The following is a 43,310-nucleotide window of genomic DNA, read 5'->3' as shown; positions in this document are numbered from 1 at the left end:
GTCTTAACCCCTTGACCAACTGGCCATGTAAGCGGTTCGCTTAACATATGTATTCAATTTGTCGGAAAATAAAGCAGCCAGTACGAGAATCGAACTCGTGTTTTCGCCGTGAGAGGGCGACGTCTTAACCCCTTGACCAACTGGCCTTGTCAACCGACTCGCTTAGTATATCTTACTTTGCAGGAGAATGCAAGCACTTTTTTTATTTTTTTTGCGAAAAATTGAAAAACTCCGAAAAAAGCCAGGAAATAAGCGGGTTTGCGGTGTCAAAAAAATTTTAAACAAAATAGAAAACCCAAATTTTACTTGCAAAAATACCATAAACTGGGGTATGATATAGAACGAATGTTTGAACAGAAGATAAGAATGGAAAAGAAGCGGACATACTGTCCGCTTTTCACAACCATTGGAATAAATGCTGAAGCCCAGACAGTGCATCATGAAATGTAGAGCTGTAAATGAAATGAGCAGTTATTTCGTGCACTTACAAGTTGATTTCTCGAACAATCCTGTCGGTACACTGGATGCATAAAAGAAGAATATGGGACAGCAGAGTCTGAAGTTACTGTTCACTGGTAACAGTCTGAATGATAGTAAGAAAGGAATTAACACCATGGCAAAGAAAGACACTTACGACGCGGGTAGTATTTCTGTCCTGGAAGGATTGGAAGCTGTTCGGAAACGTCCGGGAATGTACATCGGAAGCGTATCCAGAAAAGGCCTGAACCACCTGATCTATGAGATCGTGGACAATGCGGTAGATGAGCATCTGGCCGGTTACTGTTCTGAAATTGAAGTAACACTGGAGAAAGACGGCTCCTGTACGGTCACTGATAATGGACGAGGAATTCCGGTAGATATGCATGCGAAAGGGGTATCTGCAGAGCGTCTTGTATTTACCACCCTCCATGCAGGCGGTAAATTTGACAACTCTGCTTATAAGACAAGCGGTGGACTTCATGGCGTTGGTTCTTCCGTTGTAAATGCCCTGTCCACATATCTGGATATTAAGATCAGCCGTGATGGATTTGTACATCACGATCATTATGAGAGAGGTATCCCCACGATTGAACTGGAAGAGGGACTTCTCCCCAGGCTTGGCAAGACCAGACAGACCGGAACCTGCGTGAATTTTCTTCCGGACCCGGAGATTTTTGAAAAAACAAGATTTTCATCCACAGAAGTAAAGAGCCGTCTCCATGAGACTGCATACCTGAATCCCAACCTTACCATTCATTTCATGGATCTTCGTGGTGATACTCCTGAAGATATCACTTATCATGAGCCAGATGGAATCGTGGGATATATCAAAGACCTGAATCACAATTCCGAAGCCCTCCACGAACCGATTTATCTGAAAGGAGAAGCTGACGGAATCCAGGTAGAAGCAGCATTTCAGTACACCAACGAATTTCGTGAGAACGTACTTGGCTTCTGCAATAATATTTACAATGCAGAAGGCGGCACTCATCTTACCGGATTTAAAACAACCTTTACAACGGTGATGAATACTTACGCTCGTGAGATCGGTATTCTGAAGGAAAAAGATGCTAATTTCACAGGAGCGGATATCCGTAATGGAATGACAGCGGTTGTTTCCATCAAGCACCCGGAGCCACGCTTTGAGGGGCAGACCAAGACCAAACTGGACAATCAGGATGCAGCCCGCGCCACGGGAAAAGTAATGTCTGAGCAGCTGGTACTCTATTTTGACCGAAACCTGGAAACCTTGAAGACCATTTTGTCCTGTGCGGAAAAGGCTGCCAAGATCCGTAAGACAGAGGAGCGTGCCAAGACCAACCTTCTCACCAAGCAGAAATATTCTTTCGATTCCAATGGAAAGCTTGCCAATTGCGAGAAAAAAGATCCTTCACTTTGTGAAATCTTTATCGTAGAGGGAGATTCCGCTGGCGGTTCTGCAAAGACTGCCAGAGATCGTAATTACCAGGCAATTCTTCCGATCCGCGGTAAGATCCTGAATGTGGAGAAAGCCACCATTGACAAGGTGCTTGCAAACGCAGAGATCAAGACTATGATCAATGCATTTGGATGCGGATTTTCCGAAGGCTATGGAAACGACTTTGATATCACCAAACTTCGTTACGACAAGATCGTGATTATGGCCGATGCGGATGTGGATGGTGCTCATATTTCCACACTTTTACTTACTTTATTCTATCGTTTTATGCCGGAACTGATCTATGAGGGACATGTTTATATTGCCATGCCCCCTCTTTACAAAGTAATGCCGAAGAAGGGTGCCGAAGAGTACCTGTATGATGATAAGGCACTGGAAAAATACCGCCGCAGTCACAAGCCGGGAAGCTTTACCCTCCAGAGATACAAAGGTCTTGGAGAGATGGATGCCCAGCAGCTTTGGGAGACAACCTTAAATCCGGAAACCCGGAGAATGAAACGGGTGGAAATTGAGGATGCCCGTATGGCTTCCAGCGTGACGGAAATCCTGATGGGAAGCGATGTGCCGCCAAGAAAGGCATTTATTTACGAGCATGCAACTGATGCAGAACTGGATATTTAAGAAGGCTGAAATCCGAAAGAGCAGAATTTTTCGGACGAAAAAGCAGAATATGGTCTGAACGTAATATAGAAGAGTATTTTGCAAGAGGAGAACCTCAGATTTTAGCTTGGAGTGTGTTTGAAAAATGCTTTCTGCAAGATGTGCGTCACAATTTGTGGGAGATTGCAGGAATGATTTTTTAAACAGGCTCCAGAGTGTGTTTGAAAGGAAAACAGATTATGGAAACAAAGCAGGAGAATGTAATTGCCACGGACTATGCGGACGTGATGCAAAAATCCTATATAGATTATGCCATGAGCGTTATCATTTCCAGGGCACTTCCGGATGTCCGCGATGGTCTGAAGCCGGTACAGCGAAGAACCCTGTATGATATGTACGAGCTTGGGATCCGTTACGACCGTCCATATCGTAAGTGCGCCCGTATCGTTGGAGATACCATGGGTAAATATCACCCTCACGGGGACAGCTCTATTTATGAAGCACTGGTTGTAATGGCGCAGGATTTCAAGAAGGGCAAAATCCTGGTAGACGGTCATGGAAACTTCGGCTCCATTGAGGGAGACGGTGCCGCTGCCATGCGATATACAGAGGCAAGACTGGAGAAACTGACCCAGGAGGTTTTTCTGGCAGACCTTGACAAAAATGTAGTGGACTTTATGCCAAACTTCGACGAGACAGAGAAGGAGCCTCAGGTGCTTCCGGTGAAGATTCCCAACCTTCTGGTAAACGGTGCAGATGGTATCGCCGTAGGTATGGCCACCAGCATTCCGCCTCATAACCTTGGGGAGGTTGTGGATGCAGTGAAGGCTTATATAAAGAACAACGACATCAGTGTGAAAGGCCTGATGCGTTATCTGAAAGGACCGGATTTCCCTACAGGCGGTCTGGTTGTAAATAAAGATGATCTTCTGAATATTTATGAGACCGGAAGCGGCAAGCTCCGTCTCCGCGGTAAAGTGGAAGTGGAAAAAGTAAAAGGCGGTCGCCAGCAGCTGGTGATCACCGAGATTCCGTACACCATGATCGGTGCCAATATTGGAAAATTCCTTAACGACGTAGCCTCCCTTGTAGAAACCAAGAAAACCACAGATATTGTGGATATTTCCAACCAGTCCTCCAAGGAAGGAATCCGTATTGTACTGGAACTGAAAAAGGATGCAGATGTAGAGAATCTCACCAACATGCTCTACAAGAAAACCAGACTGGAAGACACCTTCGGAGTCAATATGCTGGCTGTTGCAGACGGACGTCCGGAAACCTTAAGCCTGAAGCAGGTGATTGAGCACCATGTGGATTTTGTGTTCGAAGTAACTACCCGCAAGTACAAGACTCTTCTGGGAAAAGAGCTTGAGAAAAAGGAAATTCAGGAAGGCCTTATCAAAGCCTGTGATGTAATCGATCTGATCATTGAGATCCTTCGAGGCAGCAAGAGCCGTGACCAGGTTAAAAAGTGTCTGGTAGAGGGTATCACAGAGGGAATCAGATTCAAGTCAAAAGCCAGTGAGAAAGCTGCAAAGAATCTGAAATTTACGGAGAATCAGGCTACAGCCATTCTGGAAATGCGTCTGTATCGTCTGATCGGACTGGAAATTGAGGCACTTCAGGCAGAGTATGACCAGACTATGAAAAATATTGCTTCTTATGAAGATATTCTGAACAACTATGATTCCATGTGTGAAGTAATTATTGAAGAACTTGACGGAATCAAAAAAGAATACAGCACCAAGAGAAGAACTGTGATCGAGAACGCAGAAGAGGCAGTTTACGAAGAAAAGAAGATGGAAGAGACAGAGGTCTGCTTCCTTATGGACCGCTTCGGCTATATGCGCCTTATTGATAAGAATGCTTATGAGAGAAACAAAGAGGCTGCCCATGCAGAGAATAAATTTATTTTTACCTGTATGAATACAGACAAGATCTGCATTTTCACAGATATGGGACGCATGCATTCCATCAAAGTGGCAGACATTCCGCTGGTGCGCTTCCGTGACAAGGGAACTCCGGCTGATAACCTGAGTAACTACGACAGCAGCCAAGAGCAGATCCTTTATGTGGCACCTGTAGGACAGGTGAAATTATCCACCCTGTTGTTCGTGACTAAGACCTCCATGTGCAAGCTTGTCGCAGGTGAGGAATTCGATGTGGCAAAGAGAACGATTGCATCTACCAAGCTGGGAGAAGAGGATCAGCTGATATTTGTAGGTCCTGCAGATGAAATGGAACAGGTGGTGTTCCAGAGTCAGAATGGCTATTTTCTCCGTATCCTGAAAACGGATGTTTCTACTATGAAGAAGACCTCTGTTGGTGTAAGAGGAATGAAGCTGGGGGACGGGGATGTTCTTGAGCATGCCTATCTGGTGGAACCGAGACAGGAGTACACCATTCAGTATCACGACAAGCCGTATGCATTGAACAAGGTAAAGCTGGCCAAACGTGATACCAAGGGTATGAAGCCCAGAATCTAAGCAGCAGATTATGAAGAAAAGGCTGTTATACAGGTTGTGTAGCGGAAGCTCAAAAGAGCTGAGAGTAAAAGCTGTTGCTGGTGAAACAAGCTTAACAATACTGTCAAAATGGGTTAAAACCTTGTAAAATGGGCATTTATAAGAAAAAGCCCTTGCAATTTGGATTTAAAGGTGTTAGAATAATACAAGAAATCAGAACTTGTTGACAAAGGAGTGGGCGTGAGCCCACTCTTTTTGATGATAAGGACCAGAGCGGCATTCGCAGGTGATAACCGCGAATACCGGATTAGAGCGTGTTTGAAAAAGGCTCTAGAGAGGCAGGTGGGAAAAATGAGCAGAAAAGAAGAGTATGAACAGAAAGCAGAAGCATTGTTATCTCCGATCGTAGAAAGCAATGGATTCGAACTGGTAGATGTGGAATATGTCAAGGAAGCAGGAAACTGGTATCTTCGCGGCTACATTGACAAACCAGGTGGAATCACAGTGAATGACTGCGAGACAGTAAGCAGGGCTTTCAGCGACAGGCTTGACGAAGATGATTTCATCGAGGACAGCTACATCATGGAGATCAGCTCTCCGGGACTTGACAGACCTCTGAAGAAAGAAAAAGATTTTGCCAGAAGCATTGGCAAACTGGTAGAAATCAGAACCTACCGGCCAATCGAGAAACAGAAAGAATTTTGTGGTGAACTGACAGCATATGATAATAACAGTGTGACCATTGATGAGGAGGGAACTCCACGCACTTTCGATAAGAAAGATATCGCACTGGTGCGTCTGGCAATTGATTTTTAAGTTACCATGAAAGTCCGGGCTGGCAGCTGTGGGAGTACCACAGGCGCGGAACAGCTGACTTTCATATAGGAAGATGCTGCCAGTAGGCGACATGTCCGATTTAAGAAATAAGCGATTATGCTGGAAAGCAAAAAGGAGGAAATAAGAAAAATGAACAAGGAGTTAATGGGTGCTCTGGACGAACTGGAACGCGAGAAAAATATCAGCAAGGAAACTTTGCTGGATGCCATTGAGCAGTCCCTGATCCAGGCATACAAGAATCATTTTGGAAAAGCTGACAATGTACATGTTACCATTAACAGAGAAACAGGCGATTTCAGTGTATATGCAGACCGCAAGGTTGTAGAATTCGTAGAAGATCCTGCTGAAGAGGTTTCTCTTGTAGAAGCACAGAAGCAGAATACCAATGCAGAGGTTGGCGATATCCTGAAGGTACCGGTTCACTCTGACAAATTTGGCCGTATTGCAACACAGAATGCAAAGAACGTAATCCTTCAGAAAATCCGTGAGGAAGAGCGTAAAGTTCTGTTTGACCAGTATCACGGCAATGAGAAAGAAGTTGTTACCGGCATTGTACAGCGTGTGGTAGGACATAATGTAAGCGTAAATCTTGGCAAGGCAGATGCAATCCTTGCTGAGAATGAGCAGGTGAAGGGTGAGACCTTCAAGCCTACTGAGAGAATCAAAGTGTATATTCTTGAGGTAAAGGATACACCGAAGGGACCTCGTATCCTTGTTTCCAGAACACATCCTGGCCTTGTAAAACGCCTCTTTGAGTCTGAGGTTGCTGAGGTGAAGGACGGAACTGTTGAGATCAAGAGTATTGCCCGTGAGGCAGGTTCCCGTACCAAGCTGGCAGTATGGAGCAACGATCCTGATGTAGATCCGGTTGGAGCATGTGTTGGTGTAAATGGTGCCCGTGTAAGTGCGATTGTAAATGAGCTCCGCGGTGAGAAGATTGATATCATCAACTGGGATGAGAATCCTGCAATCCTGATCGAGAATGCATTAAGCCCGGCGAAGGTAATCGCTGTTATGGCAGATCCGGATGAGAAGACTGCACTTGTTGTGGTTCCGGATTACCAGCTTTCCCTTGCAATCGGTAAAGAAGGACAGAATGCACGCCTTGCAGCACGTCTGACTGGATTTAAGATTGATATCAAGAGTGAAACCCAGGCAAGAGAGTCCGGCGACTTCTATGATTATGACGAGGATGACGACGAGTACTATGAGGATGACGAGTACGAAGAGTCTGAGGAGTCCGCTACAGAAGAAATTTCTCAGGATAGCGAAGAAACAGCTGCCGGTGAAGAGTCTGAAGAGACTGAGGATGCGGTAGAGAATGAAGACGAAGAATAAAATTCCCATGCGCCAGTGTACTGGCTGCAGAGAAATGAAGAATAAAAAAGAAATGATCAGGGTGTTGAAAACCGCAGAGGATGAGATCGTTCTGGATGCTACAGGCAGGAAAAACGGTCGCGGAGCCTACATCTGCAAGAGCCGTGAGTGTCTGGAGAAAGCCAGAAAAAATCACGGACTGGAGCGTTCTTTGAAAGCAGCTATCCCGGATGAGGTTTATGATAGCCTTGAGAAGGAGTTTGATAGTATTGAAGAATAATAAAGCACTGTCCCTGATCGGACTTGCAACAAAGGCCGGAAAGACAGTCAGCGGAGAGTTTTCCACTGAGAAATCCATTAAGACCGGCAAAGGATATCTGGCAATCGTAGCCGGAGATTCTTCTGATAACACCAAGAAGAAATTCCGGAATATGTGTGAATTTTACGAAGTGCCCTTGTATATCCTTTCAGATAAAGAAACGTTAGGGCATGCCATGGGCAAGGAATTCCGTGCCAGCCTGGCTGTACAGGACTGGAATTTTGCAGAAGCTATTATGAAGGTGCTGCAGGATGAGGGGAAGGAGCTTTAGAGCATACCACTGTTGTCTGAGAAAACGACCTGAACCAAAGAGGAAAAAGCGTTCCAGGGAATGCTTTTAAATGTTCCCGGGAAATGATTTTTGATGATACGAGCTGCGAAAGACTTATGAAAGCGTATCCTGGCTCGTACTGGTGAAGGGAGAATGGCATATGGTGATAAAGTCACATGAGCCTGCCAAAGACAGAAATAAGCAAAACAGAGAGAATAAAAACAGAGTGAAAAAAGTTATAGATACGGGAAAGGAGAAAGGAATAACATTGGAGACTCCTAAGACAGAAGAGCAGAAAGTGTCAGTAAAGAAAGAAGGCGACGGTGCAGAGGCACCGAAGAAGAAAAAAAATATTATCCGCGTATATCATGCACAGAATGCAAGTGACGGCGGGAAGAACAGAAAGAAACCAGCTGGAGAGAGAAAAGCACGTCCACAGGGCACACGTCCTGCAGCACAGGCACAGCCGGCAGCGAAAGCGGAGGCACCTGTAAAGGCAGCACCGAAGACAGAAGCTCCTAAGACAGAAGCACCGAAGCCGGTAAGTGCACCGAAGGCTGAGGCTCCTAAGACAGAAGCACCAAAAGCTGAGGCACCAAAGGCAGAAGCACCAAAAGCTGAGACAGCACCAAAGAGCGCACCGGTAAGTGCACCGAAGACAGAGCCGGCAAAACCGGTTCAGACTGCACCAAAAGCAGAAGCTCCAAGGACAGAATCCCAGAGACCAGCTGCACAGCAGAACAGAAACGAAGGACAGCAGCGTCAGGGAAATGGCCAGGGCAACCGTAATTTCCGTCAGGGCGAGGGCCGCGACAATAATCGCGGAGACAACAATCGTGGTGACAGAAATGGAGGCAGATTTGGCCAGGGAAGACCACAGGGCGGCAATGGCGGCCAGGGTGGATTCCGCGGAAACAGAAATAATGATGGTCAGGGAAGACCTGTAAGACAGGGAGATTCCCAGAACAGAGGACCGCGCCAGGGTGATGGAAACGGACGTGGATTCCGTCAGGGCGGTGACAACAGAGACAATAGAAATGGAAACGGAAATGGCAGCAGATTTGGCCAGGGAAGACCACAGGGAGGTCAGGGACGTTTCGGAGGAAAAGACGGAGATAACCGTAGTGAAGGACGCTTTGGCGGACAGAACCACCAGGGTGGACAGCGCTCCGGCGGTGCAAGAAGAAGCGGCGGATCTGACGCAATCTTTACACCAGAGCTGACCAAGACATCCAAGGACAGCAAGCGTGAGCGTGACAGAGAGAACAAGAATAAAAAGAAAGATTTCGATAAGACATCAGGTGGCGGACACAGACCAAACCAGGGCGGCAGAAACCAGATGTCCAGAATCCCGAAAGCACTTCAGAAACCTGCTCCGCAGCAGAAACAGGAAGAGAAGAAACCGGAGATCAAGGAGATCACAATTCCGGAGAAGCTTACCATCCGCGAGCTTGCAGAAGCGATGAAGATGCAGCCATCTGCAATTGTTAAGAAGCTGTTCATGGAAGGTCAGATGGTAACGGTAAACCACGAGATCGATTTCGAGCAGGCAGAAGAGATTGCTCTTGGATTTGATATTATTGCAGAAAAAGAAGAAAAAGTAGATGTAATTGAGGAACTTTTGAAAGAGGAAGAGGAAGATGAATCCACAATGGTTTCAAGACCACCGGTAGTCTGTGTAATGGGACACGTTGACCATGGTAAAACTTCTCTTCTGGATGCAATCCGTAAGACAAACGTAACAAGAGGCGAGGCTGGTGGAATCACACAGCATATCGGTGCTTATGTAGTTGATATTAACGGGCAGAAGATCACTTTCCTTGATACACCGGGACATGAGGCATTCACTGCCATGCGTATGCGTGGAGCAAACTCCACAGATATCGCTGTTCTTGTAGTTGCAGCTGATGATGGTGTTATGCCACAGACAGTAGAAGCTATCAGCCATGCAAAGGCTGCTGGTGTTGAGATCATCGTTGCCATCAACAAGATCGATAAGCCAAGTGCAAACATTGAACGTGTAAAACAGGAGCTTTCTGAGTATGAGCTGATTCCTGAGGACTGGGGCGGTACAACTCCGTTCGTTCCGGTATCTGCCAAGACTGGAGAGGGCATTGATGACCTTCTTGAAATGATCCTTTTAACCGCAGAGGTTTCTGAGCTGAAGGCAAACCCGAACCGTGCAGCAAGAGGTCTTGTGATCGAGGCTCAGCTGGATAAAGGCAAAGGACCGGTTGCTACGATCCTTGTACAGAAGGGTACTCTTCATGTTGGAGATTTTATCGCAGCCGGAGCATGCAATGGTAAAGTACGTGCCATGATGGATGATAAGGGACGCCGTGTAAAACAGGCTGGTCCGTCTACTCCTGTAGAGATCCTTGGTCTTGGCGATGTTCCGAATGCCGGAGAGGTTCTTATGTCCTTTGAGAATGATAAAGAGGCTAAGAATTTTGCAGCAGCATTTGTTTCCGAGAATAAGAACCGTCTTCTTGAGGAAACTAAGGGTAAACTTTCCCTGGATAATCTGTTTGACCAGATTCAGGCAAGCGACCTTAAGGAGCTCCCGATTATTGTCAAAGCCGATGTGCAGGGTTCTGTAGAGGCTGTAAAACAGAGTCTTGTAAAACTTTCCAATGATGAGGTTGTTGTAAGAGTGATCCATGGCGGCGTTGGTGCTGTCAATGAGTCTGATGTCAGCCTTGCTGCTACATCAAATGCGATCATCATCGGATTTAACGTTCGTCCTGATACCACAGCGAAACAGCTGGCAGAGCAGGAAGGCGTTGACCTTCGTCTGTACCGTGTTATCTACCAGGCAATTGAGGACGTGGAAGCTGCCATGAAGGGTATGCTGGATCCGGTATTTGAGGAGAAGGTAATCGGTCATGCAGAGGTTCGTCAGCTGTTCAAGGCTTCCGGTATCGGTACTATCGCAGGAAGCTATGTGCTTGACGGTACCTTCCAGAGAGGATGCAAGGTACGCATCACCAGAGACGAGGAGCAGATCTACGAAGGTGAGCTGGCTTCCCTTAAGAGATTTAAAGATGATGTCAAAGAAGTTCGTGCAGGTTATGAGTGTGGTCTTGTATTCCAGGATTTCAATGACGTTAAAGAAGAAGATAAAGTTGAAGCATATATTATGGTTGAGGTGCCGCGCTAGAGCGTAGTAATCGCAGGTGTCAGTTGGGGGCAAGCTCATTGCCCCCAATTTTCCGTTGCTAGAGCCTGTTTGAAAAATCATTCCCGCAATCTGCACGCCCCACTTTGCGGGAGATTTTGCCCGAATTCGGTTGCCGTAGCCCGCTACGGCGCCCTCATCCGGACAAAATCTCCCACAAATTGTGACGCACATCTTGCAGAAAGCCTTTTTCAAACATGCTCTAGAGCCTGCGCTCATATAGGAGACCAAAAAATGAGAAAAAACAGCATTAAAAATACAAGGATCAATGCAGAAGTTCAGAAAGAACTGAGCAACATTATCCGCGGTGAGATCAAGGATCCCCGCATCCATCCCATGACATCTGTCATGGCTGTGGAGGTTGCACCGGATCTTAAGACCTGCAAGGCATTTATCAGTGTCCTTGGCAGCGAGGAATCCAAGCAGTCCACAATTAAAGGGCTGAAAAGTGCAGAAGGCTATATCCGCCGTCAGCTTGCGAAGAACCTGAATCTTCGCAACACTCCGGAAATCCGTTTCATTCTGGATGAGTCCATTGAATATGGCGTAAATATGTCCAGACTCATTGATGACGTGATCGAACACGACCATTCGAAGGACACCGAGAGTGAGGACGGGGAAAAACAGGATACAGCAGAAACTGAAGACGAAGAGTAAAAATCGAGGTGAAGGGAATGGAGAGAATCGAAGAAATTCTGGATGGCGTAAAGACCATGGGAATTGGGGGACATGTTCGCCCGGATGGTGACTGTGTAGGTTCCTGCATGGCACTTTATCTGTATATAAAGAAATGGTATCCTGAAATCAAGGCAGATATCTATCTGGAGAAGCCGAAGCCGGTATTCGGACATATTGCATGCATGGACGAGGTACACTATGAAGCAGGTGATCCTATGGAATACGATCTTTTTGTGACCTGTGATGTAAGCGCTCCTGACCGTCTGGCAGTAGCGTCTGATTATTTCGCTTCTGCGAAAAAGACCGTCTGCATTGACCATCATGTGAGCAATCCGGGATTTGCAGATGTGAACCACGTACATGGTGAGATCAGCTCTGCCAGCGAGGTTCTGTATAAGCTTCTTAACAAAGAAAAAATCGATCTGGATATTGCAACTGCTATTTATACCGGAATGATCCACGATACAGGTGTATTCCAGTATTCCTCCACATCTCCGGACACCATGCGTATTGCCGGTGACCTGATGGAAAAGGGTGTTGATTTTTCTAATATTATTGACGAATCCTTCTATCAGAAGAGCTACATTCAGAATCAGGTCATGGGACGTGTTCTGGCAGAGAGCATTATGCTTCTGGATGGCAAATGTATCGTTGGCTACATGAAGCTGAGAGACATGGATTTCTATGGTGTAAAGCCGTCTGACCTGGATGGAATCGTAAGCCAGCTCCGTCTTACGAAAGGTGTGGAAGTGGCAATGTTTATTTACGAGCATGAAAGCCAGGTGTTTAAGGTATCACTCCGTTCCAACGGTGCTGTAGATGTAAGCAAGATCGCTTCCTATTTCGGAGGAGGCGGACATGTGAAAGCAGCAGGCTGCGATCTGGCCGGTTCCATGTACGATGTTATCAATAATATTTCAGAACAGATCGAAAAACAGCTTTTAGGACAGGATAAGTAATGGCAGATTTTCAGGGAATCATTGTAATTCACAAGGAAAAAGGCTTTACCTCCCATGATGTGGTAGCCAAGCTTCGGGGAATTCTCCATATGAAAAAAATAGGACATACAGGGACTCTTGACCCGGATGCTACCGGTGTTTTGCCGGTAGCTCTTGGAAAGGGCACCAAGCTGGTGGATCTTCTTACAGATAAGGAAAAAACGTATGAGGCAGTGCTTCATCTGGGAATCGACACGGATACCCAGGATATGTCTGGAACAGTTCTGGAAGAGAAGCCGGTGAATGTGACCGAGGAGGAAGTGCGAAAGGTACTGAAAAGCTTTGTAGGGGAGCAGCTTCAGGTTCCGCCTATGTATTCTGCTCTGAAGGTAAATGGAAAGAAACTTTACGAGCTGGCAAGAGAGGGCAAAACAGTTGAGCGAAAAGCCCGGCCGGTGTGCTTCTATGAGATTGAGCCTCTGGAATTTCATCTTCCACTGGTGAAAATAAGAGTGACCTGCAGTAAGGGAACCTATATCCGCACCTTGTGCCATGATATTGGCGAGAAGCTTGGCTGTGGCGGCTGTATGGAAGAACTGCTCCGGTCAAGGGTAGGCCGGTATTCTCTCTCTGAGAGCCATACACTTGCCCAGGTGGAAGCTGCCGTGGCAGATGGAACCGTCCAGGATATGATCGATCCGGTAGAGGCAGTTCTGGCTGAGTACCCCGCTCTTTATGCGGATTCTTACGGGGACAGGCTTCTGGCAAATGGAAATCCGCTGTCCGACAATCTGGTGAGTCCCCAGCACAAAGAAGGCTGGGTGCGCATGTACGCCAGTGACGGAACTTTTACAGGTATTTTTCAGTGGGATGCAGGGAAGAAGAAATATTATCCGGTGAAAATGTTCTGAATAATAAAGTGACGATTTGGCAGGTGCTGAATAGTCACCAATCAGACATAAACTGGTGTGACAGGAGAGATTATGGAATACCTGAAGATAGAGGGTGAGTTTCCAAAGCTTGCCAACTGTGCAGTAACAATGGGAAAATTTGACGGGATCCACCGTGGCCACAGGAAACTGGTTGAGAAGATCAGGGAGCGGAAGACACTTGGAGAACAGGCTGTTCTTTTTGCCATTGATGCTTCCAGCAACATGATCCTTACCAGCCAGGAGCGCGCTTCCCTTCTTGAAAAGCTTGGCGTGGATGTGCTGGTAGAATGCCAGTTAAATGACAGGATCCGGCATATGAAGGCTGAGAATTTTATAAAAGAGATTCTTATGGGAGATCTTGGGGCATCCTACGTAGTAGTAGGAGAGGACAACCGGTTTGGCTTTGAGCGGAAAGGTACGCCCCGGCTTCTTATGGAATTTGGAGAAAAGTATGGCTTTGATGTGGAAATCCTTTCCAAAGAAATGGATGGACACAGGAAGATCAGCAGTACCTATATCAGAGAAGAACTGAAAAAAGGAAATATGGAGAAAGTCACTTCCCTTATGGGAAGGGATTATTTTGTGGAAGGCCAGGTGGTACATGGCAGGGGAATGGGACATAAGGTTCTGCTTCCCACTACCAATCTCGTGCCTCCCAGGACCAAGATCCTGCCGCCAAACGGTGTGTATGTGACAAGCTCTTATTTCGGGGATAAGATATACCACGGAATTACCAACATTGGCTGTAAGCCTACGGTTGGTGAGAGCTTTATAGGGGTGGAAACCTATCTTTTTGACTGTAAGGAAGATCTCTACGGAGAGGAATGCCGGGTGGATTTCAAAACATTTTTGAGGCCGGAACGGAAATTTCCCTCTCTTGAGGCGCTGAAGAGCAGACTTCTGGCGGATGCAGAGGATGGCCGGAGATTTTTTGAAAAAACTGAGAAATAATATCGGGAAGAAAAACGAAAAAAACAGTTTACAGAATCTGGCGGGTATGCTATACTAGGCAAGGTGTGAGTAGGTTTACTTCCTGCGTTCACATATCAGACAGCCCATATTCAGGGGTTGGACACTCCGACCGTCTCTTAATATGCGGCGATTACGTCCCCACAGGAATACCTGCATGGGAGACCATTAAGAATAATAAGGAGGAAATCAAGATGATTTCAAAAGAAAAGAAAACAGCAATTATGAAAGAGTATGCAAGATGTGAGGGAGATACTGGTTCACCAGAGGTACAGGTAGCTGTTCTTACTGCAAGAATCCAGGAGCTTACTGAGCATTTACAGAACAACCACAAGGATCATCATTCCAGACGTGGTCTGCTGAAAATGGTAGGTCAGAGACGTGGACTGTTAGCTTACTTAAAGAAAACAGACATCGAAAGATACCGTGCACTGATTGAGAAATTAGGTTTAAGAAAATAATTAGTATGCGGAAGGGGCGGATATCCATCCGCCCTATTTTAAGATGTGAGGAAAGTTATGATTGTTCACTGACAAGCTTTCTACCGGAGCTTTTGTGGATAGTGATAAGTGTCACAATAGAGGCACTATTGTCTGTAAGGGCAACCTGACAGATAAAGATTTCCGAGACTTCTGAAAAGGACATTTGAAGAGAACATTTGAAGAGAACTGTTCCCAGCAATATCAAATGTATTTTTCAGTCGTTTCGGACTTCTGTTGTGACAGAGGCAAAGAGAGCTGCAATATACGTCGGTCAGAACTGGTTTTTACAGCTTCTGCAGAAGTGTAAGGTGGCTTCAGATCAATATTTTATATGAAAAAGGAGAGAAGACATGTACAAAAGTTATTCCATGGAATTAGCTGGAAGAACACTTACCGTAGATATCGGACGTGTTGCGAAACAGGCCAATGGCGCAGCGCTTATGCATTATGGTGATACCACTGTACTTGCTACAGCAACTGCATCCAAGGAGCCAAGAGAGGGAATCGACTTTTTCCCATTAAGCGTTGAATATGAAGAGAAAATGTACGCCGTAGGAAAGATTCCGGGCGGTTTCAATAAGAGAGAAGGAAAGGCAAGCGAGCACGCAATCCTTACCTCCCGTGTTATCGACAGACCTATGCGTCCTTTGTTCCCGAAGGATTACAGAAACGACGTAACACTGGTAGACATGGTTATGTCTGTAGATCCGGAGTGCAACCCGGAGATCCCGGCTATGCTTGGTTCTTCCCTTGCTACCTGTATTTCTGATATTCCATTTGATGGCCCATGTGCAACGACACAGATCGGCCTGATCAATGGAGAGTATGTTGTGAACCCTACACTGGCTCAGAAGGATATTTCTGACCTTCAGCTGACAGTAGCTTCCACAAGAGACAAAGTTATCATGATCGAGGCCGGTGCCAACGAGGTTCCGGAGGATCAGATGATCGAGGCTATTTATAAAGCACATGAGGTAAACCAGGAGATCATCAGATTCTTCGATCAGATCATCGCTGAGTGCGGGAAAGAGAAACACAGCTATGAGTCCTGTGCAGTTCCGCAGGAGCTGTTTGACGCCATCAAGGAGATCGTTCCTCCGGAAGAAATGGAAGTTGCCGTATTCTCTGATGACAAGCAGACAAGAGAGAACAATATTGCAGAGATCACAGACAAGCTGAAAGAAGCTTTCGCAGAGAAAGAGGAGTGGCTTGCTGTTCTTGGTGAGGCTGTTTACCAGTATCAGAAGAAGACCGTTCGTAAGATGATCCTGAAAGATCACAAACGTCCGGACGGCCGTGCAATCACACAGATCCGTCCTCTGGCAGCAGAGGTTGACATCATCCCGAGAGTACATGGCTCTGCTATGTTCACCCGTGGACAGACTCAGATTTGTACGATCACTACTCTGGCACCTCTTGCAGAGGCACAGAGAATTGACGGACTTGACGAGTTTGAGACAAGCAAGAGATATATGCATCACTACAATTTCCCGTCCTATTCTGTAGGTGAGACAAAGCCATCCAGAGGACCGGGACGCCGTGAGATCGGTCATGGAGCACTTGCTGAGAGAGCACTTGTACCGGTTCTTCCAAGCGTAGAAGAATTCCCATATGCAATCCGTACTGTATCCGAGACCTTTGAGTCAAACGGATCTACCTCCCAGGCAAGTATCTGTGCATCCACCATGTCTCTTGAGGCTGCCGGTGTACCGATTAAGAAGCCGGTTGCAGGTATTTCCTGTGGTCTTGTAACAGGTGACACAGATGATGATTATATCGTTCTTACTGATATCCAGGGTCTTGAGGACTTCTTTGGCGACATGGACTTCAAGGTAGCCGGAACTCATGACGGTATCACAGCGATTCAGATGGATATTAAGATCCACGGTCTTACAAGACAGATCGTAGAAGAAGCAATCAGACGTACTAAGGAAGCAAGAGAGTACATCCTTAACGAAGTTATTGAGAAATGTATCCCTGCACCTCGTACAACTGTTGGAAAATATGCTCCGAAGATCATCCAGATCCAGATCGATCCTCAGAAGATCGGTGATGTTGTTGGACAGAGAGGTAAGACCATCAACACCATCATCGAGCGCACAGGCGTTAAGATCGATATCACAGATGAGGGTGCTGTATCTATCTGCGGCGTAGATGATAAGAACATGCAGGAAGCAAAGCGTATGGTTGAAATCATTGCTTCTGACTTCGAGCAGGGACAGATCCTCACCGGACAGGTTGTAAGCATCAAGGAGTTTGGTGCATTTGTTGAGTTCGCACCTGGCAAAGAGGGAATGGTTCACATTTCCAAGATCTGCAAGGAGAGAATCAACCGCGTAGAGGATGTTCTTACACTTGGAGATAAAGTGACTGTTGTATGCCTTGGAAAAGACAAGATGGGAAGAATGAGCTTCAGCATCAAGGATGTTCCGGCAGAGGCAAAATAAGAATAAAATGCAAGGCCACTGTGTAGGAAAAGCACAGTGACAGCTTGGGGGATGCCGGACAGATGTGCCCGGCATTCTTTATATCCGCTGCAGAGCCGGAGCTTTGGAAAATGCGTCTGCACGGGATAAACAGGAGGAAACATGAAGAGAATTGCAAAATTTCATAAAGTAAGTAAAGAGCGCTTTGTGGCAGACTGGATGGATGCTTTTGAAGGCGTGTCTGCTGACGAGGCAGAGAAGATTTATGAGGGAATCCGTCTTCCAAGACGGGCTACTGCCGGAAGCGCAGGCTATGATTTCTTTTCCCCGGCTGATTTTACCATCAAGCCAGGCGAGACCATCAAGATTCCGACCGGGATCTGTGTGGAGATGGATCAGGAATGGGTGCTGAAATGCTATCCAAGAAGCGGCCTGGGATTCAAATTCCGTCTGCAGCTGAATAATACGGTGGGGATTATTGACAGCGATTATTTTTATTCTGACAATGAAGGCCATATTTTTGCCAAGCTGACAAATGATACCAATGAGAATAAAGTGGTAGAATTGAAGGCAGATACAGGCTTTATGCAGGGAATCTTCGTTGAGTACGGGATTACCGTAGATGATGATGTGACAGATGTGAGAAATGGCGGGTTTGGAAGTACGACGAAGTAGTGTACATGGACCAGTTAGCGCATATATGTGAGGACAGCAGGATCGTTATAAAAGGGAAAGGAACCGTCCGGTGCCTTCGCAGTTTTATGGGAAATACAAAAGCAGGTAAATGTGATGAATTTATCAATCACAGATACCTGCTTTTATTGTGCTTAAGTTTTTTTCAAATTTTGCAGAAAGCCTTTTTCAAACAGGCTCCCGCAGGAAATCTCTTTAAAGACCACCGGGAAGATTACTCTGATGCTCCCGCAGGAAATTTCTTTAAAGACCACCGGAGAGATTACTCTAAAGGTGTTCCGGCAGCTTCTGCTTCTCGTGCATTCTGTAAAACAGTGTCAAATGCGATAGCAGCCTTATTGTACTCTTCGTCGCTCTCAATGTTGGAAAGCATGGGAGCACCCTCTGCAGTGCGGGTGAAGGAATACAGATAAACTTCACCGTCATGATTCTGGCCCTCTTCGTCAAGAGGAAGAAGCGCAATATATTCCTTTGCATCTACGGGGAAAATGGTAAGGATGGCGCATTCTACCTCAGTATCATCCTCCATGGTAAGAGTAATAGTGCTGTGCTGGTTTGCGTTAGTGCTGCATCCACCGCATGTGGAACAGTCGGAACCGCCGCAGGATGAGCTGCTTCCACAGCTGCTGCAAGAATTTGTCATATCTGAATCACTCATTAAAAATACCTCACTTTATAAAAAAATTGTATTTATATGTTACCTGTGAAAAAGCATGTTCATGCTGTAAAACAAGGTAACACCGGGACTTCTTTAGCTTCATTTTCACTGGTAACGGTATGCCCGGACAATATTTAGATTGTACCAGAAAAATAGGGTTTTGTGAATAGGGAAATCTGTGTTATAATGAAGAAAGTGTTAGAATATATTGAATATTCACAGGCAATATCCTATGAGAGGTTTTTTGTGAATGAAGTTCACTGGAAACTTTGAAAAAATGGGCAAAATCATGTACAGAAGGATTTTTGTGCATTATATAAATTTTTACAGATTGGAGAACAACATGAAGCTTGTATCATGGAACGTAAATGGAATCCGTGCCTGTATTACCAAGGGCTTTGAAGAAAGCTTTGCGAAGCTGGACGCAGACATTTTCTGCCTTCAGGAGACCAAATGTCAGGAGAACCAGGTGAAGCTGGAGCTTCCAGGTTATTATCAATATTGGAATTACGCGAACCGCAAGGGATATTCTGGAACAGCTGTTTTTACGAAAAAAGAGCCGTTGTCCGTGACTTACGGACTTGGAATAGAGGAACACGATAAAGAAGGCCGTGTGATCACTGCAGAGATGGACGATTTTTATCTGGTTACCGTATATACGCCCAACTCCCAGTCCGAGCTTCGAAGACTGGAATACCGCATGGAATGGGAAAGAGATTTCCTGGCTTATCTTCTGAAGCTTCAGGAGAAAAAGCCTGTGATCTGCTGTGGAGACATGAATGTGGCACATCAGGAAATTGACCTGAAGAACCCTAAGACCAACCGAATGAACGCAGGCTTCACAGATGAAGAGAGAGCCTGCTTTACCAGAACTCTGGAAGCTGGATTTATTGATACATTTCGTTACTTTTATCCGGAGCTTGAGGGCGCCTACTCCTGGTGGTCTTACCGATTTAAGGCAAGAGAGAAGAATGCCGGATGGAGAATTGACTATTTCATCACCTCTCCGTCCTTGAAAGAGAATCTGGAAGATGCGAAGATTCACAGCGAGATAATGGGGTCCGACCATTGTCCTGTAGAGCTGGATCTGAAATTTTAGACCATAGGGAGTCCTGTATGGCAGGTTCTGGGGATAAACAGATATCATCGGATGATTCTATTTCATGAGAAAGATTGCATTGTGCAGATTCCCTTTGGGAAACGTGCTCTGTGTACAAAAATGGCTACAGACGAGACAGCAGACAAAGACAGGAGGGCTTATAAAGTGCCAATACCGGGAAATAAGAGCGTGGTTGTGACATACGGTTATCCTCTTTTACTTGGGGTAACCCAGATGGCAGATGGATATAATTTTGCAGTGGAAGCGGAAGAGGATTCCGAGGTTTACCTGCTCCTTTACAGGAAGAGGGGAAGAGAGCCCTTTTATGAGCTCCTTCTGGATGAAAAATATCGTACAGGACGGATTTTTTCTGTCTTTATGAAAAAATTAAATGTAACCAATCTGGAGTACAATTTTAAGATAAACGGGGAAATCTATCTGGATCCCTGTGCCAGCAGGATCAGCGGAAGAGAGCACTTTGGGGCAGAGTGGGAGGAAGATCCCCACAAGGTGCGCTGCGGCTTCTGGTCCGGAAATGGTTATGACTGGGGGGATGAGAAAGCACCGGAAACAGACTTTGAAGATATGATCCTCTATAAAGTACATGTCCGGGGATACACCAGGCAGGCTAAGCTGCCGACAGGTCTCCGGGGAACTTTTTCCGGTCTGGTACAGATGATCCCATACTGGCAGGAGCTTGGCATTAATACAGTAGAGCTTATGCCGGCCTATGAATTTATGGAGGTGGTTCCGCCAAAGGAGCCAGACGGTCTTGTTTCCCAGAAGGGGAAAAAAGACGAGGTAAATTACTGGGGATATGGAAATGGTCTTTATTTTGCGCCAAAGAGTGCTTATTGCGCTACCCGGGATCCCCACAGGGAATTTTGTGACATGATCAGGGCTTTTCACAAAGCAGGGATTGGCTGTATCATGGAAATGTATTTTCCGGCGGAGGTTAATCCTTTAATGGCACTTCGTGCAGTGCAATTCTGGAAACAGAATTATCATGTGGACGGCTTTCATATTCTGGGAGAAGGGGCACCTCTTGACCTGATCATGAAGGACGGCCTGCTTGCAGGAACGAAGATCATGGCAGAAGGAATGGATACGGCTGCTCTTTATAAGAATCGCAGACCAGGAAAGCGATGCTTTGCGGAATATAATCTGGGATTTTTGCAGGATATGCGCAGATTCCTGAAAAGCGATGAGGATATGGTTCCGGCTGTGCAGTACCGCATCCGTCATAATCCAGATGACCATGGAGTGATCAATTATATTACCTGCCAGGACGGTTTTACTTTAAATGACCTTGTTTCCTACAATTATAAGCACAATGAGGCAAATGGGGAAGGCAATAACGACGGCTGCAGCTATAATTATTCCTGGAATTGCGGCATTGAAGGACCAAGCCGGAAGCAGTGGATCCGTCAGATGAGGGAGCGCCAGATGCGTGCTGCTTTTGCCATGATGCTGTTTTCCCAGGGAGTGCCCATGATCTATGGCGGTGATGAGATCGGCAATTCCCAGGAAGGAAACAATAATGCTTACTGCCAGGACAATTCCATTGGCTGGATTGACTGGCGGGGACTGCGAAGAAATGCCAGCATGCTTGCCTTTGTAAAAAAGGCAGTTGCACTTCGGAAGGCTCATCCTGTCCTTCATATGAGTGAGAGCATGAAAGAAGCAGATTACCTGGGCAAGGGATTTCCGGATATGTCTTTTCATGGGGAACGTGCATGGTTCTGCAACATGGAAAATACCAGCCGCATGATCGGCGTGATGCTGTGCGGGGCATATGCAAAGCTGCCGGACGGAAGTGAGGATGATTTCCTTTATACAGGCTATAATTTTCACTGGGAAACCAGGAATATTGCTCTTCCCAATCTGCCAGAGGGGATGGAGTGGAAGAAAGTGATGGATACCGGAGATCTGACCTGTGACGGATTTTATGGGGAAAATGGCCAGGTCTATGAAAGAGCCGTGGAGGTGGGACCGCGTACAGTGGTTGTACTTCAGGGGGTGAAGAAACCGGAGACTGAAAGAAAGCATACTGGCAAAGGAAAAAAGAATGAAAAACTGCCAGGCGCAGAAGCGAAGAAAACTGCAGCTTCAGACAATACTGTGACAGAAGCTGAGAATAAGGAAAGGAGGTCCGGCGACAATGCATCCATGGCTTCACTTTAAAACAATCACAAAGCATAAGCTGATGGTCATGCACTATTGCTTCCGAATCGGACTTTACAAGCAGGGGCTTCTCCATGACCTTTCCAAATATACTCCATCGGAATTTCTGGTGGGCTGCAAATATTATCAGGGAAACAGAAGTCCAAATAACGCAGAACGTGAGGATACTGGCGTGTCTACCGCCTGGCTCCATCATAAAGGGCGCAATAAGCATCATTATGAGCATTGGGTGGATTATTCCATAAATGATCCGGAGCATGTGATCATGGGGGCGAAAATGCCCCGCAGATATGTGGCAGAGATGGTGATGGACAGGATCAGTGCCTCCAGGACGTATCTTGGGGACGCATATGACAATCACAAGCCGCTGGAATATTTTCTGAAAAGCAAGCCGAAGCTGTGGTTTGTACATCCCCAGACCAAAAAAGAGTTAGAGGGGCTGCTTCGGATACTCAATGACAAAGGGGAAGAAAAGGCTTTGTGGTATATTAAGCATGTTTATCTGAAAGGGAAGGATAAGTAGTTTCATATTCTGTGTTTATAAAACGCATACTTTCAAAAAAATATATAATATCACTTGCACTTTCATACTCTTCTGTGGTAAAGTATGAAATATGTTATTTTGCTGTCTGGATGATTTGGAGACGGCAGATTTTATAACAGAGGAGGAGAAAAAATTGAGTGGTACAACAGTGATAATTCTGATTGCTTTTGTGTTTTACCTTGCCATGATGATCGTCATCGGCGCGGTTTACATGAAAAAGACCTCCAGCTCAGAGGATTATTTCCTTGGAGGACGAGGACTGAACGGATGGGTGGCAGCCCTTTCTGCACAGGCTTCTGATATGAGCGGATGGCTTCTGATGGGTCTTCCAGGAGCCATTTATTCTTTTGGATCCGGACAGATCTGGATCGCGGTAGGACTTTTTATCGGAACTGTTCTCAATTGGGTTTGTATTTCCGGAAGACTTCGTAAATACACCATCGCAGCAAACAATTCCATGACTATCCCGGCATTTTTCGAGAACCGCTACCGTGATAAGAAAAAGATCCTGCTTCTGATCTCATCAGTGGTAATCGTAATCTTTTTCCTGGTGTATACAGCTTCTGCGCTGGCAGCAGGCGGTAAGCTGTTCAATACCGTATTTGGACTTGATTATCACATAGCACTTGCCATTGGAGCTGCAGTTATTCTTTGCTACACCTTCATGGGCGGCTTTATGGCGGTCTGTGTAACAGACTTTGTACAGGGAACCCTGATGCTTATCGGACTGCTTGTAGTTCCGCTGGTGGCGTATTTCCTGCTTCCAGGCAATCTTACAGACCTGATCTCCCAGAGCGGCGTGACCGGCGGTGCAGGTGCTTATCTGAACCCGTTTATGAATGGAGACAGACCATATACTTTTATAGAGATCTTTTCCCAGCTGGCATGGGGCTTTGGATACTGTGGAATGCCTCACGTACTGGTAAGATTTATGGCAGTTAAGAACGAGAAGGAACTGAAGAAATCCTGGGCGATTGCCATTGTATGGGATCTTCTTTCCCTGACAGCTGCATTTGCAATCGCTGTGATCGGAAGAGCTTATCTGCTTCCTGTTATTCTTGGGGAGAACGGAGCCGCTTCTTCTGAGAGCGTATTTATTGAGATGATCCGCAAGGTGTTTACCTCAGAGCTTGCGCTTCCCTTTATCGGCGGACTGTTCCTCTGCGGAATCCTTGCAGCGATCATGTCCACAGCGGATTCCCAGCTTCTGGTAACTGCTTCTGCAGTATCTGAGGATCTGTATCACAGCTTTATCAAGAAGGATGCCGACACAGAGGAAATTCTGAAAGTAAGCCGCATCACGGTTATTGTGATCGCAGTGATCGCATTTGTCATTGCATGGAATCCGGACAGCAGTATTATGGGACTGGTTTCCAATGCATGGGCAGGACTTGGTTCCGCATTTGGACCGATCGTGGTAATGTCCCTGTTCTGGAGAAGAACCAATCTTCCAGGTGCCATTGCAGGTATGGTGACTGGCGGACTTACTGTTATTATCTGGGACTATATTCCGTTAGTCGGAGGACAGACACTGGGAACCTATACAGGACTTTATTCCCTGGCAGTTGGTTTCCTGCTCAGTCTGGTGATGATCGTGATCGTCAGCCTTGTGACGAAGGCTCCATCCAAAGAAATCACAGATGAGTTTGACAGAGTTGCTGCGAAATAATGCAGTTGCATGATCGTTGTGCATCGTGATGCGTGTTATAGGTTGCGATGCGACCATTAAGAAAGTTTTATAAAAAAGGTAGTCCTTATATGGAAAGGGCTACCTTTTTTTCTGAAAATTTGTTATAATAATAACATCTTTATCCGGGAATGAAAGACATTGTATATCAGTGTCTGGCAGAAAATGGACGTAATAAATCTGCATTCCCATAACAGAAAGGGGCAACACAAGATGAAAAAATATGATTATTTAATTGTAGGAGCCGGACTTTTTGGAGCTGTATTTGCTCACGAAGCTACTAAGAAGGGCAAGACCTGCCTGGTGATCGACAAGCGTGATCATATCGGCGGTAATATTTACACAGAGGAAGTAGAAGGCATCCAGGTCCACAAGTATGGCGCACATATTTTCCATACTTCTAAGAAGGAAATCTGGGACTATGTGAATCAGTTTACAGAGTTTAACCACTTTGTAAATTCACCTATTGCTGTGTATAAGGATGAATTGTATAATCTTCCGTTTAATATGAATACATTCCACCAGCTCTGGGGAGTTCGGACTCCGGCAGAGGCGAAGGCGAAGATTCAGGAGCAGATCAGCCGCATGCACATCACACACCCGAAGAACCTGGAAGAGCAGGCACTGGCGCTGGTGGGACAGGATGTGTATGAGAAGCTGGTAGAGGGCTATACCCGCAAGCAGTGGGGAAGAGAGTGTAAGGACCTTCCGTCCTTTATTATCAAGAGACTTCCTCTTCGTTATACCTATGATAATAACTATTTTAAGGATCCCTATCAGGGTATTCCGAAGGGCGGCTATACCCGTATTATCAAGAAGCTTCTGGAGGGTGTCCAGGTTTGCCTGAAGACGGATTTCTTTGCAAACAGAGAAGAGCTCACTGCACAGGCAGATAAGATCCTTTTTACCGGTATGATCGATGAATTTTATGATTACTGCTATGGTGAGCTGGAGTACCGTTCCCTGCGTTTTGAGACAGAAGTGCTTGATATGGGGAACTATCAGGGAAATGCGGTTGTGAACTATACCGATTATGAGGTGCCCTATACCCGTATTATAGAGCATAAGCACTTCGAGTTTGGGACACAGCCGAAGACAGTTATCACAAGAGAATATCCGGCAGCATGGGAGAAGGGAAAAGAGCCATATTATCCCATTAATGATCCGAAGAATGACGAGCTCTTTGACAAGTATGAGCGCCGTGCATTAGAAGAGAAGAATGTACTCTTCGGCGGACGACTGGGCATGTACCGCTATATGGATATGGATAAAGTAATCGAGGAAGCTCTTAATATGGCTGAGACCGAGCTGACCTACGAAGAAGTATAAAGGAGAATATTATGGATACCCCGACTATTACACAATACTACAGAGAATCGGACCCGGCCAGACGTCTGGCACTTTTGAATATGTCAATTGAGGCAGGAGAGGAGCCGGAGCTGAATCAGATCCGCAAGGAGCTTTGGGACATCCGTTATCAGGATCCGTCTGAGCTTGGCGGTGATACCCGGGCTGACGGTTTGATCGCACTGTGGATGCTGATGGAGTTTAATAAAGACAGCGGCAAGCGCTTTATGGGAGTCCGCGGCGGACGTAAGGAGATCATGAAACAGCTGAATAAAATGAAATTCCAGGAAATCTGCGCCAAGGGAAAGGATTATGAAGAGCTTCTTTACAGGGAGTGCTGCCATATGGTGAAGACGTATATGGAGCTTAGTGAGTCTGATAAGGCTTATAACAGCACGCTGTTTGGAATTATGAAAATGAGCAGTGAGCGTGCCAAGGACAAGCTGAAAGCGGATATTTATGATACTGCCGTGGTGCTTCCGCAGACATTGAAGATGGAAGAAGAGCTTGGAATCGTCACCCGCGCCGCCCGGGAAATGTACGAACTGCATTTTCCAGGAGAGGGAAGCCTGGGAGCAGACAGATAACATGCCAGGCGAAAAAGCCTGACATGTATAAAAAGATATAAAAATATAAAGTCCTTAGTACCGCAGCAGTCTCCGAATCTGGAGCTGGCTGCGGTATTTATTATGCAGCTCCAGCTTCAGCGCCTTCTCACATGCATCCAGAATCACATCATAATAGGTAAACTGATAAATATTACCTGCAATCTGCACACAATTATACCGCTGCAAAGAAATCCCAATCTGTTCCATGGAAAATTGGAAATCAAGCTTCGCCTGCAGCATACGCATTAAAGTAAAGGACACAAACCCAATCACAAAATGGGCATTGATCTTATCCGGTGTCCAGATAAAGGTAGCAGAGGAGTCATACTGGCTTTTGGAATCAAGGAAAATTTTCTCCATATGACGAAGTCCGCTGAAAAGACGATAAGGGGCAAGATTATCCGCCTCCAGATTATCAGTAGCAATGGCAGTATATCCGTCCAGCTTCAGTCCGGTGCGCCTTCCGGAAGACTCCCTGGCAAGGCGCTGCTGTCTGGCCTGAAGTTCATGGTAATATACAAATTGTTTTTCCCTATCCTCAAAAATCCGCTCTTTATAAAGAAGCGGGATAGTCTGATGCTTTTCATTCAGAATTTTCATTTCCTGATAACCATCCTTCAGAACCCAATCCTTAAATTCTGCATTCGCAGTATGTACAGGCAGACCATAAATATATCCGTCTGCCAGAACTCCATTGCAAATAAAGGGCTCCTCCTCCGGACGTACAGGTGCAGTATTATAAAAACGAGTTCTTGGATTCTCTCTCTTTAATTGCTTTACGGCATTAAAAACAGACTGGTTCAACACAGTACCACTGGTAGACAGGTCATATGCAATGGGAATTCCATTTCTGTCCGTGAGAAGATCCAGGTGAAGGGTGGAATCTGTACGTCTGGCATTGGGCTGCGTGTCAGAGGGCATGCTTCCCGGAATGGAAAAATTATAGCTGGTGTGATCCAAAAAAGCAGAAGTAGTATCTCTGGAAAGGATGCTGCCGGAATGCTCATAAATCCACTTCTGCAGATCTTTTTGCAGTTTCACAATAACATGAAAGGCAGAATCCAGGTCTTCGTCTGAGATGCTTCCGGATTCTTCGAAGTAGATTCCTTTTTCAATAGCTTCATTCCAGGTGCAATTTGGGTAAAGCGCACGGGAAATGACCATATATCGGAAAAGCTCTTCTATATTATAGGGGAGAGATAGATTCCAGGTCCTGGTACGCCAGAAAATGTCCAGCTGAAGCTCCTTATAAAGGTATTTCAGAATGCCGTAGCCTACATTTTTCAGAGAGTGTTCTCCTGGTGAGAGAGCAGTAGTAAGGTCAACATATACCACAGAGTTCTTTTTGGCTTCTCGTTCCTGGTTCATATCAGCCACAACCTTCTCGAAATGGCTGATGGGATCCGGGTAATCCTTCTTTAAATCTTCCAGATATCCCAACCCCATAATGGTTTTCTGACGAGTGGCTTTCTTCTCTTTATCATAGTAGGATTCGGTAATGGCAAGGTAAGTTCCCTTTGCCTTGGGGGTCTTTTTGAGAAACATAGGGGGTCCTCCTGTATGCTTTATCATTTGAAAATGAAGATGGTGCGTATTCCTATTTGCCAATTGTATAAGTGCATTGGTTTTCTGGCATTTATTATACCACACAAAAGAACGTACATCAAGATACACCATGAGTAAATACGAAAATTGGAGCGAATATAGTTTAGAAAACAGGGAGTGAAATTGTGCAAAATGCTGAAATTCAGACAGGGGAAAATGGAGTAAACATGTAGCTTTTTTGCCCTGTGAAAGCAGAAAAAATAAGAATTTATGTGCTTTTTTCAATGAAAAGTCGAAAATAACGACAGTACACTAAAGTACACACTGTAAAAATACGAAAATGAAGACCGATTCGTGCCGGGTTTCTTAGTGAAACAGCAGAAAACAGGGATTTTTCAGGTAATCATAAATTATTGCTCCTTTAAAATCAGTGTGATATGATGATGAAAATGGATTTTGGGCTACTTCTGCCTGCAAAACCACACTGAAAAAAGGAAAACCCGATCTTAAAAAGGAGGTTGTAACATGAAAAAGAATTCAAGGCTGAAATCGTTTTTTGCCATACTTCTGGCGGTATCTATGATATTCCAGCAGTCCAGTCTGACTGTTCTGGCAACAGACGATACCTACGTTGAGGACGCGACGGCAACACCGACTCCGTCTGAAAGCGAAGCAGAAGCATACGCAACAGAGGAGGGAGCGGAACCGGTTGCTGAGAAACAGGAAGAATCTCAGCAAGTGCAGGAAACTCCTGCTGCGGAACAAGCTCAGGAGCCAACGGAAGCACCTGCTGAGCAGCCAACAGAAGCGCCAGCAGAGCAGCCGACGGAAGCACCTGCCGAGCAGCCGACAGAAGCGCCAGCAGAGCAGCCAACAGAGGCGCCTGCAGCAGCTCCGACAGAAACACCTGCAACAGAGCCCACAGCGGCACCTGCAGCAGAAGTGACGGAAGCTCCTGCAGCACCGGAAGCTACAGCAACACCAGCTGCCGAGGCAACTGCAACTCCGACACCAGAAGTCAGCGCGTCCCCAAGTGAGACACCGACTCCGACAGAAGCACCGAAGACTTCTTTCAGATATGAAGACAGTCGTGTAGTGATTACAGCAACAGCTCCGGAAGATGCAAACCTTCCACAGGATGCAGAAATCAAAGCGGACTACATCGCACCTGGCACCGACCGCTACAATGCAGCAGTAGCAGCATTCAACAGCCAGCTGAGCAGCCAGTTGGGACTGGACGCTGAGAATACGGAAGCTGAGTACGTACTTTACGATGTATATTTCCTGACCGCCGATGGAAGCAGAATTGAACCTGAAAACGGAAATGTAAAAGTAGATATGAGCTTCAAACAGATTCAGGAAAGCACCGTTGATGGCGACGTCGTAAATAAAGATGTTGTCCACCTGGACAATGATGGACAGGCCGAAGTTGTAACCGAATACGTAAACACAAACGCAGACGGCGAGATCACCTCTATGGGTTTTACGCAGGATAGTTTTTCAATTGTGGGTGGCGTGACGACTACAATTACGCGCGCTTCAAATCCAAATGTAATTACTAGTGTTGCTTTGTCTTTTAAGGAAAATGGGGAAAGTGGTAGTGCATCTATTGACAGTATAAAATCTGGTAAAGAAGGATACTTGTTTGCATCCATTGGAATGGCTAATAACAATGATCATATTGTTACTTCTGACGTAGAAATTAATCTTGGAAAGACGAATGCAAAATTTCCAGATTTTGTAAATAACATATATGTTGCAAATGGTATAACATACACTTTGAGCACTGATGCGGATGGCAATCAAAAAATCAAAGTTGAAGGATTGACTGAAAATGGATCTACTCAGTTGATAAAAATGAGAGTGAAATTTCCAGAAGGCGTAAGCAGTAGTAAAGATGATATTAATGCTAGTTTTACAGTAGATGGAGAAAACAAAGCGAATGCCTCATTGAAATGTGAAGCAGAGCCGAAATGGCATCATAAAAAAACAGCAGATAATGTATCTATTGGAACTACTGGCACTACAACAAGTTTTGTAATGAAAGATGATCTCAAGTTTACTCTGCATGAATATCACGATGAGATTAAAGAGGGAAATCTTTGGCTGAAAGGTTTTAGCATTACAGATACAATGCGTTTTCCTGAAGGAATGTATATTGATGCGGCTGATGCAGATGCCGCTATTTCCTTTGAGAATATGGATGGATACATGAAAAATTCAATCTATGATGAAAATGATTCGAATAAGGTTGTGGGATATACTATTACATATACAAAAAGTTCTAGTTCTGAGGATCCAAAAAAACAGCTTGATGACTGGACTGGAAAAGTAATAGTAAGCAAAGATAAAATTAAGTTTGCAGAAAATTATGTAGATGGAGAAGTGAACAACGAGTTAGAAACAACAGTTTCACCTATTGATAATTCTGCAGATATTAAGCTTGCTGATAAAGCGGAAGCAACTGTTCTCGTTAAGAAACCTGGTGAGATTGATTTTCGGGATGACTATGGCAATAATAAATCAATTTTGCATGTTGAAACAGCTAAGACAGGGCACTGGAATGATTATAATCAAAATAATAGCTATGTACTTTATGGCGATTATATTTTATATCAGGTAAAAGCAACAAATAACGGAGACGTTGATACAGATATCGTTATTGAAGATGATCTTACTAAGGTTAGTCCTGCCAGAAGTCTTGCGTTTATTACTGAAGATGAGCTTAATACATTGTCGACTAATGGTCAGTGGAATGTAGGTGGAAATGCATTTACTCCATCTAAGAGAATTTGGACAAAAGCAGATTCCCCAATAAAAGCAACAGCAGAAATAGCTGGAGATAAGGCAACCTGGAAATTTGAAAGTGTACCATCTGGAAAAGAAGTTTTGGGCTATGTACTCATGAAAGTTGTTCAAAACGAAACCCAGGAAATTACAAACCAGATTACAATCAATAATGATAAAGCAACTAAAACCAATACCGTAAAGCAGAAAAAAGATGAAGAAAAAATGGAAGTAACCAAAACTGCTTCCGCCGAACCAATTGTAGATGGAAAAGAAGAGTATACCATCACAATTAAAAATACAGGAACTGCAGCGGCTAGTGGCTGGAAGTTCTCAGATGTGCTTCCTGCTGGAATGGAACTGGACGGTACGGTTGCAAAGGTAACTATTGAGGGTGGCAGCTTTACTAGCGAGGTCACTTATGATTCAGTTACTGGTGAAATTGCAGGCACTTTGGCGGATATACAACCTGGCGGAAGTGTTACCATCAAAGTTCCAGTTAAGCTGAAAAGTAATTCAACAGAAGAGAGTTTCAAAAATGTTGCACAGGTGATTAAAGGGGAGCATGTTGTAAAGGGTGAAGTAACCGTACATAAGAATTCCCGCAATTTTGATATTACCAAAACAGCTGACAGAACTTTGGCTGATTCCGAAGATCTTGTAAAATATACAATTACAGTAAAAAATACTGGAATTAGTTCATCTGTATTAACAGAAAATGAGCCATTGGCATTTTGGGATATTCCAAATGGAATTACCATTGAAGAAAATAAACAGAGTGATAAATTCGTGGAAAATAAACCTAACGATGTCACTATTGAAAGAGTTTATGAAAAAGACGAAAACGGGAAAATTACAAAAGTTATATTTAAGGCCGTTGGAACTTTTAATGCTGGTGAATCTGCATCCGTTAATGTTTGGGCGACGATGCCGAAAGTAGAGACTGGCTTTGTTAAAGTTAAAAATACAGCAGAAATCGATGAAAATCATAAATCAGATTCTGAGGTTGTAGTAGAACCAAGTCAAGGGGACATTACGGAAACAAAAGTAGTATATGATAAAGATGGAAATCCTTTGCCTAATCCAGGAATTGTTTCAAGAGGGGATGTTCTTACTTATAAAATTACCATTACCAATACTGGAGAGAGTAATATCACAGAAGTATATGGAAAAGACACTCTGGTAAATAAGGATAATAGCAGTGATACAACGCATCAAGTAGATGATGCAAATAATAATTATCAATTAATTTTAACAGTGGAAGAAGCCGAAGGTGTAAAAGGAATTAATAAAGGCGATGAATTGGTTATAAATAAGTGGGATGTAAAAGATTTTAGTTTCCTGATTACATCTAATAAAAATTCGCAAAAGAATGCGGATGTGATTAAAAAAATAGATGGCTTCTGCATTGAACCGAAGGGAAAACTGGTTTTGTCTTACAAATTGAAACTGAAAGATAATTTTAAAGATTCGTATAATCAGGTTTCAATTAATGGACGTGAGCCTGTGACTTCTGTGGAATATGGGAGCGCAGATGGAAAACTGGATGTGTTTAAATATGCAGGCGGAAGTCTGGGCGAGGGAAATTCTTTTGAACCAGATAATTTGAATAAGTCTATTTCTTTAAATCCAGATGATTATAGCAGTGTAGAGGATTTGCAGAATAAACTTATAATACCTTATGCTGTAGTTGTAAAAAATCTTTCAGAAAAAAGTGGAAGCCAAGTTTCGGATGATTTTGTAGTTACAGATACTTTGCCAGAAGGACTGGAATGGACGAAATATGATGAGACAAAAGATGTTCTTGTGAAAGTTGGAACAGATAAAAACAAATACACCTGGGAATCAGAAAACAGCTGGGGAAAAGTTTCGGTAAGTGTTTCTGGAAATACTATAACAACTAAGTTTTCGAAAGCAGTTCAGGGAAATAACGATGAAAAAATTAGTTTAATAATCTTTTATAAGGCGAGACTGACAAGAGAAAAAGCCGAAGAAATATATAAGAAACTGAAGGATTCTAAAGATTCCCTTGTCCTTGAAACTTTCAAAAATACAGCTACTTTAAAGGCAACGAAACCATTTATTAATTCAGAAGGAAAAGTAGGAACAGAAACAAGTGACAGTGATAACTTCACAATAGAAGAAGATACTACACATATTTCTTTCGAAAAGGCTGCTGAAGGATGTTATGCAGGAGGAGAAGATTATAATGGTCAGTTGACCACTATTGGTGGAACTGCTGGAAGTAAGATTGTATGGAAACTTGTAATTAATAATGATACGTATGGAAACGGAGGTGCGGCACTCACTAATTATTCTATTCTGGATACGTTACCTAGCGGATATCAGTATCAGAAATCTAAAAATGGTGAATATAAAAATACTATGATAGTCTATAGTAAAAGTGATGGAACATTACGTCGTGAAATTCCATTTGTTGAACCAACTATAGACACTGAAGTGGGAACAATTGCTTGGAATTTTGACACGGCAAAGAATAGCGAGTTTAAGCTGGAGCCTGGCGAATATCTTGAAATTAAATATGCCACCAGTATAAGATCCACCGATGATTCTAAGGATGGTATCTATACAAACCATGCTAAATTGACTGTTCATGGATATACAGAGCCAGGAACTGTTCCAGGTGAGGATGATTTTGATAAGGAATATGAGGATTCCGCATCTTATACACTTTCCAGTGTAGCAACATCTTCTGTAAAGACTATTGCATATAATAGACATGCAAATCATAAGAAGGATCCGAAGGATGATACCGGAAGTGGTGACCGTCCAATGCCAGAAAACTATGTGGAAGGCATGCAGGGAGAAGATGTAACATATACCTTGAATGTAAAGAATGAAGCAACTACTACAACAATTGCAAATATGGTTGTAATCGATCGCCTTCCATATGTAGGAGATATTGGTGTAATTGCTGGTTATGGAAGAGGAAGTGCTTTTGAAGTATCTTACAATGGAGGTCTTGTAGTAAGTGCAGATGGCTCAACTATTAAGGGTGTTACGGTACAATTCTCAAGTGATGCGTCAACAACAATTGGAGATGGTGCTGGAGAATGGTCTACTGAAAAGGATAACGATACAGTAGAATGGCATAATGAATATCAGGCTGGAGATCGACTGATTCGCTTCCAGTTCCCAGCAGATTTCAAACTTCCAGCAGGAAAGACTGTTACAATCCAGTTTAATGGTAAAGTTCCGGAATATGTAGAAAATACTGGGGAAAGTAATATTGCATGGAATAGTTTTGCTTATAGTTATACAGATGAAGGAAAAACCTCTGGTATTTTGATCGCAGAGCCAGCAAAGGTTGGTGTATGGGTTAAAACACCAGAATCTGGAAAAATTACAGTTAATAAAACCTTTAAATCTGAGAATACAGAAAGAACATTTTATTTCGCAGTATTTACAAGGAATGAGAATAATAAGTTTGTTCGTTATTCACCAGTCAAGAGTTTGACTTTGACAGGTACTACAACTGGAACAACTGAATCAGTCGTATTTAACAATCTTCCGCTTGGTGAAGAAAATGAAACTATATATTATGTATTCGAAACCGATGCACAGGGTAATATTCTTACATTAGATAAGGATGGCAAGGCGAATGTTAATGGTATCAACTATACTGTAACTTATCAGAAAACGGATGTTGTTTTGTCAGAAGGTAAGAAAGAACAGGCAGTTTCTATTACTAATGAGGAAGAAAAAAGAACAATAGAAATCAGCGGAACCAAGACCTGGGATGACAACAGCAACCAGGACGGTCTGAGACCTGAGAAAGTGGAACTGAAGCTTTACCGGAAAGTCGGCACTGGAGATGAAGAACTGGTACAGGGAGTGAAAGCAACCTGGACAAATACCAACAGTGACACCTGGAACTACAGCTTCGAAAACCTTCCGGAGTATGAGAATCAGCAGAAGATCACATACCGTGTGGAGGAGACTCCGGTAAAAGACTATGAGACTTCCTATGATACAACCAACAAGAACAACATTACAAATACCCATAAGCCTGGAACCGTGAAGATCAGCGGAACCAAGACCTGGGATGACAACAGCAACCAGGACGGTCTGAGACCTGAGAAAGTGGAGCTGAAGCTCTACAGGACTGTCGGAAACGGAAAAGAAGAGCCGGTAGAGAAAGAGGCAACCTGGACAAATACAGCCGGTGATATCTGGAGCTACAGCTTCGGAAACCTTCCGGAGTATGAGAACCAGCAGAAGATCACGTACCGTGTGGCAGAAACCCCGGTAAAAGATTATGAGACTTCCTACGATGCAAGTAACAAGAACAACATCACAAATACCCATAAACCGGGAACTGTAGATATCGAAGGAACCAAGACCTGGAATGACAATGGCAATGCAGACATCAGACCAGAAACTATTACCATTAACCTTTATGCAAATGGCAAATTGGTTGCTTCCAAGACCGTATCAAAGGCAGACGATTGGAAATGGAAATTTGCAGATCAGCCGAAATACGAAAAAGGAAAGGAAATTGAATACACCATAACAGAGGATAAAGTAGACGGATATATCACTACAAAAGGAATTGGCGATTATGATGTAATCAATACACCGACCACAGTAATTGTTGATAAAGTCGATGACAAAGGCAACCCAGTTAAAGATGCGCAACTTCAGATTACTGTAAAAGATAGTAATGGAAATGCAGTAGCAAGCTGGAAGACAGATGAAACCAGTTATGATATTATTGGGAAGCTGATTGCAGGAAACACTTATATACTGGAGGAAATCAACGTTCCGACAGGTTATGTTGCAGCAGATCCAATTACCTTTAAAGTAGAAGCTGATGGAACTATTACAGTGGACAACGAAACAATAGTTGGCAATAAACTGACTCTGGTAGATGCTAAACTTCATTTCAATGTCAACAAAGTAGAACTTGGAAGTGGTAAAGAGGTAGAAGGTGCTCATCTTGTAGTAATTGATAAGGAAACAGGTAAGACTGTAGATGAGTGGGTTTCTGAAAAAGGTAAAACTCACGACTTTGGTCCTAAACTTGAAGCTGGAAAGAGCTATATTCTTAGAGAAACAGTAGCTCCTGCTGGTTATAAGTATGCAACAGATATTGAGTTTACTGTTAAAAAAGATGGAACTATTGAAACCAATGCAAAAACTACAACAGATACAGATGGTAACAAGGTATACCTGGTAGAAGATGACACCACCAAGGTAACCATCACCAAAGTAGACGCCCTTGGCAATCAGCTTTCAGGCGTAGTACTCGAAATCCAGGACAAGGACGGCGTGGTAATCGATAGTTGGACAACTTCAACTAAGGACAACCCACGCGTAATCACTGGCAAACTGATCCTCGGCGAAACCTACAAGTTAGTCGAGAAATCCGCTCCAGCTGGTTATACCCTGGCAGATCCTGTTGAGTTTACTGTAAGTGAGAATGACATCGACAACAAAGTTGAGATGAAGAACACCTACTCCGCATCCGGAAGTCTGAACCTGACAGCTAAGAAGACTCTGACAACCACAGAGACACCACTTACAGAAGGTCAGTTTACATTCGAACTTCGCGACAAAGATGGCACTGTTCTTCAGACCAAGACCAACGATGCTGACGGAAACGTAACCTTTGACGAAATCAAGTACAGCCTTGTAAAAGACAACACAGATAAGAAAGTAGATGATACCGGCGAATACCAGTACACCGTAAATGAGGTGAAAGGTGACGCAGCAGGTTACACCTACGACGACACCATCTACACCATCAACGCAACCGTAACAGATGCAGGCAACGGTACCTTAACCGTAACCCCAGTCATCCATTCCTCCAAGGCAACCTCTGAGGATGCCACTGTAACAGGTATGGAATTTACCAACACCTACACCACATCTGGTCAGATCGCTCTTGGTGCAACCAAGACTCTGGAAGGCCAGACACTGGAAGCAGAGCAGTTCAGCTTCCAGGCAACAGAAATGGATGCAGATGGAAAGGCAGTAGAAAATGGTTACAACGAAACTGTGAAGAATGCTGACGGCGGCACCATCACATTCCCAATCATCACATACAAGGAATCCGGAACCCATTATTACCAGATCACCGAAGTAAAAGATGAGAAACCGGCATACCAGTATGATGAAAGCAAATACGTTGTAAAAGTAGACGTAACAGACGACAATGCAGGCAAGTTAACAGCGAAAGTTACTTCTGTCACAAAGAACGGCGAACCTGTAAAGAGTGAAGACCTCACTGGAGCAGTTACCTTCACGAATACCTACAGCGCTTCCGCTGACCTTGAACTGAAAGCCCAGAAGTCCATGAAGGTAGAAGCTGAGCAGCTTGGAACCTTCGAATTCGAACTGAAAGATGCAGATGGCAAGGTAATTGAGACAGTTAAGAACGACGAGAAAGGTGCGATCAGCTTCAGCAAGCTTTCCTATACAGAGAAAGATGCTGGCAAGACCTTTACCTACACCGTAAACGAAAAGCTCCCATCAGAGGCAGACACCTACGTATACGACAAAACTGTTTATACAGTAACTGTAAATGTACAAGACAACCGTGACGGAACTCTGAAGCTTACCACCAAGGTAAATGGAGAAGATTACACTGAGACAGCCATGAAATTTGTCAACGATACTACCAAGGTTACCATTTCCAAGGTAGACGACACCACCCTGAAAGCTCTTGCAGGAGCAAAACTTCAGGTAGTAGATGACCAGGATAAGGTTGTGGAAGAGTGGACCTCAGATGGTACACCACATGTGATCACAGCGAAACTTGTTCTTGGCAAGACCTACAAACTGGTTGAGGCAGAAGCACCATCAGGATATGAGATCGCAGAGCCGATCACCTTCACTGTTGATGCAGATGACACCAAAAATGCAGTTGAGATGAAGGATGCCATGACAAAGGGCAAGACTGCTGCTATTGAGATCACCAAGGAACTGAAGCTGAACGATGCACTTGCAGGCGCTAAGGATATGACCTTCTACGCAGCACTTTTCGCAGATGCAGAATGCACAATTCCTGCTTCTGATGTAAAAGCACTTGAGTTTAAGAATGCATCTTCTTCCACAGTTACCTTTACCAATCTGGATCTTGGAAGAACCTACTATGTAAGTGAGACAGATGTAACCGGAAAAGCAATTGATTCAGGCATGACGCCGGATGAAAAGGTTTATGTACCGGTTTATCCACAGGGACAGGCAATCACCGTAACTGAGGATGGCGCAAAGAGCAGCATCACATTCGAGAACCAGTTCAGCGAATGGCCGGATGGATTCTACAAGATCGCGACTCTGAATGTAACCAAGAAGCTTCTTGGTGCAGATGGAAATGCCCTGGAAAGTGATGAGATTTTCTATGCAGGTATCTTTGATGACAAAGAGTGCACAACTCTTTCCACAAGAACAGAGAAGAATATCCTGACACTTGATCTTGCAGGCGGCTCCACAGTATCTGAGAGTACACAGGCAGTTGTAATACCGGATGAATCCTTTACGCTCTATGTTGCAGAGACAGATGCAGAAGGAAATCTGGTAGGTGGTACAGACGGATTCAGATATGCAGTAACTGTTGAAAATGGAAATGTACTGTTTGATGAAAATAATCTCAATGCAGAGGTAACCATCATTAACCAGAAACAACCGGAAGCAACACCTACTGTAACTCCTGAGGAGACCATAACTCCTACACCAACCCCAGGCACCTCCACAGGTGTTAAGACAGGTGATGACACACCAATCGGCTTCTATATGGCATTGTTCTTTGTTGCAGCTCTCGCAATCGAAGAAACAACCAGAAGACGCCGCAAAAAAGAACAGGATTAACAATCACAATTAAATAATCAGAACCGCCCCTGCAGGAAGAATCCTACCAGATTCGCCCGCAGGGGCGGTTCTTTTTAAAAGAATTTTGTTGTAGTAAGATACTTTTTTGTGTGTTATACTAATGCAAGAAGTTGAAGAGGCTAGAGCGTATTTGAAAAAGGCTTTCTGCAAGATGTGCGTCACAGTTTGTGGGAGATTTCGCTCGGATAAGGGCGCCGTAGCGGGCTACGGCAACCGAATTCGGGTGAAATCTCCCGCAAAGTGGGGCGTGCAGATTGCGGGAATGATTTTTCAAACACGCTCTAAGAGACCGCCTGTTGTAACTGATGAAGATGCTCCAGAATTATCAGCTGCATTGTATAAAGCTTTTAAGTGCAGTGTAATTCGGCATAATTGAAGAAATGAATTAAATACATCCCAATATCGGCTGTTTAAACAAACTGATTGGGCACTATTTGGAGGAAAAAATGAAAAAAGAGAATATTCCTGCATATGAGATTGTGAAGCAAGAGAATCTGACCGATATCCATTCTGTCGGCTATCTGCTCCGCCACAAAAAAACAGGAGCCAGACTGGTCCTGGTTGAGAATGATGACGAGAATAAGGTATTTTCCATTGCATTTCGTACCACACCGAAGAACAGTACCGGTGTTCCCCACATTCTGGAGCACAGTGTTTTGTGCGGATCCCGTGAATTTCCGCTGAAGGATCCTTTCGTAGAGTTGGTAAAAGGCTCACTGAATACCTTCCTGAATGCCATGACCTACCCGGATAAGACCTGTTATCCGGTAGCCAGCTGTAATGACCAGGATTTCCAGAATCTGATGCACGTTTATCTGGATGCGGTTTTTTACCCGAACATTTATCAGAAGGAGGAGATTTTCCGCCAGGAGGGCTGGAATTACCATCTGGAGCAGAAGGAAGGTCCTCTTACCTATAATGGTGTTGTATATAATGAGATGAAGGGAGCATTTTCTTCCCCTGACGAGGTGCTGGACAGAGAGATTATGAATAATCTTTTCCCGGACAATACCTACGGCGTGGAATCCGGCGGCAATCCGGAGAATATTCCGGAGCTTTCCTATGAAGAGTTTCTGGATTTCCACCGCACCTACTATCATCCGTCCAACAGCTATATTTACCTTTACGGAAATATGGACATGGAAGAGAAGTTGCGATTTATTGATGAGAAATATCTGTCCGCATTTGAGGCTTTGGACGTTGATTCCAGTATTAAGGAGCAGGCAGCTTTTTCCCAGGTGAAAGACCTGCAGATCGAGTATCCCATTGCGGAGAACGAGGAAGAAGAGGATAACACCTATCTCTCCTATAACATGGTTGTAGGAAATGCCATGGACAGTACCCTGGGTGTGGCATTTGATGTGTTGGATTATGCACTTTTAAGTGCGCCGGGAGCACCGCTGAAGCAGGCTCTTCTGGACGCCGGAATCGGTAAGGATATTTATGGCGATTACAGCGACGGTGTTTTGCAGCCGTATTTCTCCGTGATTGCAAAAGGTGCCAGAGCTGCCCGGAAGGAGGAATTTGTTTCCATTATCCGAAATTGCCTTCAGGACATTGTGAAAAATGGAATTGATAAGAAGGCGGTTCTTTCCGGAATCAATTACATGGAGTTCCGTTACCGCGAAGCAGATTTTGGACAGTTTCCAAAAGGTCTGATGTATGGACTGGATATTATGGGAAGCTGGCTTTATGATGATGAGAATGCTTTTTCCCAGGTAAAGCTTCTGGAGATTTATGATCAGCTGAAAATTGCAGTAAATGAAGGCTATTTCGAGAATCTGATCCAGAAATGGCTTCTGGACAATACACATGGTGCGATCCTGACTCTTGTGCCGAAGCGCGGTCTTGCAGCCCAGCGTGAGAAAGAGCTGGCAGACAGGCTGGAAGCATACAGAAGCAGCCTTTCCGATGAACAGCTGGAAGAAATGGTAAGAAAGACAAAAGCCCTTGAGGCTTACCAGGAGTCTGAGGAGAGACCGGAGGATCTGGAGTGCATTCCTATGTTGAAGCGTTCCGATATCCGCAAAGAAGTGAATGGTTTTTCCAACGAAGAGCTTCAGGTGGAGAACAGTCTGTTCCTGTATCAGGATGTGTGCACCAATGGAATCGGTTATGTAAATATTATGTTCGAGATTAAGGATATGGCTGTTGAGAAGGTGCATTATCTTGGACTTTTGAAGTCTGTTCTCGGATATGTGGATACAAAGAATTACACTTACGGTCAGCTGTTTAATGAGACCAATGCCAGAACCGGCGGTATCCAGTGCGGCATAGATGTTTTTGACAAGGCGAACGACCCGGAAGCATTCCGTACCATGTTTACCATCCGTGGCAAAGCACTGTATTCCCAGATGGATTTCCTGTTCCAGATGATGGAAGAAATCCTGAATACTTCTAAGCTTTCAGATACCAGACGTCTTGGTGAGATTATCGGGGAGATCAGGTCCAGAGGACAGGCTTCCCTGATTGGCGCAGGCCATCAGACAGCAGTACTCCGCAGCGCTGCCTACGGTTCTCCAATGGCAGAATATCAGGATGAGATGGCAGGCGTTGGCTATTACAAATTTATCGAAGACCTTGAGAAGAATTTTCAGGAGAAAAAGGACGAGATCGTAGCCGGACTTCAGAATGCCATGGCAGAGATCATCCGAAAGGATTCCTTCATGGTAAGCTATACCGGAGAAAGAGAGTCTGTGGAACAGGTGAAGGCCTTAAGCGGTGCCCTGAAGGAGAGTCTGCCGGAGAGTACCTGTGAGGTTCCGGAAACTGCCATTATCTGCAGGAAAAAGAACGAGGGCTTTAAGACCTCCGGACAGGTTCAGTATGTGGCAAGAACCGGTAACTTTGTAAAAAAAGGCTTTACCTATACCGGTGCCCTGGAAATTCTGAAGGTTGCTTTAAGCTATGATTATCTGTGGATCAATCTTCGTGTAAAGGGCGGCGCATATGGCTGTATGAGCGGCTTTAAGAGAAGCGGGGAGAGTTATTTCGTTTCTTACAGAGACCCCCATCTTCGCAGAACTCTTGAAGTATATGAGGGTGTGCCGGAATATGTGCGTACCTTTGCAGCGGATGAACGTGAAATGACCAAATACATTATCGGTACCATCAGCGGAAAGGATGTTCCAAGAACACCGCAGACACAGGGTGCCCTTGGCAGAATGGCTTATTTCCGAGGTCTCACTGTGGAGATGCTGCAAAAAGAGCGTGACCAGATCCTGAATGCTACGGTAGAGGATATCCATGCACTGGCTCCGCTGATCCAGGCAGTTCTCTCCGATGACCAGCTCTGTGTGGTTGGAAGCGAGAATGCAATCGAGAAGGCGAAGGATGTATTTATGGAGACCAAGCCGCTGGTAAGCTGTTGATAAAAGTTAAGAAAGATGAGGATATATTTTAATGACACCAGATTTTAAATCCGGATTTGTTGCAATTATTGGCCGCCCGAACGTTGGGAAATCTACCCTGATGAACCATCTGATCGGCCAGAAGATCGCGATCACATCCAAGAAGCCCCAGACCACCAGAAACCGCATCCAGACGGTCTATACCTGTGAGAAGGGACAGATCGTTTTTCTGGATACGCCTGGTATCCATAAGGCGAAGAATAAGCTTGGAGAGTATATGGTAGCCGTTGCAGAGCGTACCCTGAAAGAGGTGGATGCAATTATGTGGCTGGTTGAGCCGTCTACCTTCATTGGAGCCGGTGAGCGCCACATTGCAGAGCAGCTCCAGGGCGTTGGCGTGCCGGTCATTTTGATCATTAATAAGATCGATACAGTGAAAAAAGAGGAGATCCTTCCGGCAATCGATACGTACCGCAAGATCTGTGATTTTGCAGAGATTATCCCTTGCTCTGCACTCCGCGGACAGAACACAGAGGATATTATTGACAGTATTTTGAAATATCTGCCTTATGGACCCATGTTCTATGATGAGGATACTGTAACGGACCAGCCCCAGCGCCAGATTGTGGCAGAGGTGATCCGTGAGAAGGCGCTCCACGCACTGGATGCTGAGATTCCACACGGAATCGCAGTGGCAATTGACAAAATGAAGGAGCGTCCGGGCAAAAATCCTATGGTGGATATTGAGGCGACCATTATTTGTGAGAGGGATTCCCACAAGGGCATTATCATTGGAAAAGGCGGCGCCATGCTGAAGAAGATCGGCAGCAACGCTAGATTTGAGCTGGAACGTATGCTGGACTCCAAGGTAAACCTGAAGCTTTGGGTAAAGGTGAAAAAAGACTGGCGTGACAGTGATTTTATGATCAAAAACTTTGGATATGATAAGAAGGAAATCTGAATATGAGTGATCTGATCACGGTACAGGGAATTGTACTTTCTGCGCAGCCTGTGGGAGAGTATGACAAGCGGATCGTGCTTCTTACCAGGGAGAGGGGGAAGATTTCCGCTTTCGCCAAGGGCGCCAGACGGCAGAACAGTCCGTTTATGGCAGCTGCCAATCCTTTTGTGTTCGGGAATTTCACCCTGTATGAAGGGCGCAGCAGCTACAATCTGAACCAGGTGACCGTGACCAATCATTTTGTGGAGCTGGCCGCCAGACAGCCGGGAGTTTATTATGGCTATTACTTTCTGGAGTTGGCAGATTATTTCGGAAGAGAGGGCACAGATGAGAAGAATATGATGAATCTTCTTTATCTCACTGTGAAGGCTCTCCTGAATCCGGAAATTGATGACCGGCTGGTAAGGTGCATTTTTGAGCTGCGAACTATGACGGAGCAGGGGCTGATGCCAGAGCTTTTCCGGTGTGTGAACTGTGGGGAGGAGATCGCCGGAAAAGAGAATCTGTTCTTTTCCCAGGAGGCACATGGGATCCTGGATGGGGACTGCCTGAAGAAAGCAAGCCCCGGAGAAGCCAGAACCGCCCGCCGGATTTCCCCGGCAGCACTTTATACCATGCAGTACATTGTAAGCTCGCCCATGACGAAGCTATACAGCTTTACAG

27 protein-coding genes, 1 tRNA gene and 3 pseudogenes are annotated in these 43,310 nt (G+C 44.8%); 25 read left to right on the top strand and 6 right to left on the bottom strand.

Annotated features, from left to right (window positions below; translation table 11 throughout):
• Positions 1–74: 74 nt before the first annotated feature.
• Positions 75–146, bottom strand: a tRNA-Glu gene (locus AB5642_RS09305).
• Positions 147–613: 467 nt separating this feature from the next.
• Between AB5642_RS09305 and AB5642_RS09300 the strand changes: the two genes are divergently transcribed.
• Positions 614–2,539, top strand: a complete 1,926-nt coding sequence (locus AB5642_RS09300) for a type IIA DNA topoisomerase subunit B (RefSeq protein ID WP_148462366.1) — start codon at positions 614–616, stop codon at positions 2,537–2,539.
• Between the two features lie 105 nt (positions 2,540–2,644).
• Here the strand turns inward: AB5642_RS09300 and AB5642_RS09295 are convergent.
• A pseudogene (locus tag AB5642_RS09295) lies at positions 2,645–2,707 on the bottom strand (DUF6783 domain-containing protein); the annotation flags it as partial.
• Positions 2,708–2,757: 50 nt separating this feature from the next.
• Here AB5642_RS09295 and AB5642_RS09290 point away from each other — a divergent pair.
• The 6 genes from AB5642_RS09290 to infB all read left to right on the top strand — a co-directional run bounded on the left by AB5642_RS09290 (position 2,758) and on the right by infB (position 10,887).
• Complete coding sequence (locus AB5642_RS09290) at positions 2,758–5,004, top strand: DNA topoisomerase (ATP-hydrolyzing) subunit A (protein ID WP_148462364.1); 2,247 nt, start codon at positions 2,758–2,760, stop codon at positions 5,002–5,004.
• A 330-nt stretch (positions 5,005–5,334) separates the two neighbouring features.
• On the top strand, positions 5,335–5,799 hold the full coding sequence (gene rimP / locus AB5642_RS09285) for a ribosome maturation factor RimP (RefSeq protein ID WP_118578686.1): 465 nt from the start codon (positions 5,335–5,337) through the stop codon (positions 5,797–5,799).
• A 150-nt stretch (positions 5,800–5,949) separates the two neighbouring features.
• On the top strand, positions 5,950–7,158 hold the full coding sequence (nusA, locus tag AB5642_RS09280) for a transcription termination factor NusA (protein WP_148462362.1): 1,209 nt from the start codon (positions 5,950–5,952) through the stop codon (positions 7,156–7,158).
• Positions 7,142–7,417, top strand: a complete 276-nt coding sequence (locus AB5642_RS09275; protein WP_148462361.1) for an RNase P modulator RnpM — start codon at positions 7,142–7,144, stop codon at positions 7,415–7,417. The genes nusA and AB5642_RS09275 overlap by 17 nt, the downstream gene beginning before the upstream one ends.
• Positions 7,407–7,727, top strand: a complete 321-nt coding sequence (locus AB5642_RS09270) for a ribosomal L7Ae/L30e/S12e/Gadd45 family protein (protein ID WP_148462358.1) — start codon at positions 7,407–7,409, stop codon at positions 7,725–7,727. Before AB5642_RS09275 ends, AB5642_RS09270 begins: the two co-directional genes overlap by 11 nt.
• A 160-nt stretch (positions 7,728–7,887) precedes the next feature.
• On the top strand, positions 7,888–10,887 hold the full coding sequence (gene infB / locus AB5642_RS09265) for a translation initiation factor IF-2 (RefSeq protein WP_368371559.1): 3,000 nt from the start codon (positions 7,888–7,890) through the stop codon (positions 10,885–10,887).
• Positions 10,888–10,953: 66 nt separating this feature from the next.
• On the opposite strand, the pseudogene AB5642_RS09260 reads toward infB, so the two are convergent.
• Positions 10,954–11,124 (bottom strand): annotated as a pseudogene (locus AB5642_RS09260) (DUF6783 domain-containing protein); the annotation flags it as partial.
• Between the two features lie 15 nt (positions 11,125–11,139).
• Here AB5642_RS09260 and rbfA point away from each other — a divergent pair.
• The 7 genes from rbfA (at position 11,140) to AB5642_RS09225 (ending at position 18,005) form a co-directional block, all read left to right on the top strand.
• Positions 11,140–11,562, top strand: coding sequence for a 30S ribosome-binding factor RbfA (gene rbfA / locus AB5642_RS09255; RefSeq protein WP_368371558.1), 423 nt, complete (start codon positions 11,140–11,142; stop codon positions 11,560–11,562).
• A gap of 17 nt (positions 11,563–11,579) precedes the next feature.
• Positions 11,580–12,542, top strand: a complete 963-nt coding sequence (locus tag AB5642_RS09250) for a bifunctional oligoribonuclease/PAP phosphatase NrnA (RefSeq protein ID WP_368371557.1) — start codon at positions 11,580–11,582, stop codon at positions 12,540–12,542.
• On the top strand, positions 12,542–13,432 hold the full coding sequence (gene truB / locus AB5642_RS09245) for a tRNA pseudouridine(55) synthase TruB (protein ID WP_368371556.1): 891 nt from the start codon (positions 12,542–12,544) through the stop codon (positions 13,430–13,432). The genes AB5642_RS09250 and truB overlap by 1 nt, the downstream gene beginning before the upstream one ends.
• A 72-nt stretch (positions 13,433–13,504) precedes the next feature.
• Positions 13,505–14,404 carry a riboflavin biosynthesis protein RibF gene (ribF, locus tag AB5642_RS09240; RefSeq protein WP_173718755.1) on the top strand — a complete coding sequence of 300 codons (900 nt, stop codon included), beginning with the start codon at positions 13,505–13,507 and terminating at the stop codon, positions 14,402–14,404.
• 212 nt (positions 14,405–14,616) lie between these two features.
• Positions 14,617–14,883, top strand: a complete 267-nt coding sequence (rpsO, locus tag AB5642_RS09235) for a 30S ribosomal protein S15 (RefSeq protein ID WP_148462347.1) — start codon at positions 14,617–14,619, stop codon at positions 14,881–14,883.
• A 371-nt stretch (positions 14,884–15,254) separates the two neighbouring features.
• Positions 15,255–17,351 (top strand): polyribonucleotide nucleotidyltransferase, encoded by a 2,097-nt coding sequence (locus AB5642_RS09230; protein ID WP_148462345.1) that lies wholly within the window; start codon positions 15,255–15,257, stop codon positions 17,349–17,351.
• Between the two features lie 141 nt (positions 17,352–17,492).
• Positions 17,493–18,005, top strand: a complete 513-nt coding sequence (locus tag AB5642_RS09225; RefSeq protein WP_148462341.1) for a deoxyuridine 5'-triphosphate nucleotidohydrolase — start codon at positions 17,493–17,495, stop codon at positions 18,003–18,005.
• A 280-nt stretch (positions 18,006–18,285) separates the two neighbouring features.
• Here the strand turns inward: AB5642_RS09225 and AB5642_RS09220 are convergent, their stop codons facing one another.
• Complete coding sequence (locus AB5642_RS09220) at positions 18,286–18,681, bottom strand: DUF1292 domain-containing protein (RefSeq protein ID WP_173718754.1); 396 nt, start codon at positions 18,679–18,681, stop codon at positions 18,286–18,288.
• Positions 18,682–19,024: 343 nt separating this feature from the next.
• Between AB5642_RS09220 and AB5642_RS09215 the strand changes: the two genes are divergently transcribed.
• The 6 genes from AB5642_RS09215 (at position 19,025) to AB5642_RS09190 (ending at position 26,129) form a co-directional block, all read left to right on the top strand.
• Positions 19,025–19,780 (top strand): exodeoxyribonuclease III, encoded by a 756-nt coding sequence (locus tag AB5642_RS09215; RefSeq protein ID WP_118578760.1) that lies wholly within the window; start codon positions 19,025–19,027, stop codon positions 19,778–19,780.
• Between the two features lie 51 nt (positions 19,781–19,831).
• Complete coding sequence (locus AB5642_RS09210; RefSeq protein WP_173718753.1) at positions 19,832–21,964, top strand: Type II secretory pathway, pullulanase PulA and related glycosidase; 2,133 nt, start codon at positions 19,832–19,834, stop codon at positions 21,962–21,964.
• Positions 21,942–22,487 carry a DUF5662 family protein gene (locus AB5642_RS09205; protein ID WP_173716340.1) on the top strand — a complete coding sequence of 182 codons (546 nt, stop codon included), beginning with the start codon at positions 21,942–21,944 and terminating at the stop codon, positions 22,485–22,487. The genes AB5642_RS09210 and AB5642_RS09205 overlap by 23 nt, the downstream gene beginning before the upstream one ends.
• A gap of 154 nt (positions 22,488–22,641) precedes the next feature.
• Positions 22,642–24,177: a sodium/proline symporter PutP gene (gene putP, locus AB5642_RS09200; RefSeq protein WP_173718752.1), complete on the top strand. Its 1,536-nt coding sequence runs from the start codon at positions 22,642–22,644 to the stop codon at positions 24,175–24,177.
• A gap of 231 nt (positions 24,178–24,408) precedes the next feature.
• Entirely contained in the window at positions 24,409–25,524 is a 1,116-nt protein-coding gene (gene glf / locus AB5642_RS09195; protein ID WP_148462337.1) for a UDP-galactopyranose mutase, read from the top strand.
• A gap of 11 nt (positions 25,525–25,535) precedes the next feature.
• Positions 25,536–26,129 (top strand): DUF6553 family protein, encoded by a 594-nt coding sequence (locus tag AB5642_RS09190; protein ID WP_173718751.1) that lies wholly within the window; start codon positions 25,536–25,538, stop codon positions 26,127–26,129.
• A gap of 54 nt (positions 26,130–26,183) precedes the next feature.
• On the opposite strand, the gene AB5642_RS09185 is transcribed toward AB5642_RS09190, so the two are convergent.
• Positions 26,184–27,695 (bottom strand): hypothetical protein, encoded by a 1,512-nt coding sequence (locus tag AB5642_RS09185; protein ID WP_173718750.1) that lies wholly within the window; start codon positions 27,693–27,695, stop codon positions 26,184–26,186.
• A gap of 525 nt (positions 27,696–28,220) precedes the next feature.
• On the opposite strand from AB5642_RS09185, the gene AB5642_RS09180 reads away from it, so the two are divergent.
• Positions 28,221–38,315 (top strand): Cna B-type domain-containing protein, encoded by a 10,095-nt coding sequence (locus AB5642_RS09180; protein WP_368371555.1) that lies wholly within the window; start codon positions 28,221–28,223, stop codon positions 38,313–38,315.
• Between the two features lie 118 nt (positions 38,316–38,433).
• On the opposite strand, the gene AB5642_RS09175 is transcribed toward AB5642_RS09180, so the two are convergent.
• Entirely contained in the window at positions 38,434–38,610 is a 177-nt protein-coding gene (locus AB5642_RS09175) for a DUF6783 domain-containing protein (protein WP_325064558.1), read from the bottom strand.
• Between AB5642_RS09175 and AB5642_RS09170 the strand changes: the two are divergent.
• The 4 genes and pseudogenes from AB5642_RS09170 to recO all read left to right on the top strand — a co-directional run.
• Positions 38,527–38,712, top strand: a pseudogene (locus AB5642_RS09170) (DUF6783 domain-containing protein); the annotation flags it as partial. The gene AB5642_RS09175 and the pseudogene AB5642_RS09170 overlap by 84 nt on opposite strands.
• 70 nt (positions 38,713–38,782) lie before the next feature.
• Entirely contained in the window at positions 38,783–41,707 is a 2,925-nt protein-coding gene (locus AB5642_RS09165) for an insulinase family protein (protein ID WP_173719040.1), read from the top strand.
• Between the two features lie 31 nt (positions 41,708–41,738).
• Complete coding sequence (gene era, locus AB5642_RS09160) at positions 41,739–42,647, top strand: GTPase Era (RefSeq protein ID WP_118578648.1); 909 nt, start codon at positions 41,739–41,741, stop codon at positions 42,645–42,647.
• 2 nt (positions 42,648–42,649) lie between these two features.
• Positions 42,650–43,310, top strand: a 661-nt coding sequence (recO, locus tag AB5642_RS09155) for a DNA repair protein RecO (RefSeq protein WP_368371554.1), incomplete at its 3' end; no start/stop codon positions are given.

Source organism: Ruminococcus sp. 1001136sp1_2201st1_G3_2201SCRN_220225 (assembly GCF_040924365.1).
Taxonomy (GTDB): domain Bacteria; phylum Bacillota; class Clostridia; order Lachnospirales; family Lachnospiraceae; genus Blautia_A; species Blautia_A faecis.
The sequence above is the reverse complement of the archived record's forward strand: the minus strand, read 5'-3'. Positions and strand labels throughout refer to the sequence as shown.

Bases quoted from the DNA above. Each gene is read 5' to 3' on its own strand.
- AB5642_RS09165 (WP_173719040.1), top strand. From the start codon at position 38,783: ATGAAAAAAGAGAATATTCCTGCATATGAGATTGTGAAGCAAGAGAAT.
- truB (WP_368371556.1), top strand. From the start codon at position 12,542: ATGGCAGATTTTCAGGGAATCATTGTAATTCACAAGGAAAAAGGCTTT.
- nusA (WP_148462362.1), top strand. From the start codon at position 5,950: ATGAACAAGGAGTTAATGGGTGCTCTGGACGAACTGGAACGCGAGAAA.
- AB5642_RS09185 (WP_173718750.1), bottom strand. From the start codon at position 27,695: ATGTTTCTCAAAAAGACCCCCAAGGCAAAGGGAACTTACCTTGCCATT.
- era (WP_118578648.1), top strand. From the start codon at position 41,739: ATGACACCAGATTTTAAATCCGGATTTGTTGCAATTATTGGCCGCCCG.
- AB5642_RS09250 (WP_368371557.1), top strand. From the start codon at position 11,580: ATGGAGAGAATCGAAGAAATTCTGGATGGCGTAAAGACCATGGGAATT.
- AB5642_RS09230 (WP_148462345.1), top strand. From the start codon at position 15,255: ATGTACAAAAGTTATTCCATGGAATTAGCTGGAAGAACACTTACCGTA.
- AB5642_RS09180 (WP_368371555.1), top strand. From the start codon at position 28,221: ATGAAAAAGAATTCAAGGCTGAAATCGTTTTTTGCCATACTTCTGGCG.
- AB5642_RS09215 (WP_118578760.1), top strand. From the start codon at position 19,025: ATGAAGCTTGTATCATGGAACGTAAATGGAATCCGTGCCTGTATTACC.
- AB5642_RS09220 (WP_173718754.1), bottom strand. From the start codon at position 18,681: ATGAGTGATTCAGATATGACAAATTCTTGCAGCAGCTGTGGAAGCAGC.
- rpsO (WP_148462347.1), top strand. From the start codon at position 14,617: ATGATTTCAAAAGAAAAGAAAACAGCAATTATGAAAGAGTATGCAAGA.
- rbfA (WP_368371558.1), top strand. From the start codon at position 11,140: ATGAGAAAAAACAGCATTAAAAATACAAGGATCAATGCAGAAGTTCAG.
- AB5642_RS09275 (WP_148462361.1), top strand. From the start codon at position 7,142: ATGAAGACGAAGAATAAAATTCCCATGCGCCAGTGTACTGGCTGCAGA.
- AB5642_RS09290 (WP_148462364.1), top strand. From the start codon at position 2,758: ATGGAAACAAAGCAGGAGAATGTAATTGCCACGGACTATGCGGACGTG.
- AB5642_RS09190 (WP_173718751.1), top strand. From the start codon at position 25,536: ATGGATACCCCGACTATTACACAATACTACAGAGAATCGGACCCGGCC.
- infB (WP_368371559.1), top strand. From the start codon at position 7,888: ATGGTGATAAAGTCACATGAGCCTGCCAAAGACAGAAATAAGCAAAAC.
- AB5642_RS09210 (WP_173718753.1), top strand. From the start codon at position 19,832: ATGATTCTATTTCATGAGAAAGATTGCATTGTGCAGATTCCCTTTGGG.
- AB5642_RS09300 (WP_148462366.1), top strand. From the start codon at position 614: ATGGCAAAGAAAGACACTTACGACGCGGGTAGTATTTCTGTCCTGGAA.
- AB5642_RS09225 (WP_148462341.1), top strand. From the start codon at position 17,493: ATGAAGAGAATTGCAAAATTTCATAAAGTAAGTAAAGAGCGCTTTGTG.
- ribF (WP_173718755.1), top strand. From the start codon at position 13,505: ATGGAATACCTGAAGATAGAGGGTGAGTTTCCAAAGCTTGCCAACTGT.
- glf (WP_148462337.1), top strand. From the start codon at position 24,409: ATGAAAAAATATGATTATTTAATTGTAGGAGCCGGACTTTTTGGAGCT.
- AB5642_RS09205 (WP_173716340.1), top strand. From the start codon at position 21,942: ATGCATCCATGGCTTCACTTTAAAACAATCACAAAGCATAAGCTGATG.
- rimP (WP_118578686.1), top strand. From the start codon at position 5,335: ATGAGCAGAAAAGAAGAGTATGAACAGAAAGCAGAAGCATTGTTATCT.